Origin of the sequence: Vibrio aquaticus, from assembly GCF_003970385.1 — a bacterium.
In the GTDB taxonomy this organism is placed as follows: domain Bacteria; phylum Pseudomonadota; class Gammaproteobacteria; order Enterobacterales; family Vibrionaceae; genus Vibrio; species Vibrio aquaticus.
In genome coordinates this window covers 288,358-346,028 of record NZ_RXZH01000002.1, presented here as the reverse complement: position 1 = coordinate 346,028, position 57,671 = coordinate 288,358, and the positions used below count along the sequence as shown (strand labels likewise).

The 57,671-nt window shown below is 46.2% G+C and carries 49 protein-coding genes and 1 other annotated feature (2 of these 50 only partly in view); of the genes, 25 read left to right on the top strand and 24 right to left on the bottom strand.

Annotated elements, in window-relative coordinates; translation table 11 throughout:
* Positions 1-226: the 3' end of a DUF2797 domain-containing protein gene (locus EJ063_RS07455; RefSeq protein ID WP_126573539.1), read on the top strand. The gene continues 599 nt to the left of window position 1, outside the view; only the last 226 of its 825 coding nucleotides appear in the window; the start codon falls outside the window, past its left edge; its stop codon occupies positions 224-226.
* 31 nt (positions 227-257) lie between these two features.
* Here EJ063_RS07455 and EJ063_RS07450 read toward each other — a convergent pair whose 3' ends face one another.
* A complete protein-coding gene (locus tag EJ063_RS07450) occupies positions 258-1,493 on the bottom strand; it encodes a cysteine desulfurase-like protein (protein WP_126573537.1) in 1,236 nt (411 codons plus the stop codon).
* Positions 1,477-2,133: a 2OG-Fe dioxygenase family protein gene (locus EJ063_RS07445; protein ID WP_167469887.1), complete on the bottom strand. Its 657-nt coding sequence runs from the start codon at positions 2,131-2,133 to the stop codon at positions 1,477-1,479. Before EJ063_RS07445 ends, EJ063_RS07450 begins: the two co-directional genes overlap by 17 nt.
* A gap of 400 nt (positions 2,134-2,533) precedes the next feature.
* Between EJ063_RS07445 and trxB the strand changes: the two genes are divergently transcribed.
* The 4 genes from trxB (at position 2,534) to EJ063_RS07425 (ending at position 7,462) form a co-directional block, all read left to right on the top strand.
* Positions 2,534-3,496, top strand: coding sequence for a thioredoxin-disulfide reductase (gene trxB, locus EJ063_RS07440; protein WP_126573535.1), 963 nt, complete (start codon positions 2,534-2,536; stop codon positions 3,494-3,496).
* 139 nt (positions 3,497-3,635) lie between these two features.
* On the top strand, positions 3,636-5,423 hold the full coding sequence (gene cydD, locus EJ063_RS07435; RefSeq protein ID WP_126573533.1) for a heme ABC transporter permease/ATP-binding protein CydD: 1,788 nt from the start codon (positions 3,636-3,638) through the stop codon (positions 5,421-5,423).
* A complete protein-coding gene (gene cydC, locus EJ063_RS07430) occupies positions 5,416-7,137 on the top strand; it encodes a heme ABC transporter ATP-binding protein/permease CydC (RefSeq protein WP_126573531.1) in 1,722 nt (573 codons plus the stop codon). The genes cydD and cydC overlap by 8 nt, the downstream gene beginning before the upstream one ends.
* Before the next feature lie 124 nt (positions 7,138-7,261).
* A complete protein-coding gene (locus EJ063_RS07425) occupies positions 7,262-7,462 on the top strand; it encodes a DUF1289 domain-containing protein (RefSeq protein WP_439333276.1) in 201 nt (66 codons plus the stop codon).
* A gap of 103 nt (positions 7,463-7,565) precedes the next feature.
* On the opposite strand, the gene rluB is transcribed toward EJ063_RS07425, so the two are convergent.
* The 3 genes from rluB to rnm form a co-directional block, all read right to left on the bottom strand.
* Positions 7,566-8,504 carry a 23S rRNA pseudouridine(2605) synthase RluB gene (gene rluB / locus EJ063_RS07420; RefSeq protein WP_126573527.1) on the bottom strand — a complete coding sequence of 313 codons (939 nt, stop codon included), beginning with the start codon at positions 8,502-8,504 and terminating at the stop codon, positions 7,566-7,568.
* A 106-nt stretch (positions 8,505-8,610) separates the two neighbouring features.
* Complete coding sequence (locus tag EJ063_RS07415) at positions 8,611-9,231, bottom strand: L-threonylcarbamoyladenylate synthase (RefSeq protein WP_126573525.1); 621 nt, start codon at positions 9,229-9,231, stop codon at positions 8,611-8,613.
* Between the two features lie 36 nt (positions 9,232-9,267).
* Positions 9,268-10,134: an RNase RNM gene (rnm, locus tag EJ063_RS07410; protein WP_126573524.1), complete on the bottom strand. Its 867-nt coding sequence runs from the start codon at positions 10,132-10,134 to the stop codon at positions 9,268-9,270.
* Between the two features lie 82 nt (positions 10,135-10,216).
* On the opposite strand from rnm, the gene trpL2 reads away from it, so the two are divergent.
* The 8 genes from trpL2 (at position 10,217) to EJ063_RS07370 (ending at position 18,801) form a co-directional block, all read left to right on the top strand.
* Positions 10,217-10,342 (top strand): tryptophan operon leader peptide, encoded by a 126-nt coding sequence (gene trpL2 / locus EJ063_RS07405; protein WP_126573522.1) that lies wholly within the window; start codon positions 10,217-10,219, stop codon positions 10,340-10,342.
* Positions 10,289-10,392: a sequence feature (Trp leader region), on the top strand. (Overlaps the previous gene by 54 nt.)
* Positions 10,393-10,520: 128 nt before the next feature.
* Positions 10,521-12,092 carry an anthranilate synthase component 1 gene (locus tag EJ063_RS07400; RefSeq protein WP_126573520.1) on the top strand — a complete coding sequence of 524 codons (1,572 nt, stop codon included), beginning with the start codon at positions 10,521-10,523 and terminating at the stop codon, positions 12,090-12,092.
* A 9-nt stretch (positions 12,093-12,101) separates the two neighbouring features.
* Positions 12,102-12,692, top strand: a complete 591-nt coding sequence (locus tag EJ063_RS07395; protein WP_126573518.1) for an aminodeoxychorismate/anthranilate synthase component II — start codon at positions 12,102-12,104, stop codon at positions 12,690-12,692.
* Between the two features lie 12 nt (positions 12,693-12,704).
* Complete coding sequence (gene trpD / locus EJ063_RS07390; RefSeq protein ID WP_126573516.1) at positions 12,705-13,703, top strand: anthranilate phosphoribosyltransferase; 999 nt, start codon at positions 12,705-12,707, stop codon at positions 13,701-13,703.
* A 21-nt stretch (positions 13,704-13,724) separates the two neighbouring features.
* Positions 13,725-15,152 (top strand): bifunctional indole-3-glycerol-phosphate synthase TrpC/phosphoribosylanthranilate isomerase TrpF, encoded by a 1,428-nt coding sequence (gene trpCF / locus EJ063_RS07385; RefSeq protein ID WP_126573513.1) that lies wholly within the window; start codon positions 13,725-13,727, stop codon positions 15,150-15,152.
* A gap of 55 nt (positions 15,153-15,207) precedes the next feature.
* On the top strand, positions 15,208-16,398 hold the full coding sequence (gene trpB / locus EJ063_RS07380; RefSeq protein WP_126573511.1) for a tryptophan synthase subunit beta: 1,191 nt from the start codon (positions 15,208-15,210) through the stop codon (positions 16,396-16,398).
* Positions 16,398-17,204 carry a tryptophan synthase subunit alpha gene (gene trpA / locus EJ063_RS07375; RefSeq protein WP_126573510.1) on the top strand — a complete coding sequence of 269 codons (807 nt, stop codon included), beginning with the start codon at positions 16,398-16,400 and terminating at the stop codon, positions 17,202-17,204. The genes trpB and trpA overlap by 1 nt, the downstream gene beginning before the upstream one ends.
* 337 nt (positions 17,205-17,541) lie before the next feature.
* Complete coding sequence (locus EJ063_RS07370) at positions 17,542-18,801, top strand: dicarboxylate/amino acid:cation symporter (protein WP_126573508.1); 1,260 nt, start codon at positions 17,542-17,544, stop codon at positions 18,799-18,801.
* A gap of 69 nt (positions 18,802-18,870) precedes the next feature.
* Here the strand turns inward: EJ063_RS07370 and EJ063_RS07365 are convergent, their stop codons facing one another.
* The 8 genes from EJ063_RS07365 to EJ063_RS07330 all read right to left on the bottom strand — a co-directional run bounded on the left by EJ063_RS07365 (position 18,871) and on the right by EJ063_RS07330 (position 29,804).
* Entirely contained in the window at positions 18,871-19,320 is a 450-nt protein-coding gene (locus EJ063_RS07365; protein ID WP_126573506.1) for a GNAT family N-acetyltransferase, read from the bottom strand.
* A 114-nt stretch (positions 19,321-19,434) separates the two neighbouring features.
* Positions 19,435-19,896 (bottom strand): DUF3429 domain-containing protein, encoded by a 462-nt coding sequence (locus tag EJ063_RS07360; protein WP_126573504.1) that lies wholly within the window; start codon positions 19,894-19,896, stop codon positions 19,435-19,437.
* Between the two features lie 14 nt (positions 19,897-19,910).
* Positions 19,911-20,450, bottom strand: a complete 540-nt coding sequence (locus EJ063_RS07355) for a glutathione peroxidase (protein ID WP_126573502.1) — start codon at positions 20,448-20,450, stop codon at positions 19,911-19,913.
* Between the two features lie 62 nt (positions 20,451-20,512).
* Positions 20,513-21,826, bottom strand: a complete 1,314-nt coding sequence (locus EJ063_RS07350) for an ABC1 kinase family protein (RefSeq protein ID WP_126573500.1) — start codon at positions 21,824-21,826, stop codon at positions 20,513-20,515.
* A 69-nt stretch (positions 21,827-21,895) separates the two neighbouring features.
* Complete coding sequence (locus EJ063_RS07345; RefSeq protein ID WP_126573498.1) at positions 21,896-23,695, bottom strand: ABC transporter ATP-binding protein/permease; 1,800 nt, start codon at positions 23,693-23,695, stop codon at positions 21,896-21,898.
* 179 nt (positions 23,696-23,874) lie between these two features.
* Entirely contained in the window at positions 23,875-24,369 is a 495-nt protein-coding gene (locus EJ063_RS07340) for an outer membrane beta-barrel protein (RefSeq protein WP_126573497.1), read from the bottom strand.
* 102 nt (positions 24,370-24,471) lie between these two features.
* Complete coding sequence (hrpA, locus tag EJ063_RS07335) at positions 24,472-28,401, bottom strand: ATP-dependent RNA helicase HrpA (RefSeq protein ID WP_439333267.1); 3,930 nt, start codon at positions 28,399-28,401, stop codon at positions 24,472-24,474.
* A gap of 110 nt (positions 28,402-28,511) precedes the next feature.
* A complete protein-coding gene (locus EJ063_RS07330) occupies positions 28,512-29,804 on the bottom strand; it encodes a MipA/OmpV family protein (protein ID WP_244225171.1) in 1,293 nt (430 codons plus the stop codon).
* A gap of 151 nt (positions 29,805-29,955) precedes the next feature.
* Here EJ063_RS07330 and EJ063_RS07325 point away from each other — a divergent pair, with 151 nt between their 5' ends.
* The 3 genes from EJ063_RS07325 (at position 29,956) to EJ063_RS07315 (ending at position 32,762) form a co-directional block, all read left to right on the top strand.
* On the top strand, positions 29,956-30,321 hold the full coding sequence (locus EJ063_RS07325; protein WP_126573492.1) for a VC1380 family protein: 366 nt from the start codon (positions 29,956-29,958) through the stop codon (positions 30,319-30,321).
* A 3-nt stretch (positions 30,322-30,324) separates the two neighbouring features.
* Positions 30,325-32,226 (top strand): alkaline phosphatase D family protein, encoded by a 1,902-nt coding sequence (locus EJ063_RS07320; RefSeq protein ID WP_126573490.1) that lies wholly within the window; start codon positions 30,325-30,327, stop codon positions 32,224-32,226.
* Positions 32,227-32,303: 77 nt separating this feature from the next.
* Entirely contained in the window at positions 32,304-32,762 is a 459-nt protein-coding gene (locus EJ063_RS07315) for a tellurite resistance TerB family protein (RefSeq protein WP_126573488.1), read from the top strand.
* Positions 32,763-32,825: 63 nt separating this feature from the next.
* On the opposite strand, the gene EJ063_RS07310 is transcribed toward EJ063_RS07315, so the two are convergent.
* Both EJ063_RS07310 and EJ063_RS07305 read right to left on the bottom strand, forming a co-directional pair.
* The gene (locus EJ063_RS07310; protein ID WP_126573486.1) at positions 32,826-33,356 is read right to left on the bottom strand and encodes a 3'-5' exonuclease; all 531 of its coding nucleotides are present in this window, start codon (positions 33,354-33,356) and stop codon (positions 32,826-32,828) included.
* An 88-nt stretch (positions 33,357-33,444) separates the two neighbouring features.
* Complete coding sequence (locus EJ063_RS07305; protein WP_126573951.1) at positions 33,445-34,974, bottom strand: sensor domain-containing diguanylate cyclase; 1,530 nt, start codon at positions 34,972-34,974, stop codon at positions 33,445-33,447.
* Positions 34,975-35,296: 322 nt separating this feature from the next.
* Here EJ063_RS07305 and EJ063_RS07300 point away from each other — a divergent pair, with 322 nt between their 5' ends.
* The 6 genes from EJ063_RS07300 to EJ063_RS21135 all read left to right on the top strand — a co-directional run bounded on the left by EJ063_RS07300 (position 35,297) and on the right by EJ063_RS21135 (position 42,323).
* Positions 35,297-35,929: a DUF2760 domain-containing protein gene (locus EJ063_RS07300; RefSeq protein ID WP_126573484.1), complete on the top strand. Its 633-nt coding sequence runs from the start codon at positions 35,297-35,299 to the stop codon at positions 35,927-35,929.
* On the top strand, positions 35,929-37,851 hold the full coding sequence (locus EJ063_RS07295) for an Hsp70 family protein (protein WP_126573483.1): 1,923 nt from the start codon (positions 35,929-35,931) through the stop codon (positions 37,849-37,851). Before EJ063_RS07300 ends, EJ063_RS07295 begins: the two co-directional genes overlap by 1 nt.
* 68 nt (positions 37,852-37,919) lie before the next feature.
* Complete coding sequence (locus EJ063_RS07290; protein WP_126573481.1) at positions 37,920-40,742, top strand: Hsp70 family protein; 2,823 nt, start codon at positions 37,920-37,922, stop codon at positions 40,740-40,742.
* 78 nt (positions 40,743-40,820) lie between these two features.
* Complete coding sequence (locus EJ063_RS07285; RefSeq protein ID WP_126573479.1) at positions 40,821-41,090, top strand: hypothetical protein; 270 nt, start codon at positions 40,821-40,823, stop codon at positions 41,088-41,090.
* A gap of 12 nt (positions 41,091-41,102) precedes the next feature.
* Positions 41,103-41,618 carry a lipocalin family protein gene (locus tag EJ063_RS21140; protein WP_208640365.1) on the top strand — a complete coding sequence of 172 codons (516 nt, stop codon included), beginning with the start codon at positions 41,103-41,105 and terminating at the stop codon, positions 41,616-41,618.
* Between the two features lie 15 nt (positions 41,619-41,633).
* The gene (locus EJ063_RS21135; RefSeq protein WP_208640361.1) at positions 41,634-42,323 is read left to right on the top strand and encodes a DNA-3-methyladenine glycosylase I; all 690 of its coding nucleotides are present in this window, start codon (positions 41,634-41,636) and stop codon (positions 42,321-42,323) included.
* Positions 42,324-42,329: 6 nt separating this feature from the next.
* Here EJ063_RS21135 and EJ063_RS07275 read toward each other — a convergent pair whose 3' ends face one another.
* Together EJ063_RS07275 and ohrR are read right to left on the bottom strand one after the other, a co-directional pair.
* Positions 42,330-42,884 (bottom strand): GNAT family N-acetyltransferase, encoded by a 555-nt coding sequence (locus tag EJ063_RS07275; RefSeq protein WP_126573477.1) that lies wholly within the window; start codon positions 42,882-42,884, stop codon positions 42,330-42,332.
* A gap of 86 nt (positions 42,885-42,970) precedes the next feature.
* The gene (gene ohrR / locus EJ063_RS07270) at positions 42,971-43,432 is read right to left on the bottom strand and encodes a transcriptional regulator OhrR (RefSeq protein WP_126573475.1); all 462 of its coding nucleotides are present in this window, start codon (positions 43,430-43,432) and stop codon (positions 42,971-42,973) included.
* 125 nt (positions 43,433-43,557) lie between these two features.
* Between ohrR and ohr the strand changes: the two genes are divergently transcribed.
* Positions 43,558-43,980: an organic hydroperoxide reductase Ohr gene (gene ohr / locus EJ063_RS07265; protein ID WP_126573473.1), complete on the top strand. Its 423-nt coding sequence runs from the start codon at positions 43,558-43,560 to the stop codon at positions 43,978-43,980.
* Positions 43,981-44,043: 63 nt separating this feature from the next.
* Here ohr and EJ063_RS07260 read toward each other — a convergent pair whose 3' ends face one another.
* Complete coding sequence (locus EJ063_RS07260; RefSeq protein WP_126573471.1) at positions 44,044-44,979, bottom strand: sensor domain-containing diguanylate cyclase; 936 nt, start codon at positions 44,977-44,979, stop codon at positions 44,044-44,046.
* 127 nt (positions 44,980-45,106) lie between these two features.
* On the bottom strand, positions 45,107-47,392 hold the full coding sequence (metE, locus tag EJ063_RS07255; RefSeq protein WP_126573469.1) for a 5-methyltetrahydropteroyltriglutamate--homocysteine S-methyltransferase: 2,286 nt from the start codon (positions 47,390-47,392) through the stop codon (positions 45,107-45,109).
* Between the two features lie 273 nt (positions 47,393-47,665).
* On the opposite strand from metE, the gene metR reads away from it, so the two are divergent.
* Entirely contained in the window at positions 47,666-48,577 is a 912-nt protein-coding gene (metR, locus tag EJ063_RS07250; RefSeq protein ID WP_126573467.1) for an HTH-type transcriptional regulator MetR, read from the top strand.
* A gap of 36 nt (positions 48,578-48,613) precedes the next feature.
* On the opposite strand, the gene EJ063_RS07245 is transcribed toward metR, so the two are convergent.
* The 4 genes from EJ063_RS07245 to EJ063_RS07230 all read right to left on the bottom strand — a co-directional run bounded on the left by EJ063_RS07245 (position 48,614) and on the right by EJ063_RS07230 (position 54,633).
* Positions 48,614-48,814 carry a DUF4250 domain-containing protein gene (locus EJ063_RS07245; RefSeq protein WP_126573466.1) on the bottom strand — a complete coding sequence of 67 codons (201 nt, stop codon included), beginning with the start codon at positions 48,812-48,814 and terminating at the stop codon, positions 48,614-48,616.
* An 87-nt stretch (positions 48,815-48,901) separates the two neighbouring features.
* A complete protein-coding gene (locus tag EJ063_RS07240; RefSeq protein ID WP_126573464.1) occupies positions 48,902-49,582 on the bottom strand; it encodes an HI_1241 family integral membrane domain in 681 nt (226 codons plus the stop codon).
* Between the two features lie 54 nt (positions 49,583-49,636).
* Positions 49,637-52,114: a sensor domain-containing phosphodiesterase gene (locus tag EJ063_RS07235; RefSeq protein ID WP_244225160.1), complete on the bottom strand. Its 2,478-nt coding sequence runs from the start codon at positions 52,112-52,114 to the stop codon at positions 49,637-49,639.
* 56 nt (positions 52,115-52,170) lie between these two features.
* A complete protein-coding gene (locus EJ063_RS07230; RefSeq protein WP_126573463.1) occupies positions 52,171-54,633 on the bottom strand; it encodes an EAL domain-containing protein in 2,463 nt (820 codons plus the stop codon).
* Positions 54,634-54,827: 194 nt separating this feature from the next.
* On the opposite strand from EJ063_RS07230, the gene EJ063_RS07225 reads away from it, so the two are divergent.
* Complete coding sequence (locus EJ063_RS07225) at positions 54,828-57,140, top strand: YgiQ family radical SAM protein (protein ID WP_126573461.1); 2,313 nt, start codon at positions 54,828-54,830, stop codon at positions 57,138-57,140.
* A 70-nt stretch (positions 57,141-57,210) separates the two neighbouring features.
* Here EJ063_RS07225 and EJ063_RS07220 read toward each other — a convergent pair whose 3' ends face one another.
* Positions 57,211-57,671, bottom strand: the final stretch of a protein-coding gene (locus EJ063_RS07220) for a bifunctional diguanylate cyclase/phosphodiesterase (protein ID WP_126573459.1). The gene runs 1,156 nt beyond the window's last position; only the last 461 of its 1,617 coding nucleotides appear in the window; its start codon lies off the right edge, out of view — the gene reads right to left on this strand; the stop codon is at positions 57,211-57,213.

The following is a 57,671-nucleotide window of genomic DNA, read 5'->3' as shown; positions in this document are numbered from 1 at the left end:
TAAGCAACAATATGGCGATGATGCTATCGAGATCTTAAGTGAGCAAATCACCCCAATCAGCTACCCTGTCCAGCAGCACCCTACCAAGATTACGTCACACAATTTTGATAAAAACCCTGAGGTAACCGGCACGCTTCAAGGCATTAAAGGTCAGTACATGATCTTTGATACCGGTGTGATCAATATCCGTAAGTTTACATCTTACGAAGTAGAAGTTTCAGCATAATGAGAAAGACCTCCAGTTTGGAGGTCTTTTTCTATCCATTGACGATAAGTTTGAGCTCATCAATAAATGTATCGACTTCTTCAAGCGTGTTGTAATGCATAAAGCCAACTCGCACCACACCACCACTCTCTTGCAAACCAAGCTGTCGAACCAAGCCTAACGCGTAGAAATGACCATTCCAAACGCAGATGTTTCGTTTTCCAAGTTCAGACGCGACATACTCAGGCGCATGATTGACAAACGTTAAGGCGAACGTGGGTGTTCTGAGTTCTGAACTGGACTCATGACTGCCCCACAACTTAACTCCCTCAACTTCATTCAAACGAGCAAGAAAACGCTCACTGATCGCCGACTCATGCTGATTGAACTGCTTGAACGATTCGACCAAGCGATCTCGAAGTGGTGCTCCCGTTGTACCCCATTGAGCAAGATACTTAACAGCGGCAATCACCCCAGCTAAACCTTCGAAACTCTGTGTCCCTGTCTCAAAACGGCCCGGGCCAACATCTGTTGCAGGCTCAACTTTGTAAGGTTGTAAAGTTTGCAGCCACTTCGGAACGACATAAGCAATGCCAACATGAGGGCCAAAGAATTTGTAGGCAGAACACGCCAAGAAATCGCAACCTAATGCTTGTACATCAACCAGATGGTGCGGCGCGTAGTGCACAGCATCGACATAAACCATGGCCCCCACTTTATGCGCCGCATCGACCACCTTCTTAACATCCACAATCGACCCTGTGGTGTTTGAAGCAAACGTCAGTGCCACTAACGTCGTGTTTTCATTAATTAGCGAGATTAAGTGCTCAACATCCAGGCCGTAGTTTTGCTCTTCTACTTTCGCGTGATGAACAACAACACCTTTATCATCGGCCGCTTGTTGCCAACTAGAAACGTTCGAATAGTGGTCAAGTGCCGTTACTATGACTTCATCGCCTTGTTGCCAATTTCGGCTGATTGCTCTACTTAGCTGAAAGGTTAACGAGGTCATATTGGCGCCAAAGACAATGTTGTCACTGGATGGTGCATTAACGAGTGCCTGTGCATGCTCTCTCGCCTGCTTCATCAAATTCGTCGTGTGCTGACTTGAAAAATAGTGCCCACCCAAGTTGGAATTGAAGTAGCCAAGGTACGCTTGCATTGAATCCAACACTGACTGTGGCACTTGCGAGCCACCAGGCCCATCAAGAAACATCACCGGAAGGTCATTATGTGTTTGGCTAAGTGCACTAAACTGAGAACGAGATAAGTTAGGATTGAAGCTCATGCTTTGCGCCCTTTGCTGTAAGTACGAATACATCCATGTGGCCGGCCTGACCATCAATCACTGAACGGATAGGTTGAGCGTTGTGCCAAAGCTTGTCATCCGCCAACATCGCCACTTCACCGTTCAGCAGTGTTTTTCTAAAGAAAGGCGCTTCATTGAAGCTGTTGTAAAGCATGATGTCGCCACCTTCAATGTTGTGACGCCCCATACCAACTAAAGCAATATGTTCAAAGCCATCTTGGTGCACCCCTTCTGGTGCAACCTGAGTTTCATCATAAATCGCAGAGATTCGAATCTGGTGAATTTCGATCTCATGACCATCTTTTAAGTGATTCGATGCAGTAAACAACGAGCACATCTCACGCATCCCTTCACTTTCGATAATCAACTCTTCAATACCTTCAAATTGGCGAACCACATTACCTTGAAAACGGTTGATATCATCCGTTTGCATAAACTCATTCTTGTTCAAATCGATAACTTGTCCGTCCTTCATAGAAACCACGGAATAACGTCTTAGACGGTACTGACCATCAGCATGTTCCGTGTTCGGTAAGTGCATGAATGAAGGGGCAAGTTGAGCAATGGCGGCTTCACTCAACTGAGTCAATTGTAGGGTTGTTTCGCGCTGATGTAGCATCATCATCTCCTTAATGAGGTACATGCAATTTATTGTGTTTAACATCTTGTTTACAACCATTATTTGCGCACTTATATCGACCAATCAACTTTTTTTAGTATTTCAATCCGACATTTAGACAAATACAGAACTTACAACCAGAAAAATCAAATAAATCAGTCAGTATCTCCAGTTTAAAAACTTACAATTGCAGAAAAATAGAACACTTCACTAGGGCTTTTATAAATCAGCTTAATTTCAGAGACTTACAAGGTAATTTAGCCTCCACCCGGAAACGTTTGCGTTCTAATCTATAACCAATTATTACAACCTCTTGGCTTGCTAACTCTTTAAAAGCCCCCATATATTCCATACAATCTTCATACATAAATGATAAAGCGTCACCGCTAATGGAGCACAAATGAGCGACGTAAAACACAGTAACCTTCTTATCTTAGGTTCAGGCCCAGCTGGCTATACCGCTGCGGTGTATGCTGCACGTGCAAACCTTAACCCAGTTCTTGTAACGGGTATGCAGCAAGGTGGTCAGCTAACGACAACAACTGAAGTTGAAAACTGGCCTGGCGATGCAGAAGGCCTGACAGGCCCTGCGCTAATGGAACGAATGAAAGAGCATGCTGAGCGTTTCGAGACAGAGATCCTTTTCGATCACATTAACGAAGTTGATTTCAGCCAACGTCCATTCCGCCTTAAAGGTGATAGCAGTGAATACACTTGCGACGCTTTGATCATCTCTACCGGTGCATCAGCCAAATACCTAGGCCTTGAATCTGAAGAAGCATTCAAAGGTCGTGGTGTTTCAGCTTGTGCAACGTGTGACGGTTTCTTCTACCGTAACCAAAAAGTGGCGGTTGTCGGCGGTGGTAACACAGCGGTTGAAGAAGCACTTTACCTGTCTAACATCGCGTCTGAAGTTCATTTGATTCACCGTCGTGACACATTCCGCGCAGAAAAGATCCTCGTTAAGCGCCTAATGGATAAAGTCGAGAATGGCAACATTGTTCTGCACACCGATCGTACACTTGAAGAAGTGGTAGGTGACGACATGGGTGTAACGGGCGTTCGTATTAAAGATACGCAGTCTGATTCAATCGAGCAGATCGACGTGATGGGCGCTTTCATTGCCATTGGTCACCAACCAAACACAGCGATGTTTGAAGGCCAACTTGAAATGAAAGATGGTTACATCATCGTTAGATCGGGCCTTGAAGGTAACGCGACTCAAACAAGCATCCCTGGTATTTTCGCTGCGGGTGACGTTATGGATCATAACTACCGTCAAGCGATCACTTCAGCCGGTACAGGTTGTATGGCTGCCCTTGATGCAGAACGTTACCTTGATGCTCTTGCTGATAACAAATAACGCGATTAATACACTAAAAGTAAATAATATTTTTCACTTTTAGCTCAAATCCTTAAAGCCCTGCGGTATTCCCGCGGGGCTTTCTTTTGTATAATGCGCGCTTCTATTTCGTAATAATAATTCTCATTAAGCCTTCACGATGGATAAAAAGAAACAACGCAGCTTGAATCTATGGCTCAAGCAGCAGAGTAAGCTCGCCAAGCGCTGGCTTATGATTGCTGTGGGTTTGGGCGTACTCTCTAGCGCCTTCCTGCTAGTTCAAGCCGCTTTACTTGCGACGATCTTGCATCAATTGATTATTGAGCACGTAGATAAATACGAACTTGTCCCTTACTTCTTTGCTTTAGGCGGCACTATTGCCGTTCGCGCGTTATGCTCTTGGGGACGTGAAATCGCAGGTTACCGATGCGGTGAACAAATCCGCGTTTACATTCGCCAACTGATTTTAGATAAATTGCGCGAATTGGGCCCTGCTTACATCAAAGGAAAACCTGCAGGAGCTTGGGCAACCCTACTGCTAGAGCAAGTGGAAGATATGCATGACTTCTTTGCTCGTTACCTGCCGCAAATGTCACTCTCTGTTCTTGTGCCATTCGTGATTCTGATTGTCGTATTCCCAGTAAACTGGGCTGCGGGTCTTATCTTCCTGATTACTGCCCCACTTGTGCCACTCTTTATGGCATTGGTTGGCATGAAGGCCGCTGACGCAAACCGAAAGAACTTCAAAGCTTTGCAACGCCTATCGGGTCATTTCTATGATCGCCTTCAATCCATGACTACCATTCGACTGTTTGACCGCACCAAAGCAGAAACTGAAGTGATGCATGGTGCATCGGAAGTCTTCCGTACTCGCACGATGGATGTGCTGAAAATCGCTTTCCTATCCTCTGCGGTTTTGGAATTTTTCACCTCTATCTCTATCGCATTAACGGCCGTTTATTTTGGCTTCGCATTTATCGGGGAACTGAACTTCGGTGATTACGGAGCCGGCGTCACTTTGTTTGCCGGTCTGTTTATCTTGATCCTTGCTCCAGAGTTTTACCAACCACTGCGTGACTTAGGCACCTTCTACCACGCGAAACAACAAGCGGTTGGCGCAGCGGAAAGCATCGTTGAATTTATTGAAACCGATGTTGAACAAGTACGATCTGGTGACAAAACTCTACAAGACGGCCAATCTATTACCATTGCAGCCAACAATCTTGAGGTGTATTCGCCAGAAGGTAAGAAGCTACTTGGTCCTGTGAGCTTTGTACTCAATGCCGAGCAATCCACCGCGTTAGTCGGCCCTAGCGGCGCAGGTAAAACGAGCTTAATTAATGCCATTCTTGGTTTCTTGCCTTACCAAGGTTCACTGACCATCAATAGTATCGAGCGCAGTGAATTAGACCTTGCTAACTGGCGTGAAAAAATCAGCTGGGTTGGTCAAAACCCGCTACTTCTGCATGGTTCAATACGCGACAACATCACGCTTGGTAAAAACAATGTTGATGAAGCGACCATCCAGAATGCTCTTGAGAACTCCTTTTCTGCCGAATTTGTCAATCAACATGGCCTAGACTATCTCGTCTCAGATCGTTCTGGCGGTTTATCGGTCGGTCAGGCTCAACGTTTGGCATTGGCTCGCGCCATGATCCAAGGTGGCCAGTTCTGGTTATTGGATGAACCAACCGCAAGCTTAGACGCGCGCAGTGAAAAACTGGTTATGCAAGGTTTAGAAACTCAGGTGGCAGGAAAATCTTCCCTAATGGTCACCCACCAACTTACCCCATTGAAAAACGTAGACCAAATTCTCGTTATGCAAGATGGTCAAATTGTTCAATCAGGACACTACGACCATCTAGCCGCTGAAGACGGACTGTTCCAATCAATGCTTCAAGCGAACCAAGCACTAAACCAAACGAACAAGGGGAACTTAGATGCGTGATTTACTTCCCTATCTAAAACTGTATAAGAAGCACTGGTTTGGCTTATCACTCGGGATGCTTCTTTCCTTTGCAACCGTGGCTGCTTCTATCGGCTTGTTGACACTGTCAGGTTGGTTCTTATCCGCCGCTGCGGTTGCCGGTTTAACCATTGCCCGTGAAACCTTTAACTATATGTTACCGGGTGCTTTCGTTCGCGGCTTTGCGATGGGTAGAACAGCCGGTCGTTGGGGTGAGCGTGTAGTCAGCCACAACGCAACATTTAAGCTGTTGACTGACCTGCGTGTTTTCTTCTTCTCTAAGCTAGCACCCCTTATTCCTGGTCGAGTCTCAAACTTGCGTGATGCCGATCTCCTCAACCGATTAGTCGCTGATATCGACGCAATGGATCACGTCTATCTGCGATTAGTGAGCCCGATGGTTGTTGGGACGCTAGCAATTTTGGGCCTGACTGCACTGATTTGTTGGTTTGATCAAACACTCGGCCTAACATTGGGTGCCATCCTGATGACACTCGTCATTACATGGCCAGTGCTGTTCTACAAACTGGGTAAACGCAATGGTACAGAGTTAACTCAAAACAAGGCCGAGCTGCGTATTACTACGTTAGATTGGCTGCAAGGCTACAGCGAGCTCACCTTGTTTGGTGCTGAGGAGCGTTACCGCAACGCCATTTTAGACGCTCAACACAAGCTATTGCGCAACCAATCATTCAATGCGCACTTCTCAGGTCTAGCTCAAGCGCTCTTAATGTTGGCGAACGGCTGGACGGTAGTACTAATGCTTTGGCTTGCTGCTGACGGCGTAGGTGGTAATACGCCAGATCCAAGAATCGCATTGGTTGCCTTTGCGACCATGGCAAGTGTTGAGTTGCTCATGCCTATTGCCGGTGCATTCCAACACCTTGGTCAAACGCTTACGTCTGCTCGCCGTTTGAATGACATTATTTTGTCTGAGCCTGATGTTCAGTTCCCAGAAGAAACCATCGCACACAACGGTGAATACTCTATCAAGTACAATGCAGTGTCATTCCACTACCCTGACAGCGATGCCCAAGTGCTAACTGACGTAGAACTGGAGATTCCAGCCAAACACCGAGTAGCGATTGTTGGCCAAACGGGTTCAGGTAAATCAACATTAATCCAGTTGCTCAACCGCTATTGGGACGTCAATGCAGGTTCAATAGAAATTGCCGGTAAACCAATCCAGCAATGGAGCGAGAGTCAACTCAGACAAGCGATCAGTGTAGTGAGCCAACGTGTCGACATCTTGAATGGTTCACTGCGTGACAACCTTCTAATGGCCAAACCACAAGCAGACGATTTGGAACTGGCTGAGGTTCTTGAAAAGGTTGGCCTGTCTAAGCTTTTAGAAGACACCGCCCTCGATACTTGGTTGGGTGACGGTGGTCGTCAGCTGTCAGGTGGTGAAAAGCGTCGTGTAGGCATTGCTCGTGCCCTACTGCATAATGCGCCAATTTTGTTGCTTGATGAACCCACTGAAGGGTTAGATAAGCAGACAGAACAGCAAATTATGCAGCTGTTCGAACAACACTTCGAAGACAAAACCGTGGTATTCATTACCCACCGCTTAGTCGACCTCGATAAGATGGACGCTATCTGTCTGATTGAACAAGGTCAAATTGTCGAGTACGGCAATCACCAAGACTTACTAGCGCAACAAGGTCGTTACTACACGCTAAACCAGACGCTTTAGTTGTTCTAGAAGCTATTGACCTAGGCATATATTAAGCTAGACATATAGCATTTAAAGGCCCAGATGACTTCTCGTTATTCTGGGTCTTTTTGTATAGTTAAGGGGACGTGGCTTGTCAGGTGATATTTTGAATTCCTCCGCGAAGAACCCAAAGAGCGCAGTGCCCTGCCCTTGTATTCGTCATTGCTGCTTAGACCAAGAGGATATCTGTCTAGGCTGCTTCCGTTCGCTTGAGGAGATACTTAACTGGTCTCAATCTACCGATAGCGAGAAACGCAAAGTATTACGACTCTGTGAGCAAAGAAGAGCAGCCAAGAAATTTTGAATCTGTAGTAATTTTGATGAAATAGTAATTTTGATGAAATAGTAAAAAAGCAGCCGAGTTGGCTGCTTTTTAAGATTTTGCGATAAGCGATTAAGCTGTCTAATTAACGCTGCTTGTTACGTGCGTTTGGTTTGCCTGCGCTCTTCTTTGGTTTACGGCGAGCAGGGTTGTTACTGCGGCCACCACCCGTGTTTACGCGCTCTTCGTGACGCTTAACGGCGCGACGAATTTTCTGGCTACGAGAACGCTCACGCTTACGTGAAGAGTTTGCTTTGTTCTCGTCTAGCAAGGTTTCTTTCTCTGGACGAAGTTCTACTAACTCACGTAGGTAGTTTACTTCTTTCAGATCCAGTTCCATCCAACCACCACGTGGCAGTTTTTTATCTAGATAAATATCACCATAACGAACACGTTTTAGGCGGCTTACTGTCGTCTCTTGAGATTCCCAAAGACGACGAACTTCACGGTTACGACCTTCGTTGATGGCTACGTAGAAAGTATGGTTCATACCTTCACCGCCCGCGTACACAACGTCTTCGAAACGTGCCATGCCATCTTCTAGTTCAACACCACGAACTAGGTTCTTCACCTTCTGCTCTGTCACGTCGCCAAATACGCGCACTAAGTATTCACGCTCAACTTGACGGCTTGGGTGCATTAGACGGTTAGCTAGCTCACCATCTGTTGTGAATAGTAGAAGACCCGATGTGTTCGCATCAAGACGACCTACAGAGATCCAGCGAGAACCACGGATTTTAGGTAGACGGTCAAATACAGTTCGGCGACCTTCAGGGTCATGACGAGTACACAATTCACCTTCCGGCTTGTAGTACGCAAGAACTCGACAAACCACCTCTTCCTGAGCTTTCGCAGAAACAGTATGACCATCGATACGCACAACGGCGTTTTCATCTTCTAGTCGTTCACCAAGCTTAGCTACAACACCGTTCACACTCACGCGACCCGCTTTAATCAAAGCTTCAAGTTCGCGACGAGAGCCATGACCAGCTCGAGCTAATACTTTCTGTAATTTTTCGTTCATTTATCTACCTATGTGTCGTCTTCTCAGACGTCGAATAAACAATTGCGACCCAAAATCGCGGCCGCATATTATCGCAAAAACTGTGGAGGAAATCACTAACTTTCGATTACTCAAAAGGTGCTGGATCGCCTGAGCCGATACGTACAACTTTCGCTTCTTCGTCACTAAAATCGATAACGGTGGTTGGCTGCTCACCTAAATAACCGCCATTGAGAATACAGTCGACAGCATGTTCCAGTTTGTCACGGATATCTTCTGGGTCAGACTCAGTCACATCATTACCCGGCAAGATAAGCGACGTCGACATCAGAGGTTCACCCAGAGCATCCAATAGATCCAGCGCAATGCGGTTGTCTGGAACACGGATACCAATCGTCTTACGCTTCGAGTTCATTAAACGACGTGGGACTTCTTTGGTGCCTTTGAAGATAAAGGTGTAAGGCCCTGGTGTGTTGTTTTTCAATAGTCGGAAAGCAACATTATCAACACGAGCGTAAAGCGACAGCTCTGATAAATCGCGGCAAAGCAGAGTAAAGTTGTGCTTATCGTCAAGACGACGGATCTGACAAATGCGCTCTAATGCTTGTTTGTTCTCAAGCTGACAACCCAATGCGTAACCTGAATCTGTTGGGTAAACCACTACCCCGCCATTGCGTATGATTGCTACAGCTTGATTGATCAAGCGAGCCTGAGGGTTTTCTGGATGTACGTAAAAAAACTGGCTCATTGTAATTCCTCATTATCGAGTCTCACGACTCTATAGTTAATTGGTATCAATGGAATCTGCTTTAGAAGGCTCGATACCCCAATCTTTCCATACCGGTTCAACGCCCGATGGTAACCAAAGATTTCGTCCAAGTTCCATCCACGGAGATGGGTAGTGAAAGTCACTGCCTTGAGAGGCTAATAGTTTGTATTGTATAGCATAATCCGCCAAGTTGCGCCTTTCTTGTTGCGCTTGTTGGGGTTGCGCGACTTCCATTGCATCGCCGCCAGCCTCAACAAAGGCAGTAAGTAGGCGTTTTACCCACTTCGCAGTGAGATCGTAGCGACCAGGATGGGCTAATACTGCTTGACCACCAGCCGCATGAATCGCCTCAACGGCGTCTTTCATTGAACACCACGTGGGTGGAACATAACCTGGATTATTACGCGTAAGAAACTTTTTGAATACTTGCTGCATGGTTTTCGCATAGCCGTTATCAACCAACCATTTAGCAAAGTGCGCACGAGTCACAGGGGCATCACCGGCTATCTCTTTTACCTCTTCAAGTACGCCCTCTCTTGTCGCCTTTTCTAAGCGTTCGGCTATCAGCTCTGCGCGCGATACTCGATGGCTTTTCTGTTGCTCAATCAAACTCATAAGCTCATTGGACTCAGGGTCAATATTCAAGCCAACAATATGAATATCTTTATTTTGCCAAACCGTTGAGATCTCAATGCCATTGATGAGTTTTATTGGCAGTTCATTGTCATTAATGTATTGATGAGCCAAATGCAGACCATCCACCGTATCATGATCAGTAATGGCTAAAACATCGAGGTTAAAGCTTAAGGCTCTATCGATCAGTTCATTCGGAGGTAATCGTCCATCAGAGGCGGTTGTGTGGCTGTGTAAATCAATTCTCATAATTTTGTATTTTTAGTTGACTTTTTACCTCTGCACTAGTTAACTAGTACACAAATACGAAGTACCTGAATTAAGGCCCTCTATGTTACAAGACATTAACCAAAAGCAAAAAGTAAAAGTTAACGCTGATACGCTTAATCAAAGCTCAGCGGAACTTGCTTGGTGGCGCACTTGGACTAGTTCATGGTGGGCTAACGTGTACTTCTAATTTATAGATTTTACGTATACCAAGCCCGCTACGATAGCGGGCTTTTTGTTTTGTAGCCGGCCTCACATCTAAGTGCTTAAACAATCGTCATTTTTGACCAAATCTTAATTGGGTGAACGTTTGCTTTATGCGACTATGTACGGCAGGAAGAAAAAATTATTTGAGAAAAGGAGGTCTTGTGAACAAGGCCATTAATATTCAAAATTTAGGCGAGCTTGAGCTGATTCGCACCACGGCACCCTATGCTCAAGATCCAACGCAGCTTTTCCATACTTTATGTGAAAACAAAACAGACAGCCTATTGTTAGAGTCTGCAGAGATCGATTCAAAACAAGACTTACAAAGTCTATTGATTGTTGACTCCGCGGTGAGAATCGTCTGCTTTGGTCACAAGGTCACGATGACCGCTCTTACTCAAAACGGTAAGAACCTGCTTTCTCATTTAACTCATAATATCAACGAAAACATCACCCATTCTTTTGATGGTGACGAACTGGTTCTCGAGTACACCTCACCGTGTGACACGCTAGACGAAGACTCTCGTTTACGTGAAGCATCGTCTTTCGATGCTCTGCGTTTAGTGCAGCACAGCTTCAATATCGAAGGCTTACATAAACATGCTATTTTCATTGGTGGCCTTTTTGCCTACGACCTAGTCGCAAACTTTGAGCCTTTAGGTCATGCTGAAGCATCAAATCAATGCCCTGACTACGTTTTTTATGTCGCTGAAACGTTACTGGTTGTCGATCATCAAAAGCGCAGTTGTGACCTACAAGCAGCCCTATTTGCAACAGACAGCGAAAAGCCACAGCTAGAAGCTCGTTTAGAGGAGATTCGCAGCGCATGTAGCAATCTCAAACAGCTACCGAATGCAACAGAAGTGGCTGATACTACTGCGGTTCCAAGTGTGTCTGATGACGATTTCTGTCAAACGGTGCGTGACCTTAAAGAGTACGTTGTAAAAGGCGATGTTTTCCAAGTAGTTCCATCTCGCCGCTTTACCCTACCTTGCCCTTCTCCACTGGCTGCATACAAAGAGCTTAAGCAATCAAATCCAAGCCCTTACATGTTCTACATGCAAGATGAGCTGTTTACTCTGTTTGGCGCGTCCCCAGAAAGTGCACTTAAGTACGCGACGGAAACCAATCAAGTTGAAATCTACCCGATCGCTGGGACACGCCGCCGTGGCAAACGTCCAAATGGTGAAATTGATTTTGATTTGGATAGCCGCATTGAATTAGAGCTGCGCACCGATAGCAAAGAAAACGCCGAGCACATGATGCTGGTTGACCTTGCCCGTAACGATGTTGCGCGCATTTCTGAAGCAGGCACTCGCCACGTTGCTGACCTACTGAAAGTTGACCGCTACAGCCACGTGATGCACCTTGTTTCTCGTGTTGTCGGCCAACTTAGAAATGACCTAGATGCGCTGCATGCTTATCAAGCTTGTATGAACATGGGCACGCTTACTGGCGCACCTAAAATTCGTGCGATGCAACTGATTCGTGATGTCGAAGGCGCACGTCGTGGCAGTTACGGTGGTGCCGTGGGTTACTTAACCGGTGAAGGTACGCTGGATAGCTGTATCGTTATTCGCTCTGCCTATGTCGAGAATGGCATTGCGCAAGTTCAAGCAGGGGCTGGTGTTGTGTTCGACTCTGACCCTCAAGCAGAAGCGGATGAAACACGCGGTAAAGCGCAAGCGGTTATCTCTGCGATTCAAGCAGCTCACAAATCTAATAAAGCGTAGGTGATCAAGATGGCTAACATTATTTTCATCGATAACTTCGATTCATTTACCTACAACCTTGTTGACCAGTTTCGTTCACTGGGCCACGAGGTAACGATCTACCGTAACAACATCTCGGCTGACGTTATTGAGTCAGCGGTCTCTGAATTGCTCAACCCTGTCGTGTTGCTTTCTCCGGGCCCAGGCGCACCGTCAGAAGCGGGCTCTATGCCAGAGATCATTCAGCGCCTGAAAGGCAAAGTACCAATGATTGGTATTTGTCTTGGCCACCAAGCGATTGTCGAAGCGTACGGCGGTAAAGTAGCCGGTGCAGGTGAAATCATTCACGGTAAAGTGTCGATGATGGCCCACCAAAACCACCCAACTTATGCTGATTTGCCGTCGCCATTAGCGATTGCTCGTTACCATTCTTTGGTAGCGACCGAAGTATCCAGCGATCTTACTGTAACGGCTGAGGTTGATGGTTTGGTCATGTCTGTAGTACAAGAACAAGACAAGGTATGTGGATTCCAATTTCACCCAGAATCCATCATGACTACTTACGGTGCAACGCTACTCGCCAATGCCATTGAGTGGGCTCTAGAGAATAACGACAAATAAGGATTAAACGTCATGGAACAGATTATTAATAAGCTTTACGAACAACAGTCACTCACTCAAGAAGAGAGCCAACAGCTATTTGACGTCATCATTCGCGGTGAGCTAGATCCGATTCTTATGGCATCAGCATTAACAGCGTTAAAAATCAAAGGTGAAACGCCAGATGAGATTGCCGGTGCGGCGAAAGCGCTGCTTGCCAATGCAAATCCATTCCCTCGTCCAGACTATGACTTTGCCGATATCGTCGGTACAGGCGGTGATGGTCATAACACCATTAACATCTCGACGACCGCTGCGTTCGTAGCGGCGGCGTGTGGCCTAAAAGTGGCGAAACACGGTAACCGTAGCGTATCAAGCAAGTCTGGCAGCTCTGACTTACTGGACTCATTTGGTATTAACTTAGCGATGAGCGCAGAAGATACTCGTACAGCCGTTGACGAAATCGGTGTGGCTTTCTTATTTGCGCCACAATATCACGGTGGTGTTCGCCATGCGATGCCAGTGCGTCAAACCATGAAAACTCGCACTATCTTCAATATCTTAGGTCCTCTTATTAACCCTGCTCGTCCAAACATCGAATTAATGGGCGTTTATTCTCAAGAGCTTGTCCGCCCTATCGCTGAAACCATGCTACAAATGGGCATGAAGCGAGCAGCGGTTGTTCATGGTAGCGGCCTTGACGAGGTAGCGATTCACGGTGAAACAACAGTAGCTGAAATCAAAGATAGCGAAATCGTTGAGTACACACTGACTCCTGCCGATTTCGGGTTAGATGCTCACCCACTTGAAGCAATAAAAGGCGGCGATCCGGAAGAGAACAAAGCGATCATCACCAATATGCTGACAGGCAAAGGGACAGACGCGCAACTTGGTGCTGTAGCAGCGAACGTTGCTCTGTTGATGCATCTGTTCGGTCACGAAGACCTTAAGGCGAATACCCAACAAGCCATTGACGCTATGAACTCTGGTAAGGCTTACGAGCTTGTCAAACAACTTGCGGCTCACGCATAACCAAGAGCAAAAGGACACAACATGACTCAGGTTAAAAACAAGCTATCCGAACACGTTTCAGTTAAAGAAGCGCAAATGGCCGAAGTATTAGCGAAGATCGTTAAAGATAAATACCAATGGGTAGCTGAGCGCAAAGAAAGTCAGCCTCTGGAAACATTCCAAGAAGCACTGACGCCATCGGATCGCAGCTTCTATGATGCATTGAGCCAAACTCAAACTGTGTTTATCACAGAATGTAAAAAGGCATCGCCATCAAAGGGGCTAATTCGTGAAGAGTTCGACTTGGATTACATTGCTTCTGTTTATAACGACCATGCCAATGCGATTTCTGTACTAACAGACGAGAAATATTTCCAAGGTAATTTTGAGTTCTTACCTCAAGTACGTAAGCAAGCGAATCAGCCGATTCTGTGTAAAGACTTCATGGTCGATAGCTACCAAGTCTATCTCGCTCGCCACTACAGTGCGGATGCGATTCTATTGATGCTTTCGGTACTGAATGACGAAGAATATGCAGAACTTTCTGAAGTTGCCCATACCCTGAATATGGGTGTGCTAACGGAAGTCAGCAATGAAGAAGAACTTCACCGCGCTGTGAAACTCGGTGCTAAGGTCATCGGCATTAACAACCGTAACCTACGCGACCTATCCACTGACCTAGATCGTACCAAAGAGCTAGCACCAACCATTCGTGAGCTTGCACCAGACGCAATCATCATCTCTGAGTCAGGGATTTACACTCACCAACAAGTGCGTGATCTTGCGAATTTCGCTGACGGCTTCCTGATTGGCAGCTCGTTAATGGCGGAGGAAAACCTAGAGCTTGCAGTTCGCAAAGTGACATTAGGTGAGAATAAGGTGTGTGGCCTAACCCACCCAGATGACGCTGCTAAAGCGTATCAAGCAGGGGCTATTTTTGGTGGTCTGATTTTTGTTGAGCAATCAAAGCGTTTTGTTGATGAGGAAACCGCTCGTCTAACCATGAGCGGCGCACCACTCAACTTCGTTGGTGTATTCCAAAATCACCCAATCGAGCTTATTGCCGAGCGAGTTCATAACCTGGGCTTAAAAGCGGTTCAGCTACACGGTAACGAAGATCAAGCGTTTGTTGATTCACTCAAACCACTACTACCAAGCAATGTGGAGATTTGGAAAGCATACGGCGTGACCGACCAAGTACCAAGCTTGATTGAGCAACACGTTGACCGCCACTTACTCGATACCAAAGTAGGCACGCAAACAGGCGGCACTGGCCTTGTGTTTGATTGGTCGCTGATCAGCCAACCAGAACGAGTCATGCTAGCCGGTGGTATTACCCCATTCAATGCACAGCTCGCTTCGCAACAAGGCTGTTTAGGTCTCGATTTAAATTCTGGTGTAGAGCACTCTCCAGGCAAAAAAGACCAAGAGAAATTGCAGCAAGCGTTCGCCGCTATCCGAGATTACTAAGAATACGAATTTTAGAGTCGCACAGCGCCTCATACTGAATTAAAGGAATAACATCATGGCAAAACTAGATGCCTACTTTGGCGAATACGGTGGTCAATACGTACCACAAATTCTTGTCCCTGCACTTGAGCAACTTGAGCAAGCATTCATTGATGCACAAGAAGACCCAGAATTTCGTAGCGAGTTTATGACTCTGCTACAAGAATACGCTGGTCGTCCTACTGCTCTTACGCTGACTCGTAACCTAACCAAAGGCACAAAAACAAAACTGTACCTAAAGCGTGAAGATCTGCTGCACGGTGGCGCACACAAGACTAACCAAGTATTAGGTCAGGCTTTACTTGCAAAACGTATGGGTAAAGAAGAGATCATCGCAGAAACTGGCGCAGGTCAACACGGCGTTGCAACCGCACTTGCGTGTGCTCTACTTGGTCTTAAATGTCGCGTCTACATGGGAGCAAAAGACGTTGAGCGCCAAAGCCCGAACGTATTTCGTATGAAGCTAATGGGCGCGGAAGTTATTCCTGTTCATTCTGGTTCTGCAACACTGAAAGACGCGTGTAACGAAGCTCTGCGTGACTGGTCTGCAAGTTATGAAGATGCGCACTACCTATTAGGTACTGCGGCTGGCCCTCACCCGTTCCCAACCATCGTTCGTGACTTCCAACGTATGATCGGTGAAGAAACTAAGAACCAAATCCTAGCTCGCGAAGGTCGACTACCCGATGCCGTTATCGCCTGTGTTGGCGGTGGTTCTAACGCAATTGGTATGTTTGCAGACTTTATAGAAGAAGAGAGCGTGCGCCTTATCGGTGTAGAGCCAGCAGGTAAAGGTATTGATACTGACCAACATGGCGCACCACTTAAGCATGGTAAAACGGGCATCTTCTTTGGTATGAAAGCACCATTGATGCAAGATGAAAACGGTCAGGTTGAAGAGTCCTACTCTGTATCTGCAGGGTTAGACTTCCCATCAGTCGGCCCTCAACACGCTCATCTTAACGCCATTGGCCGTGCTGAATACGACAACGTAACGGATGATGAAGCATTAGATGCGTTCCAAGAGCTCGCTCGTAGTGAGGGGATCATTCCTGCTCTTGAGTCTTCTCACGCACTTGCACATGCTCTACGTATGGCTCGCGAGAATCCAGAGAAAGAACAGCTACTGGTCGTTAACCTTTCTGGTCGCGGCGATAAAGACATCTTCACTGTACATGACATTCTGCAACAAAAAGGAGCGATCTAATGAACCGTTATGAAAAGCTATTTACGAGCCTAAACGATAAAGATCAAGGTGCTTTCGTTCCATTCGTAACAGTTTGCGATCCGAATCCTGAGCAGTCTCTTAAGATCATGGAAACATTGGTTGAAGCTGGCGCTGACGCCCTAGAGCTTGGTATTCCTTTCTCTGATCCACTCGCTGACGGCCCAACGATTCAAGGGGCGAACATCCGCGCATTAGATTCAGGCGCAACTCCTGATATCTGCTTTGACCTGATCGGCCAAATTCGAGCTAAGTACCCAGACCTACCTATTGGTCTATTGATGTATGCGAACCTTGTTTACTCACGCGGCATTGATAACTTCTACGAACGCTGCGCAAAGGCCGGTATCGATTCAGTGCTAATCGCTGACGTACCAACCAACGAGAGTGCTGAATTTGTCGCAGCGGCAACAAAGCATGGTATTGAACCTATCTTTATTGCGCCGCCAACCGCATCCGACGAAACGTTAACTCAGGTAGCAGAACTTGGTGGCGGTTACACATACCTACTTTCTCGTGCTGGCGTAACAGGTGCTGAAACTAAAGCCAACATGCCGGTAAGCACCCTACTTGAGCGTCTCAACCAATTTAATGCTCCACCTGCGTTGCTTGGTTTTGGTATCTCTGAGCCAGAGCAAGTGAAACAAGCAATCGATGCTGGTGCAGCGGGTGCCATCTCGGGCTCTGCCGTGGTCAAAATCATTGAGAACAATCTAGATCAGCCAGACAACATGTTACAGCAGCTCGCAGATTTTGTTTCATCTATGAAGGCTGCAACACAGAAGTAGCGTGTTAGCCATCTAAACCTCTATGAGATCGATTTCTTAACAACATGAGAAATCGATCTTTTTTTTAACATCACGCCACTATCTCCATTCTTTTTAAAACAGCCGTTTTATAAATCCCGCACAGTAAACTCATCATTAAATTCAATGGCAAACGTTTGCTTTTGGTCAAAAAGTTATCAGACGTCAATAAATTTGCGTATTTCATTGTGGTTGATAGTGAACACATATTGCTAATTGTAAAAATAACGTGTAAAAAGCGAGACGAAATTATTAACCACTCTACGGCTTTGCGTTAGATGGTAATTCTGGATTTTTAAATTTTATTAGCACAGAGGTTATGGAAGTGTTAAAAGAAAAGAGTTTGCTAAGCAATATTGGTGTGCAAGTTGTCATCGCCATGATTATTGGTACTGCCGTTGGTGCCTTCATGGGCGAGAGCGCAACTATGTTCGCTCCTCTAGGCGCGATCTTCATCAACCTAATTAAAATGCTGGTTATCCCATTAGTCGCCGTGGCACTGATTTCTGGTGCTGCTGGTCTTGGTAATAGCCAATCAGCAGGTAAAGTTGGTGTCGTGACTTTAGGTTACTTCGGCCTAACGTCTGCACTAGCGGTAGCACTAGCCCTAGTTATGGGTGAGGTATTCAAGCCTGGCATGGGCATCGACCTATCTGGCGTTGAGGGCATGTTCTCAGCTGAATACGCTTCAAAAGGTGAACTTCCAAGTTTCTGGGCGACCATCACTGGTATGATCCCAACCAACGTTTTCCAATCACTGAATGAAGCAAACATCCTACAGATCCTAGTATTCTGTCTATTCTTCGGCATCGCAATTTCTAAGCAAGCAAAAGAAAAGCGTGACCCGATCATCAATGGCGTCAATGCTATCGTTGATGCAATGGTATGGATGATCAACAAAGTAATGATCATTGCACCACTAGGCGTATTTGGTCTGATGGCTGAAGCAGTGGGTACGTTTGGTTTTGGCGCACTAATGGTTGTGTTCAAACTATTCGTTGTTTACGTTGCTGCGATTCTTATCTTCGGTTTTGTTGCTTACCCTCTAATGGTGCATATCTTCACTAAGACTTCTGCGAAGAAGTTCCTAGTGGCAATGAAGAAGCCTCAAGCGGTTGCTCTATCAACAGCATCATCTATGGCGACGCTACCTGTAACGCTAGACACGGTTGAACACGAGCTAGGTGTTAAGAACTCTACGGCATCGTTCGTTCTTCCTCTAGGTGCAACTATCAACATGAGCGGTAACGCAATCTACTACGGTTTGGTTGCTATCTTCTTTGCTCAGCTATTCAACGTTGACCTAGGCATGGGCGCTTACGTAGCGATCATTGTAACCTCTACGCTAGGTGCTGTAGGTCAAGCAGGTGTTCCTGGTCCTTCATTCCTAGTCGTTGCAGTACTTCTAGCAGCGGGTATTCCAATCGAAGGTCTACCACTACTGTTCGCTCTTGACCGTATCTTCGACATGATTCGTACAGCACTAAACATCACTGGTGATGCTGCGTGTGCGGTTATCGTTGACTCGCTAATCGAAGACGAAGCAAAGGAAGCTGAGCTACAAAAACAACAAGCTTAAGTTCTCTTTGTTTTAGATAGACAAAAGCCACTCAATCGAGTGGCTTTTTTAATGATTGGAAACCGCAATCTACACACTCAAAAAATAGCTTAGGTAAGCCGTTTCCTTTTTATAGCCTAATGATTCATAAAGGTTTTGAGCGATAACGTTATCATGGGCCGTTTCAAGACTTAGCCCATTCGCGCCAGTGTCAATCGCATGTTGGCTAGCGGCATTCATTAATGTTCGACCTACGCCACCCGAACGGCCACTCTCGGTCACAAACAAGTCGTTTAAAATCCAACTACGCTGAGCCGACACAGATGAAAAGGTCGGATAAAGCTGAGTAAAACCCACGGCTTCCCCGTCAGCATTTACAGCTAAAAAGACCACGGATTCTTCGTTACAAAGTCTTTCGTTGATGTAGTGATGAGCGAGTTTGAGGTCACTCTCTTGACCGTAAAAAACTCGATACTGGTTGAATAGATCAGCAACTAAGTCCAGTTGCTCGACGGTGGCTCTGATGATGTTAGTAGTCAATGGTGTTCTCACATTCCCTGTTTCGAATGCTTTAGATAGTGTCAATCTACTCAATAGTTATCAACGCTCGATACCAAGTTTACAAGGCATGTCTCAAAGCTAAGTCTTTGATCTTCATATTGCCCACGCAATCAGATGGAGCGCTACCACACTGGCCGTTAGGTTTCTTCTCATTGTTGGGTAACCTTGCTCATTGTCGGCTGAAGAATCGTTGTAGATTCTGCGCTCACAAAACCAAAGTGCACCAAACCCTAGCGCTAACAGACCAATCACTAAGTGGGTACTTTGACTGCTTTGTAGCAATAGCCCCCAAACAAGCAAAGCAAACACATTGCTAATGATAAGTGCCATTTTGTTGGGCACTGTCTGCGCTTCATTACTTTGATTGTCTGTTATACCCCTTCCCCACAGCACTCCAGACAAGAAGCTCAAAATAATCACGCTGTATGAGACAAATATTTGGCTACCTGATAGTCCCCAAAAAGACACATTTGTCACCATCATTGCCACACCTGCGATAAACGGAATTAGCCCCAAATAGCCCAACTTAAGCATCACTTTTTTACTGGTATCCATATCCGTTTCCTTCGCTATAGCTGCTGCTCAATCACGCGGCGTAGTTTGGTGTCCATTGGATTGGTAGAGCTAGGAAAGGTCGCAACTACATCACCATTCTTATTGACCAAGAACTTATAGAAATTCCATCTCGGTTCAACTCCGGCTTGATCACTGATTTTCTCAAACACTGGGTTGGCATCGCTGCCCTTAACGCTCGAACGCGCCATCATCGGGAAGGTGACACCGTAATCTAAGTAACAGACTTTGGCGGTTTGCTCCTCGGAACCTTTGTCTTGGCGAAAGTCGTTACTCGGAAAGCCAACGACGACAAAGTTCTGGTCTTTATACTGTTGGTAGAGCTTTTCTAGGTCATCAAATTGGGAAGTGAAACCACATTGGCTCGCTGTGTTAACGACAAGCAGAGTTTGCCCTTTGAACTCATCACAAAGGTTGACGGTATCTGTTGAGTTTAATAGCCGTTGCTCACCTTTAAGGATCTCTGGACATTGAGACGCGAATGCAGAAGAAGCGGTGATAGTAATAAACAAACTTAAGAGTGTTAGTGATTTCATGTTTGTAAGCTCGAAAGAGTAAATAATAGCTTCGTACTCAGTCAAGCGACAAAATGATCACATTAGACGTGTAAGTATGGCGTGGCCAACGTATGAATATTAACTTTTGCGCCTAAACGGGCGGCCAACAAATACATCCCCCCGATCTTACGATGTAAAAATAGCGCGTCTGCGGGTGGAGTATGCCAGTAGTCTTGCTCCATGCTTAAAATCGTTCCTGCCTCTCGCAGACGCTGAGCCAACCCACTGGCTCTGAAATCATAATCTTCATCCACCAGCATGGGTTCACAAGCAAGCTTCACTAGGTTAAGAATGGCTTGTCGCTGCTTTGGCAAGATGTCCTGACTGAAAAAGCCGATCTGCTCCAAGGCATCATCCAAGCCCGATTCACTTCCCTGCACTACCGAAGAAAAAGCCTTACGATACCCTTCACTGAATCTGTCGCTGTATTCACGAGTTGCACCAAAATCAAGTAATCCGATTTGCTTGGTTTCTGGGATGTAAAGGTAGTTGGCAAAATTTGGGTCGGTCTGAACCATCTTAAAATCAAACAGCTCTTTGAACATCAACTCAAGCAAGCGATGCATGACAAGGTCGCGTTCAGGTTGAGCTAAGGTTTCTACACTCTCTATCGATATCCCTTCTAAAAAATCCATTGCTAAGACCGAAGACGACGTTATAGAGGTATGAATGTTCGGTACCACAAAGTGAGAGGTATTTTTTAGGGCTTGATGATATCGCTGGGCAAAAGTCGCTTCTCGCTCGTAATCCGCTTCATCATGTAACTGTTTTTTCGCTTCTTCAAGCAGGCTTTTGTAATCCACCGAATCCGGAATTAACCCGACAATGTTGAGTAATGTCCCCACATTATCGACATCACTATTGATACTTTTTCTGATGCCCGGATACTGGACTTTCACTGCGAGTTTTTCGCCATCATCGTTATAGGCTTGATGAACTTGGCCTATCGAAGCACTTGCCACTGGCTTAAAGTTAAACGCAGTAAACTGGAGCTTCCAATCTTCCCCTAGCGCACTTACTAGCACCTGATTGAGCTGCTTTGCTGGTAATGGGTCGGCATCCGAGCGAAGTCTGGCGAGAATGTCTGCCAACTCAGGCTCTAGGACATCCCCCGCATCCATTGACAACATCTGCCCGAGTTTCATCGCAGCACCTCTTAGATGCGCTAACTGCTCAGTTAATCTCGAGATGTTTTTAGGAGTGAGGATCAAATCTTTTGCTTTGGGTTTATTCCCTTGCACCAGTTGCTTTGTCCCTTCACTGATAACGTTGCCTGCCACTTTCGTCGCAAGGCCTGCTAGTTTGCTAAAGCGGGACAATCGATGGGTAGGTAACTCTCTTTCTTTCGTCGACATGAAGTTTCTCTTAGTTAAGCTCATCCATGTATACGCCCGTCAGCGGATTAAAGCTTAGTTTTCTCGCGATTAATCGCCGTTTACATGCTTAAATTGCAACTTAACCAAACGCTGATACAAGTTACAGGTTTCCATCAACTGAGTGTGATTACCCACATCGACCAACTGTCCGTGGTCAAACACCGCAATACTATCGGCATGCTGAATCGTCGATAATCGGTGAGCGATAATGATGGTGGTTCTGTTACGCATAAGTTCTTCTAGCGCCTGTTGGACATGATGCTCACTTTCGCTATCGAGGGCGCTGGTCGCTTCATCAAGAAGTAAGATATTAGGATCTTTTAAGATGGCTCGAGCAATCGCGATACGTTGACGTTGACCGCCAGACAAACGCACACCTCGCTCCCCTAAGAAGCTGCTGTAACCCTCTGGCAGGTTGATTATAAAGTCATGAGCATGAGCTTTTTTGGCCGCTTCAATCACCTGTTCATCCGTAGCATTTGGATTGCCATATCGAATGTTATAGAACACATTATTACTGAACAGCGCAGGCTGCTGCGGCACTAGCGCCATGTGATCTCTGAGTACATTTGGCGACAGTTTTTTTATGTCGGTATCACCAAGCAAAATCTGCCCTAGCTGTGGGTCGTAAAAACGTTGAAGTAGTTCAAATAGCGTACTCTTGCCCGCACCAGATGGGCCAACTAGCGCCAATACTTTGCCTTCCTCGGCTTGCAAGGTTAAGCGCTCTACCGCAGGTGTATCTGGACGCGATGGATAACAGAAATAGACATCCTCAAACTTCACTTCTGCTTTGAGCGTACTATTTGAAATAGGTTGAACAGGCGCAGTGATGTCGCTTTTAACTTGCAGAATCTCAACTAACCTTTCCGTGGCGCCAGCGGCTCTTTGTAGCTCACCCATCACCTCAGAAATCGTTGCCAGTGAAGAGGCGACCATAATCGCATAGAAGACAAAAGCACCTAAGTCACCGGCCGACATGGTGCCATTAATGACATCATTACCACCGACCCAAAGCATCCCAGAAATAGCGCTAAACACAATGACAATCACCCCTGAGATAAGGATCGCACGCTGCTTCACTCGCTTACGGCCAATCTCATACGCTTTCTCTACTTCTTCTGAGAAATAGGCTTTCTCTTGAGGTTCACGACTGAAACTTTGCACCGTTTTTATATGTTCAATCGCTTCGCCAGCATAACTACCCACATCCGCCATAGAATCTTGGCTTTGACGCGATAACGCTCGCACCTTGCGGCCATAAAATAGAATTGGAACCAGTATGAATGGAACTGAGGCGAGTACGATAAGCGTCAGTTTAATGTTGGTCGCAAACAGCATCACAATTGCGCCCACGCACATCAGCGCACTTCGCATCGCCATAGAAAATGATGAGCCAATAATGCTTTGCAGTAAGGTGGTATCGGTAGTGATGCGAGACATGATATCGCCACTACCATTGGTCTCGAAATAGCTTGGATGCAAGGTCACGACATGATTAAACACCGCTAGGCGGATGTCCGCACTGACCCTTTCCCCTACCGAAGATACCAAATAGAAACGGAAGAATGTACCAATCGATATCAGCACCGTAATGAGAAGAATAAACCCGATGGCACTTTGCAATTGTTGCGTAGATTGCTGGGCAAAGCCTTGGTCAATGAGAATACGTACCCCATGGCCAACGGTTAACGTCAGGGATGCCGTGGCCACCAGCGCAACCAGTGCTGCGCTCACTTTAAGGCGATAAGGCTTTATGAACTTGAGCAGTTCAAACAAGATTCCGAGGTTTTTCTTACCATCTTCTGGACGACTCGCGTCTGACGCTAAATTTGAGGTCGCTTGCATCAATGTTCCTTATGAGTCATCTCTATACCTATCTATAATGATTGGGGCTTTATGTAACATCACAAGCTATCATGAGCAATTGTGTGCGCTGCAGCTCAAGACGATTTACCTTCAGAACTTATTCAAGGCACAAAAAAGCCCGACCGAAGTCAGGCTTTCAAATCTTGCTAACGCGTCAATTATAGGAAGTGGAATGTCGCGTTTAGAGAGAAGTTCTTCACGTCTTCTTCTTTCATAGAGAATACGTTGTAGCTTGCACCTAGAGAGATAGGACCCATAACAAAGTATTCAGCGCCTACACCGTACATCATGTCAATTTCGTCTTCTTTAAAGCTGCCGCCACTTAGCTCGTAAGAGTGAAGACCCGCTTTCGCGTATACGTGCAGTGGACCAAAATCAATACTTGGTTTTGCTGCGAAGTAGACTGCAGAACCTTCTAGGTTGCTATAAGTTACGTTACCATAATTAACGTTGTCGAAATCGCCAAAGTTTTGGTAACCCGCTTCTAGACCGATGAAAGGAAGAATACCAGTACCTACGTGTACATTGTAAGACGTAGATGACTCGTTGCCTAAGTCAGCTTGACCCACACTTGCGCTACCGTAAATCCAAGAATCAGCAGAAGCTGTAGCAGATGCGCCGATTAGAGCTAGCGCGAGTAGTGTCTTTTTCATAATAAACCTTCTCTAGTTATGTTCGCAGAGGCTTTGGTGGCAAGCCTCTGCCATTATAGTCAAAATTCCGATTGATACTAAATAGTTAAGCAATAAACGTGCCTAGCAAGCGTCGATAGCCATTTTTACACGTTTATCAGAGACCGGATATGGCGTACCGAGTTGCTGAGCAAAGAAGCTCACACGCAGTTCTTCGAGCATCCAACGCACTTCTTTGACATTGTCTGGCACCACCATCCCTTTCGGAATCTTATTCAATAGTTCTTTGTAGTCGTTGGTCACCGACTCAATTTTGAGCATGTGCAAGCGATCTTTGTTCGGATCGATCGGCAGTTTCTCCATGCGACGTTCAATCGCCTTCATGTAGCGCAGAATATCGGGCAGACGTTTCCAGCCACATTCGGTTGCAAAGCCCTTGAATATCAAGCTCTCAATCTGCGCTTTGATGTCAGAGAGTGCGAATGCCATGGTGAAATCAATCTTACCTTTGAGCTTCTTGTTGATATTAAACGCCGTAGTCAGAATCGTCTCGACTTGCTGCGCTATTTCTACCACAGTGTCACCTAATTCGGCTCTTACGTGCTCTTTTAACGCTTCAAATTGCTCCGATTCCCACACGATACCGCCTTTCTCTTCGATCAGCTTATCGACACCACAAGCGATACAGTCGTCAATCAGGTCAAGCACCTTGCCATAAGGGTTAAAGTACAGACCTAACTTTGACTTATTCGGTAAGTTCGAGTGCAGATATTTAATCGGCGAAGGCACATTGAGCAAGACCAAACGACGTTGGCCCGCCTTCATTGCGGTAACCTGCTCATGCTCGGTTTCGTAGAGCTTGATCTCAACGCTGTCTTTGCTATCAACAATCGCCGGGTAGGCTTTCACATCGTAGCCGCCACGTTTTTGTTGGTACACTTTAGGCAGTTCACCAAAGCTCCATGTGCGCAGACCTTGTTGCTCGATATCATCATCGGCCACTTTTGATAACGTCTCTTGAACCTTATCTTTTAAGCTTTCTTTCAGCTCATGCAGGTCGCGGTTCTCTTTGAGCTTACGATTGCGATGATCGACAGCACGGTACGTCACTTTTAGGTGATCCGGCACTTGGTCAAGATTCCAATCTTCACGCAAGACTTCAACACCCGTCATGCGGCGCAGTTCTTTCTCTAGTGAGTCAAGTAGTGGCGCTTCCATCGCAGTGGCACGCGCAAGGAATGCATCAGCGTAGTTTGGCGCTGGAACAAAGTTCTTTCGAATCGTCTTAGGCAGAGACTTAATTAAGCTCACCACCAGTTCATGTCGAAGACCTGGGATCTGCCAATCAAAGCCCGCAGGCTCTACTTGGTTTAGGATCGGCAGCGGCAAGTGTACGGTCACACCGTCGTTATCTTCACCTGGTTCGAATTGGTAGCTAAGTTTTAGCTTAAGGCCGTTTTGGTGCCAGAAGTTCGGGTAATCCAAATCCGTTACGTGGCTTGCATCGCCTTTGAACAGCATCTCTTTTTCAAAGTTAAGCAGCTCTGGATTTTCTTTCGATGCTTTCTTCCACCAGGTATCGAAATGTTTACCTGAAACAACCTCTGTACCTACACGCTGATCGTAGAAATCAAACAGTTCATCATCATCAACCAAGATATCGCGGCGACGTGACTTGTGCTCTAGCTCTTCGACTTCAAGCAACAGCTTACGGTTCTGTTTGAAGAAGGCATGTTTGGTTTCCCACTCCCCTTCAACCAAAGCGCTACGTGTAAAGATCTCGCGGCTGACTGTCGGATCAATGCTGCCGTAGTTCACCAAACGTTTTGGTACGATTGGCACGCCATACAGCATCACCTTCTCATGAGCCATGACAGCGGCACGTTTCTTCGACCAATGCGGTTCACTGTAGCTGCGTTTAATGAGGTGTTTGGCAAGTGGCTCGATCCATTCTGGTTGGATCTTGGCGATAATACGGCCCCAAAGCTTAGACGTTTCCACCAGCTCTGCAGACATGATCCACTTAGGCTGCTTCTTAAACAGACCCGAGGCCGGGAAGATGTGGAAGCGAGCGTTACGCGCACCTTGGTACTCGCTCTTCTCTTGGTCTTTTATACCGATGTGCGACAACAGGCCAACAAGAATGGCGGAATGTACACCTTGGTAACTTGCAGGTTCATCGTTCAGTTTGAAATCCATTTCACGCATTGACTGGTGAAGCTGGAAGTACACATCTTGCCACTCACGAACACGTAAGTAGTTTAGGTAATCTTGCTTACACTGCTTACGGAATTGGTTGCCAGACAACTGTTTCTGCTGCTTCTGGATGTAATCCCACAAGTTTACAAACGTTAAGAAGTCAGACTCTTCATGGAAGAATCGTTTATGTTTATCATCAGACGATTGTTGCTTATCACTCGGACGCTCGCGTGGGTCTTGAATCGACAGCGCAGAGGCAATGATCATCAGCTCTTTGGTCGCACCATATTTTGGTGACTCTAAAACCATCCGAGCCAAACGAGGGTCGATAGGCAGACGAGCAAGTTGCCGACCAATGCTGGTCAGGCGCTTCTTGCTGTCCTTCGCTTCTGCGTTAATCGCCCCAAGCTCTTCAAGCAGGCGAACACCATCTTGAATGTTGCGTTTATCTGGCGCTTCAACAAATGGGAAAGCTTCGATATCACCTAAGCCCAATGCCGTCATCTGCAAGATAACCGAAGCTAGGTTGGTACGCAGGATTTCAGGATCGGTAAACTCAGGGCGTGAGTTAAAGTCGTCTTCAGAGTAAAGACGAATACAGATACCCTCTTCCACACGACCACAACGACCTTTACGCTGGTTTGCACTCGCTTGAGAGACAGGCTCAATCGGTAAGCGCTGAACTTTGGTTCGATAGCTGTAGCGGCTGATACGCGCCGTACCCAGATCGATCACATACTTGATGCCCGGAACCGTTAACGAGGTTTCCGCTACGTTGGTCGCTAATACGATGCGACGACCAGAATGAGGTTGGAAAATCTTATTCTGTTCACCAGCCGACAAACGCGCATAAAGCGGTACAATTTCTGTCGACTTAAGGTTACGTTTCCCAAGAGCATCTGCCGTGTCACGGATTTCTCGCTCACCGTTCATGAAGATCAGGATATCGCCTAACCCTTCATCACACAGCTCATCCACCGCTTCAAAGATACCTTCTAGCTGATCACGATCGACATCGTCATCACCACGCAATGGGCGGTAGCGAGTTTCAACCGGGTAAGTACGGCCTGATACTTCAATGATCGGCGCGCTGCTAAAGTGCTTAGAGAAACGCTCAGGGTCAATGGTTGCTGACGTGATGATCACTTTAAGATCTGGGCGACGAGGAAGCAGCTCTTTCAAATAACCCAAAATAAAGTCGATGTTTAAGCTACGTTCGTGCGCTTCATCGATAATGATGGTGTCATATTGATTGAGAAAACGGTCATGTTGAATCTCTGCCAGCAAAATACCGTCAGTCATTAATTTAACTTGGGTATTTTCAGAGATCTGATCGTTAAATCGAACCTTGTAACCAACAAACTCACCGAGCTTGGTTTCCATCTCTTCTGCAATGCGGTTCGCAACCGAACGAGCAGCAAGACGTCTTGGCTGAGTGTGACCAATTAAACCAAATTGACCACGACCTAACTCGGCACAAATTTTTGGTAGCTGAGTGGTTTTACCCGAGCCCGTTTCACCTGCGACAATCACGACTTGGTTTTCAGCGATCGCTTTTGCAATATCGTCTTTCTTCTGGCTAACAGGAAGAAGTTCTGGGTACTCAATGGTTGGTGTGTAGCTAGCACGTTGCTCTACATCCATCATGGACTTAGCAATGTCTAATGCGATTTCGTCAAACACAGCATTACGTGACGCTTCTTTTTTTATTTTGCTTGCGCCAGCAATACGTTTACTTAAACGAAATCGGTCTTTAATCATGCACTGGTTGAGTGCTTTACGAAGAGAAGCCGCGTTGTTCGCCTGAGCTTTTTCTTCAGGTGCGGCTGATTTTTCTGGCTGTGACGACGTCAAAGCATTACCTATTCTTTTTATTCGATAAACGGTGATGATTGTATCACAAAACTATACTAAAACGCCTACAAACCGAGGCTTGTAGGCGCTGTATCGATTGACAGTTCTAATTAGAAGTCAAACTGAACATAAATCGAGTTGTAGTTACTGCCGCCTTTGATTCGGCCGTATTGAGACGCTTGCTCAAAAATAGCACTACGGTGGTGAAGCGAGTAGCCGACCCACATATTGTCTAAATCGCGATTGTTAATTAGGTCGCCGACATTCATATCAAATGAGAAATCTAAGTAGTTTAGCAGGTTACTTGGCGTGTAACCTTTCTCTTCCATCTCGGTACCTTCAATGTAGGTGATGTTATCAATGTAAGAGACACCTTCCGCTACACCAAAGCGCCATTTGGTTGGCCAGTTGAATGTGTAGTAAGCCTTAATCGCCGCCACGTATTCTGTTGATGAAGATTGAACATCTGAAGACCAGTGATGAATGAGGCCCGGCGTCAGATAAATATCAATCGGCAAACCAAACAGCTCATCGGTCAAGGGGTGGCCATAAAACACCGAGGTAAGTTGGTTGTTATACGGATCTTTTTCCGAGTTGAACTTCATAATGTCGCCAATGTTTGATGGCGTTGCCCAACCATGAGCCAGTCGAAGATAGCGCTTATTGGTTAACTCAGACTTTTGGGCTTTCTTCTTGTCGTTGAAGAAACCAAAACCCACGTAAAATTCGCCTTGATGCCGGTCTTCAACCACATAAGAGTCATACGCTGCATCGTCTAATCGAGTCACGCTCGCCGCACCGAGTAAGTATAAGTTTTCATAGACATGGTAACGTGCACTCACACCAACGTTCACATCGACACCAGCACCGACGCGCTCATTGGTGTACTTCGAGAATGCGTAATATTCGCTGTTAAAATCAGCATCTTTATAACGAAGTGTTGCGTGAGGTTTGATCTCCCAATCGTCAAACTCAAACTGTGCAGACGCCGTTAAGTTGCCGTGAAAACGAAAATCTTTGTCTGACATGAGCTCTGTGTCTAATGCCCATTGATCATTAATGTGGTATCGCAGCTGACCACCAATATCAATCGCGTCCCCTTCATTAGCATTTTGAGACGAAGCCGGAATATCAACGAATCTCAAACGCATCAATGCGTTCAGTTCAAACTGCTCATCTTCACTCTCAAATAAGTAAGCACCGCCTTCTAAGCCGTCGATATAGACGTGCTCACCTTGAAAGAACATCATAGGAACAAATGTGCCTACCGTCTGGTCACCGTTTCCTGTCACAAATGGGATGGAAGCGGTGCGATACACCGCAGCAATGCCCCACTCTTGTTCACTTACAGGCTTGACCTCTTCGGCATAAGAAAAGGTTGAAATTGCACCACTGATCGCCATTGCCAATGTTGGAAGACGCTTATAATTTGACATTTTTTGTCCAAAAGTACCGAAGACACTCAAATAATGACCAATTAAACTGCTTAAAGCTTATGTTTCTTGGCCATTGGTCGTTAAAATATGAATATATAATCCATCAAATCAAAAAATTGTGAAAGCCTCAGACTTAAAAAGATTACTCGACACGTTACCTAATGACATCGACCCAGATATCGTGACGGGTGAAGAGTGGCTACCAGAACGTTTAGTCGACGCGTCTCATGACGGTGAACTGATGTTCTTAACGTTTGATTCTGCGCCCGAAGAGAATCAAGGTGATGAGGAAGGTCGTGGCTTTGTCGAACATGAAATTGAGATGATTCGCGAGCGCTTCGAACAGATCCTTACAGACAACGAAGATACAAAAACCAAAACGGACGCCATGCTTGCGCTATTTTTGATGGGCCATGAACTTTCTAGCTCCGAGATCATCGAAATACTCGAAGATCCCGAAGTCCCAGATTCTCCAGCCGAGTAGTAGATGAATAAGCAGTTACCTTTTCTTATTGCAGGACCAATTTTACGTAAAGCCACGCCAGAAGAATTGGTATTTTGGCTCGTCACTAGCCAACCTTTGCAAGGCCGATTTGAATTAAGCCTTGAGCCACAACAAGGGCTTATCTTTGAACAAGACTTAGACCAATGTACTCAACTGCAGCTGGGTCAGCGTTGCTACCTTACCTTGGCGAATTTTAAAGGTTCATTCCCCGCAGATGTCGCATTAAGTTACGAATTCCTTACCTCTGAGGGGCGTTTAACACAGCTGTACCCAGAGTTGCTTTATGGCGATGAGCAAGCGCTAACCATTAAAATCTCGACCAAAGCTGATTACATATTACATGGCTCATGTCGCAACCCGCACCACCCAAGTCCTGATGCGTTAGTCAGCGCAGATAACAAAGTGGCGAGCCAAGCCATTGAAGATCGCCCTGATATGCTGATGATGAGCGGCGATCAGATTTACGCAGACCACGTAGCAGGCCCAACGCTTGATGCCATCATCCAAACCATCGAACTGCTTGGCTTACCGGATGAAACTTTCGTTGATTCGCCAATCGGGTCTGGCTCAGAGCTTTATGCTCACCCAGATTGTTACTACGGCCGAGAGAAGATCTTACCCCACTACGTTGATGACGGTAGTTTACTGACAAAGCTCTTCCCACATCGCAATGTGCCTATTTTTAGTTCTCGCGAAGCCGAAAACCATTTGGTGACCTTCTCTGAGTTTTTTGCCATGTACTTATTGGTGTGGTCGCCAACATTGTGGCCATACCTCAAGACTACTAGGCTGCATGATGAGCGGTTTACCCACGCAGGTCATACGCTAGAGCCAAAATGGCAGCAACAATGGCGCGATGAAAAAGCCATCATTGATGATTTTGTAAAAGGTTTGCCCAATGTTCAGCGCTTATTTGCGCACATTCCAACTTACATGATCTTCGATGATCACGATGTCACCGATGATTGGAACTTAACCATCGGCTGGGAAAAAGCAGCCTACTCCAACGCTTTCTCAAACCGCATCATCGGTAATGCCCTGATCGCTTATTGGTTGTGCCAAGGTTGGGGCAATGAGCCCGACAACTTTAATCAAGAGTTTCTTTCGGTTGCTGACAGATTTATCTCTGATCCTGGAGCAAAGCGTCAAGACGAATTTATTCAATACCTTTACACATTTGAACGCTGGCACTACACCATTCATACCTCTCCAAAGGTAGTGGTTCTCGATACTCGAACTCGACGTTGGCGTTCTGAATCACGAATGAACAAACCGTCTGGCCTAATGGATTGGGAAGCACTGATTGAGTTCCAGCATGAGCTTATGCACCAGGATAAAGTCGTCGTTGTATCCGCTGCGCCCATGTTCGGCGTTAAAGTGATCGAAGCATTACAAAAAGGGGCCACGATTGCCCGTCAACCGCTATTGATTGATGCTGAAAACTGGATGGCTCACCCTGGCAGTGCCAACACGCTACTGAGTATCTTTACTCACACCAAAACACCGACTAACTTCGTGATTTTGTCAGGGGACGTTCACTATTCGTTTGCTTACGACATTAAGTTAAGGTTTAGACGCAATAGTCCGAATATCTACCAGATCACCTGTAGTGGATTTAAGAACCAATTCCCTGAGCCTTTACTGGCGATTTGTGATCACGCTGACCGCTTGCTCTACTCACCTCGTTCGCCACTCAACTTCTTGACCAAACGTAAGCGACTCAAGATTAAGAAAAGAGATCCTAATACCGAGGGGCGTCGTAGGTTAGTTAATACCAGTGCAATTGGTGAGCTCAAATTAGACGCTCATGGCAAGCCACAGCGAATCTCCATTTTGACTGGCGATGGAAAAGAATGGGACTTTCCGCCGATTGAAGAAAAGTAAGGTTTCTGTAAAGAGCCTTGAGTTGTGATTCGATAAGCACTATCTATATCAGAAATACATAAATAAAGGCCAACGATATGCTCAATTCAATTACTTCACTATTTAAGCAACTACTAGAAGGTAATGACCTTGGCCATTCTGCGCAAGCGGATACTAACTTAGCAATCGCCTGCTTACTCTGTGAAGTCGCCGGGGCTGACCATCAAATTGAAGCGGTTGAAGTGGAAGCGAAGAGGCACTTGTTGAGCAAACTACTCAATATTGATGAAACCGCTGCTCAAACCTTACTTTCAAGAGCGGAAGCGAGCAGCAAAGAGTCAGCATCTCTTTACGACTTTACCTCGCAGCTAAGAGAGCTGAGCCAAGAGACTCGGTTTGAGTTGATTAAAGCGATGTGGGAAATCGCCAATGCCGATGGCAACATTGACCCGCTTGAAGACTCGGTGATTCGAAAAACCGCTGAACTGCTTTACGTTGACCACAGCGAATTTATTCGAGCGAAATTAGCAGTAACGCAATCCAACGATTCTGACTAACTCAGGCCCACAATCACACTCTGACAGACACAAAAAAGGAGCATCTCAGTGCTCCTTTTTCTTCTAAAACATTGTCAGTGCCAGTTTAGCAAGGTTGTACGCGTCAACATAACCTGAATGCTGTCGCCCTTCCCATTCAATGCCTTTGGCTTCTTGTGCCGCTTTATGACCAATGCGTTTGTCTTTTAGACGATTCTGAATGCGGTACAGTGTCGCTAAGTTAATGAACTCTTTGAACGGCAATTCAATGCCCTTTTCTTGACACTCTTGAATCAACACTTGGTCGTCACGCCCCCATGCAGCATAGATTTTATTCGAGCCACCGAAGTTCTTCACCATCGACTTAAGCACTTCTTCGAGTGGCCGACCTTGCTTCTCGACTTTACGAGGAGTGATCCCCGTTAATTGAGCACAAAACAGCGACACTTCATCATGTTCTGGTTTCACGTAGTATTGAGCTCGCTTAACAATCTCACCTTTTACAAGGTCAATTTCAGCTAGCCCGACTTCAATGATTTCGCCAGTGGTACCGACACCGTTTTCATTCCAGCAGCACATCTCTAAATCGAAACAAACTACACGGTTATGGTTCATGATTCGCCTATCTTCTCAATGTTTAGAAAGCGCAAAAGTCTACATGAGATTCACGCAAAACTCGAACCTTGCGCTTTCAAATGGTCAGTTATTCTGCAATCGTGACGCAATTGCGCCCTGCTTGCTTACTTTTATAAAGCTGAGTATCCGCCTTTTGCAGGATTTGTTCTCCTGTCTCTAGCATTCGAATCGCGGCACCGATACTCAACGTGCAGCGAATACGATCGGCACCAAATTCATGGATAGACGTTGCAACAGCACGACAAATGTTGTTCAGATAGTCATACAACTCACTCGATTCTGTTTTGTCAGAGATAATACAAAACTCATCGCCCCCCATCCGAACAAACACATCGCCTTCATCCAACTGCGCTTTGACAATGTCGGCCACAAACATCAGCATTTCATCGCCCGCGACATGGCCGAAATGGTCATTGATCAATTTGAATTTATCAATATCAAAACCCACTAATGCAAAAGTCTGTTCGCTTTGTACTTTCTCAGCAAGAAAACGATTGAATGCGCGGCGGTTATAAAGCCCCGTCAAGGTGTCGTGGTCAACCATAAAACGCAGTTCTCCAGTACGCACCTCAAGAAGTTCTGCCAAGCGTTCTTTCTCTCGGACCAATAGCATTACAATAAAGCTAAGCAGTGCCGCGATAACGAAACCCGCTACCGCAATTGAAGCCAATGAAAAGCGCTCACTCTCGGTCACGCCTCTTGCCAGTTTAAAGTCAATTAACCACTCCCGATTGGGTAAGGTCACTCGTTTGGTAATTTCAATACCTTGCGTGTCTGCCCACCCTTCACTCTCAAAAAGAATGGGGTCATCTTCAGCGTCAAAACCCATGTCGATTACTTTGATCAATAGGTCTTGTTCTGTCGCGGTTCTTTTTACAATGCCTTCAAAATACTTAGTGGTTCGAATAACACCGATAACCACCCCAAGTAAACTTTGGTCGTTTTTGATATCGAAGACTGGGTGGTACACCAATAATCCCGTTTTTTGCAGGCTCCGATCCAATCCATCTTGCAATAGACGAACCTTGTCAGACACGTTTGGCTCACCGGTTGCCATCAGCGCATCGACCACCAATTGGAATCGTAAACGTGAAGAATAAAAACCTAACAACCCTTGGTTAGCCTCTGATCTTGGGTAGATGTCAGAGGCAACATAAATCGCTTCATCATTCGGCATGATGTAGCCCTTGGTTTTCGGCCCATCTTTAGGAACGGTGTAGAGTTCAAAATTAGGGAAGGTTTTACGGGTTTTAGCAATATGAGCTTCTAGATCCGCCTTTTCTACTCGCTCCATCCATTGTAAGCCGATCAAGGTGTCAGACTGAGACAAAAGCTCCTCAGCAAAAATAGGAAAACGATACCAGTGGCTTGGCTTGGTAGAGTGATAAAAGTTGGCTCCGGAGCCGATGAAATGCAGATCGCTTTCTATCACTTTTTGCAGATTCTCAGCCTGCTGCGCTGCTAAGTTCTCCACCATTGAAACAGTATGTTGATACTGGGTTTGATAGACAAATCGTAAGGCATAGGCAGTCACCAACGCTGTAAAGACAAAAGTCAGCGCTGGGTATAACAGTTTCTTGTTCATCAATTGTGGCATAGTAAAACGGGTAATTACCGTAGGTCTCAAGTCTGACCACATTGTATCCTTATCAATTTAGATACTTAAAGCACTATTGGCATTAGAGTTAATAAATACCGAGGGTGTCACTCAATTCACTGAGCGCCTCCCCAAATTCGCTCAAAAACAGACCAACCGAACGAGCAAAACCAAGATATACGCGGTTTTAATAGCAGAGAGACGACTTGATTATGGTACTATTTGCCCCAATTTATCAGAACAAATAGGCTCTTAGCTTCGTCTACGAGTCCAAGTAGAGATTGAGCTAATCTCTCAGTACATTAAACAAAAGAGAATTGTCATGATCGTCGATTTACAAATGATCCCTCAAACGTTCGATATGCTTCACGCGGGCCTTACTGCATCAAGCGTACTTCTGCTTCTAATCGCTGTTTCACGTAAGTCAAAAGTGGTTGAGAAAGTCGTAGAGAAACCGGTTGAAAAAATCGTTGAAGTTGAAAAACCAGTCGAAAAGATCGTTGAAGTTGAAAAAGTGGTCGAAGTAGAGAAAGTTATCGAGAACGTCGTGGAAGTTGAATCGAAACTGGCGACGGCTTCTACTGACTCTGCAATGCAGTTGCTTTCAATCATGCAGCAAGAAGCGCGTTTAATTGATTTCCTAAAAGAAGACCTGACTTCATTCTCAGATGAAGAAGTGGGCGCAGCCGCTCGCGTTATCCACACTGGCGGCCAGAAAGTTCTTGCTGACTACGTAACGCTTGAGCACGTTCGCAGCGAAGAAGAAGAGACTCGCATTACGGTTGAAGAAGGCTTCAACCCACAAGAAGTTCGCCTAACCGGTAACGTAACCGGCAGCGCGCCATTCCACGGTACGCTTGTGCATAAGGGCTGGAAAGCAAGCGCGATGAACCTGCCTAAGCTGGCGGAAAATTACGATGCGTCAGTGATTGCTCCTGCCGAGGTTGAGCTGTAATGGAAAATCACATTCAAGAACAGCAAGCGCCACAATTTAGTGTCGGTATTGACTTAGGTACAACCCACTGCGTGATCTCTTACGTTGATATAACGGTTGAAGAAGCTCGTGTTGAGGTAATGCCTATTCCTCAGCTAACCGCACCTGGCACAGTCGAAACTCGCAGCCAGCTAGGTTCTTTCCTGTACCAACCTCATGAACATGAAATGAACCCTTCATCTCGTGTTCTTCCTTGGTCATCGGAGCCAACAGCATTGTTGGGTGCTATCGCTCGTAACCTGGGTTCTAAAACACCAATTCGCCTAGTAGCCAGTGCCAAATCTTGGCTATGTCACGGTGGCGTAAACCGCCGCGATGCGTTCTTGCCAGCAGGCAGCCCTGAAGAAGTAGAAAAGGTTTCGCCACTTCGTGCGACGGAGCTTTACCTAGAGCACTTAAAGCAAGCTTGGGATCATGCAAACCCAAGTCACCCTCTTGCCGATCAAGATGTCACGATTACTGTTCCTGCATCATTTGACCCTGCTGCTCGTGATTTAACGGCAGAAGCGGCTCGCAACGTAGGCTTTGTTCATCTAACGCTTCTCGAAGAGCCTCAAGCTGCGCTCTACAACTGGATTGATAACAGCAACGACAAGTGGCGTGATGAAGTCAATGTCGGTGACATCGTTCTTGTTGTCGATGTTGGTGGTGGTACGACTGACCTTTCTTTGGTGGAAGTAACGGAAGACGAAGGCAACCTAACATTGAGCCGTATTGCAGTAGGTGAACATATCCTACTGGGCGGCGATAACATGGACTTAGCGCTTGCGTACCGCCTGAAGATGAAACTGGCTCAAGATGGCAAAGAGCTACAGCCTTGGCAGGTTCAAGCGATGACGCACGCTTGCCGTGATGCAAAAGAAGCCTTACTGAACGATTCAGAGCTTCAATCTGTGCCAATCGTAGTCCCTAGCCGTGGTTCTAAGCTGCTAGGTGCAACACTGAAAACTGAACTGACTCAAGAAGAAGTTCAACAAACATTGGTTGACGGTTTCTTCCCTAAAGTGGCAGTAACAGAACACCCTGTTCAACGTAACCGTGGCGCACTGACTCAAATGGGTCTGCCTTACGCTCAAGATGCGGGTATCACTCGTCACATCGCGGCATTCCTAACTAAGCAAGCAAACGCTCAAAATGGCGAAGCCGCGCCAGCGCAAGAGTTCAACCCATTTGCCAACATGCCGGGTATGCCTGGTGGTGACGCGGCGCCTGCAGCTGATTTCATCAAACCAACCGCAATTCTATTCAACGGTGGTGTTCTAAAATCAACACTGCTTGTGAACCGTTTAGAAGAAACGATTAACGAATGGTTAATTGATGCTGATTCTGAAATGGCGAAGCGCCTAACGGGTGTAGACCTAGACCTAGCGGTTGCAAGTGGCGCTTCATACTACGGCAGCGTTCGTCGTGGACAAGGCGTTCGTATCCGCGGTGGTATCGCATCAAGCTACTACGTAGGTATTGAAAGCGCGATGCCAGCAATCCCTGGTATGGCACCACCGATGGAAGCGCTATGTGTTGCACCATTTGGTATGGAAGAAGGGTCAAGTGTGGATGTACCAAGCCAAGAGTTTGGTTTGATCATCGGCCAACCGGTTAACTTCCAGTTCTTTGGCTCTACCGTCCGCCGCGAAGATCTTGCAGGTACTCACCTTGATCATTGGGGTCAAGATGAGCTTGAAGAGCTTCCAGAAATTCAAGTCACGCTCCCTGTATCTGAAGGGCGCCGCGAAGGTGAAGTGGTTCCAGTGACCCTAGCCTCTCGTGTGACTGAACTAGGTACTCTGTATCTTGAAGCTATCGCAACAGACAATGGCCAAAAATGGCACGTTGAATTTGATGTTCGCGAAGATTCAAACGCAGGTGCTGACGAACAAGCATAACGTTTAAACGGCACCCAAATGGGTGCCGTTATTTTTATTGTCTCTCCAATGGCAGCATAAGGTTTTTTATGGCTTCTCCCCGCTTTCTTGTTGGTATTGACCTTGGCACCACAAATACCGTGGTTGCTTACTGTGAAATTACTGACGATCTTCAACAGTCCGAAGTTTCCCTTTTCGACATTGACCAATTAATTGGCCCGGGTGAAGTGGTGCGTAAACCGCTACTGCCCTCTTTTCGTTATCACCCAGCGCAAGGTCAGATCTCGCCAAATGACCTCACTCTCCCTTGGGATCCTCAGCCAATTGCAGGCGACATTGCTCAGGTCATTGTGGGTGAATGGGCACGAGAGCTAGGGGCGAAAGTAGAAGGCCGCCAAGTGTCCAGTGCAAAGAGCTGGCTATCTCACCAAGCGGTTGATCGTAACTCTGAAATTCTTCCTTGGGCAGGCGCAGCAGACGTAGAGAAAGTCTCGCCAGTTATCGCCAGTGCCAGTTACCTCAATCATATTCGTTTAGCTTGGAACTACCGCAACCCGAGTAACCGCCTTGAAGAACAAGATGTCGTGGTTACGGTTCCTGCTTCGTTTGATGAAACCGCGCGTAAACTCACCCTTGAAGCCGCAGAACTGGCTGGGCTCAGCAAAATCGTCCTGCTTGAAGAGCCGCAAGCTGTTTGTTACGACTGGTATTCACGCCACCAGCAAACTGCTACGGATGAACTCAAAGAGTTACCGCTAATCTTAGTTTGCGATGTCGGCGGTGGTACTACCGACTTAAGCTTAATTGAAGCGAGTTTCTCGTCTAAAAACGGTGAACAAGACGAACTTGGCCTTGACCGTATTGGTGTGGGTGAGCACCTAATGTTGGGTGGTGATAACCTCGATTTAGCGTTAGCTCATCTGGCTGAAAGTCGCTTTAACCAGAGTAAAAAGCTTAACGCTGCCAGTCTGACAAAACTTATTCAGCAAACACGCAAAGCGAAAGAGCAACTGCTTTCAAGTGAAGCACCTGAAGAGGTGAAAATCACCATGCTGGGTAGCGGATCTAAACTACTCGGCGGCACAAAGAGTATTGGTTTAACCAAACAAGAAGTGCATCAAATCGCGTTAGATGGCTTCTTCCCTCTGTCTAACTTCGAAGATACCCCAGACAAACGCCGCAGTGCGGTGGTTGAGTTTGGATTGCCTTATGTCGCTGACCCTGCAGTCAGTAAACACGTTGCTGAATTTCTTAACCAGCACCAACAAGTCTCTTATTCTGCGCTTAAGCAAGAGGACACCTCTACACCTGCGATCCCTGTTGGCTTACTCTTAAATGGCGGTGTCTTTAACAGTGAGCTTGTCACCGAGCGTGTTACCCAATTACTTGGAGATTGGCGTGGCTCCCCTGTCACGGTGCTCGATAACCCTCACCCTGACTGGTCTGTGGCATTAGGTGCCGTGGCTTTTGGTAAAGCGCGCCGTGGTGCACAGCTGAAGATCGGTGGTGGTGCTGCTCGTTCTTACTTCTTACATCTACAAGAAAAGAATAAGATGGGTAAAGCTCTCTGTTTGCTTTCTAAAGGCACAGAAGAAGGCCAAGAGATCCGGCTAAGTGGTCGCCGATTCTCTCTAACATTGGGCGAGCCGGTACGCTTTAATCTCTTGACCAGTACCCATGACACATTGACGAACAATACCGCGATTCAAAACGGTGTGATGGTCGATGTGGATGCAGACCTGTTCGCGCCACTTCCTCCGTATATTTCGACCTTGGAAGGTGAAGGTGTTGAACTCCAAGCCAACCAGAAAGAACGTGTTGAAGTACAACTGGCTTGCCAATTGACTGAGGTCGGTACGCTCAAGATGGAATGCGTCCATGTTGATGATGACAGCAAGCGTTGGGCGCTCGAGTTTGAAGTGCGCAACCAGAAAGCCGATGAGTCTGAACAAGAGGGTCTCCACCCTCGCCTGTCGGAATGTAAAGAACTTATTTCTCGCATTTACAGCGGCAACAAGAAAAGTGGCGATTCCAAAGAGATCAAAACTCTCGCTAAAGAACTAGAGAAGAAGCTAGGCAAACGTGACGAGTGGGACTTCACTACTCTGCGTCACCTGTTTGATGCTTTTGCGCTTGGTCGAAAACGCCGTCGCCGCTCTGAACCTCACGAGAAGAACTGGTTGCGTTTAGCCGGATTTTCACTGCGACCTGGGTTTGGCGATCCAACCGACTCATGGCGTATTGAGCAAGTATGGGGACTCTACCAGCAAGGTATCCAGTTTAAGAATCACCAAGGTTGGACCGATTGGTGGGTGTTCTGGCGACGTATCGCCGGTGGCTTAAGCCAAGAGCAGCAAGAAACCATCTTGGCTGACATTGCAAAATACCTGCACCCAGGCGCGATGAAGAACCCTCAATCAGCGAAAGCGGCTCAAGATATGGGTTACGAATCGATGGTTCGTTTAGCCGCATCGCTTGAACACCTGGATGTTGAAGACAAGGTGCTGCTTGCGCAGTGGTGTCTGTCTAAAGCAATCAACCACAACCAATTTGAACAAGCGAATTGGTGGGCATTAGGTCGTTTGGCTTCTCGTACGCCACTTTACGGTAGCCAACACAACGTTATTCCTCGTGAGCAGGTTGAACAGTGGTTGCCGAAGCTGATGGAACAGAATTGGCAGAAAGAGCCAATGATTGCGTTTGCGGCGGTGATGATTTGTCGTAAGACTAGCGATCGTCTGTTTGATATTTCAGACGACTTCCGTACACAAGTGGTTGAGAAGCTCAAACAAAGCAAAGTCCCTGACTCTTGGCTGTCACTGGTGACGGAAGTTAAAGAGCTTTCAGAAAGCGAATCAAAACGTGTCTTCGGTGATGCGCTACCAAGCGGCTTAACATTGGTGAATAACTAGGGTCTGTTGATCCTAAACACACCTATCTATCGGCTGCCAGAGCATTGGCAGCCGCCTTTTTCAAATGAGATATTGGCGATGAACAGACACTCATTTTCAGGTTTGATTACCTCACTAGCTTGCTTAATGGCTTGTATCTATTTGCTAGCATCCGATACCCACTTCCCAGTCATTCAATGGCCTTATGAAGCATTTCAAGGTCTGGTTTTTTCACTGGTGTGGGGTTTTGGCGTCTCAGCGACCGTTGGCTACGTCTATGCCACACTCATTACAGTGACACTTGTCACCATCAGTTTTGCTATCGGACACAAGATCTCGCGTATAACATCAAAAACCAACAACCAATAACGAGCCCGAATGATGAAGCCTTTTCTGATTCTTTCTATTTCCTTACTTCTCAGCGGCTGTCTCGGCATGCCGAAAAGCGTCACACCCGTTGAAAACTTTCAGCTCGATCGTTATTTAGGGACTTGGTATGAGGTCGCTCGTTTAGACCATTCCTTTGAGCGTGGTCTAGACAATGTAACGGCCACTTACTCGATGAGAGAAGACGGCGGCGTTAAAGTCATCAATAGAGGTTTCTCAGCAGAGAAAAATGAGTGGAAGGAAGCGGAAGGCAAGGCGTACTTTGTTGAAGATTCTGACCAAGGATATCTCAAGGTTTCGTTTTTCGGCCCATTCTATGGCGCATATGTGGTGTTTGAACTCGATCAACAAGCTTATGAGTATGCCTTTGTTTCAGGGCCAAATAACGACTATTTATGGCTGCTCGCAAGAACGCCAAACGTGAGTGAAGAGATTACTGACCAATTCATCGCTCAAGCAAAACAGCATGGTTTCGATACCAGTCAGCTGATTTTTGTAAACCATGACTGATCGGAGAATTTACCATTGGCATTAGAAAAGTTTGACGACATTTATCAGCGCGCCGCAGAAAGAAAAGGTGGAAAAGAGCAGCTTGAATCGCTGTTGAGCCCATCGTTAAATCGCGAAGAAGTGGCTGCCATCCCCAATGATCGCTGGCTGGCTGCTTTCAGCATGAAAGTCTTTCAAAGTGGCATTTCGTGGAAGGTGGTACGCAATAAGTGGCCCAACTTTGAAGAGGTCTTTTTTGGTTTTAATATTGGCCCACTGCTGATGCTCTCAGATGAGCAATGGGACAATAAAGCCGCTGATACGCGCATTATTCGTCACCATGCGAAGGTGAAATCCATTTTGGCTAACGCGCAAATGATCCATGAAGCCAGCTTAAAACACGGCTCGTTTGGTGAAATGGTGGCTAACTGGCCAAGTGAAGAGATCACCAGCCTTTGGTTATACCTTAAAAAGCATGGTAACCGACTCGGTGGTAACACCGGCCCTTACAGCTTACGCCAAATGGGAGTGGACACCTTTATCTTGTCGGGAGACGTCGAAAGTTATCTGCGCAGCTATAAGATTATTGAAGGTGGCCGTGACACCAAACGCTCACTTGAAGCAGCAAGTCATGCCTTTGCTCACTGGCAGCGAGAGAGTGGTAGAACACTAACACATATCAGCCAAATTATTGCTTACAGCACGGGTGATAACCGAGTTCTGTAAGCTCTACTATTGTTGTTGTTCTAGCCACTGATTGGAGGTGATTCGATACAAGCAGTGGTGCTCAAGTTCATGGCCTTTAGGTAACTTAGGATGACGGAAGTTCTGCCCAGTGTTTTTCATGCCGATCTTCTCCATAACTCGGCGAGATGGCTCGTTTTGCAAGGCAGTAAAAGAGTACACCTCGCTCAATTTGAGCTCAGTGAACGCAAATTTTAAAGCGGCACGCGCAGCCTCTGGCGCGTAGCCCTTTCCCCAATGTTTCGAGCTCAGACGCCAGCCAATCTCAACCAGCGGCGCATTTGGGAACCCTGACTGAGCATCTTGTCCTAGCAGTCCAACAAATCCAATAAACTCATTGGTTGATTTCAGTTCTACTGCCCAAAACCCCCAGCCATGCTTTTCAATGTACGCATGAGCTCTGCCAATCTGCGCCAACGTCTCTTCTCGGTTTAACGTCGAGGGGAAGAAGCGCATCACTTTCTCATCTGCGTTCATCGCGATGTAGGCTTCTGTATCTGAAGGTTGCCATTGTCTTAGGCGTAGTCTGTTCGTTTCAAGCATTTCCATTCCTTTGTTTCTACGTTGCTAGTTCTAAGCTCTAAGCTTTAAGCTCTAAGCTCTAAGCTCTAAGCTCTAAGCTCTAAGCTTTAAGGTTGAAGTGTTTTGATGAGTTTCTCACACAAAGTTTTCAGCTGGATAAGTTCATCAAGCTCAAGTTGAATGTGACACTTCATACTTTCAGGAACGGCGAACGCTTCTGATTTCAAGTTTGCTCCAGCTTCGCTCAGTTTAAGCACTCGTACTCGTTCATCTGTCTCACTACGGCCTCTAACAACAAAACCTTTCGATTCTAGCCGTTTCAGTAACGGGGTTAGCGTTCCTGAATCTAGGTGTAGCCTTGCCCCCAAATCTTTTACGCTGATGCCATCCGTTTCCCAGAGCACCATCATGACCAAGTATTGCGAATAAGTCAGGTCTAACTTATCAAGCAACGGTCTATACGTGCGAATAACCGCGTTTGCTGCGCTGTACAATGGAAAACAAACCTGATTGTCCAACAGTAAACGTTCGTCGCCATTCACCTTTCTATCCTTTTCACACGCCGCCATCTTCAACCCCAATACTTCACATCAAAAACAAATTGCGCACAATATACTTGCATTCAACCTTTACTTCGATCTAATATTGCAAACAATTCAATTGCGCACAATATAAATTACAAAAGGAAGATACCATGACTACTCTATACAAAACACAAGCTACTGCTCTCGCTGGTCGTAACGGTCAAGTAAAAACGGACGATGGATTATTAGACTTAGAGCTTTCTTACCCTAAAGAGATGGGTGGTAGTGGTGCAGCAACCAATCCAGAACAGCTATTCGCAGCAGGTTACTCTGCGTGTTTTTCTAACGCGATTCTACACGTTGCTCGTGAATCAAAAGTAGAGCTAAAGCAAGCACCTGTGACCGCTGAAGTAGGTATCGGTCCAAATGAAAATGGTGGTTTTGCTCTAACAGTTAGCTTAGCGGCAACCGTTGAATTGCCACAACAACAAGCACTTGAACTTGTGCGTGTCGCTCATCAAGTATGCCCTTACTCAAATGCAGTAAAAGGCAACATTGATGTTCAAGTCACTGTGAATGGTGATGCTATCTAATCAGCTTTGTTCTTGCCTAACAGAAAATGCCGACCTCAAGAGAGTCGGCATTTTGTATCACGGTTAAAGAATATGAAACGTTCCACGTTGAGCATGTTTAGCTTGATATAAGGCTTGGTCAGCCATCGCGACCACACTTTCGATATCCTGCCCTTTTCGTAAGGCTTGAATATGAGTCACCCCTAACGTCACGCTAAGGTCAGTTGGCGTCTGATGTCTGATGCCTTCTTCTTGCACAGCCTCAATGATCGCTTTTGCCAACTCTTCAACCTCAGCCAGTTGATACTGTTCTAGGTAGAGTAGGAACTCATCGCCACCATAACGATAAACGTTCATACAGAACTTCATTAAGCACTCAGAAATCAGTTTAAGAACCAGATCGCCATAGAGATGTCCATATTCATCATTAAGCTGTTTGAACTTATCGAGATCGACCATCACGATCGTCACAGAACGCCCTAACTGACAAGCCTGATGCAATTTTTCAGGCAGTAACTTATCCAATGCATAGCGGTTATAGCATTGCGTCAGGTGATCAATCACGGTCAAACGTTCTAACTCTTTGGCTTGTCTTTCTATTTTCGCCATCATTTGCTTGTGCGCCGTGATATTAGTCACCGTATAAATCGCTTGTTTCTTGCCACTGACAGGAGAAATCGATGCGGTGAAATACTGAATATGCTGCGGACCGGTAGAATGATCAACGTGTTTGAGGTCGGCGGGATTGATGGCGTATTGATGCTCAACTAGACGGTGTTCATCAATGGACAGGCAAATTGCCTCGCTTAAACTATCTGCAACATCATGTGGTAATACATCATGATGTGTTTTACCGATTAACGTATGCAGATCATGGTGTTTCGTAGAGTCACTACCACCTAAGCAATTTAAGTAGGTCCCTTGGTAATTAACCACAAGCGCAGGTTCTGGTAAAGCATTGAGATAAGGCTCTATTTTTTCTTTTGTTTGTGCGGCCACATCATCTAAATTCAATTCCATTTCATCGTTATACTTTCAGAAAAAGTTAACCTAGTATGACATACTATATAATGCGTTACACGGATTTCATCGAACCTGAAGCGTGGTCGTACCAAGCCGGTGATTGAGTCACCGGCTTGTTCTTATGTTAGGCGCTGAACTCCTCTCGTAACGCCTTAGCCGCTAACACCATGTTGGATAACGAGGCCTCCGTTTCAGCCCAATTTCGGGTTTTCAGACCACAATCTGGGTTAACCCACAGACGCTGCGGTGGGATCTTCTCTGCCGCTTTATTGATCAAGCCTTCAATCCATTCTTTACTTGGCACGTTTGGCGAATGAATATCGTAAACACCCGGGCCAATTTCATTCGGATAGTTAAACTCTTCAAAGGCTTTAAGCAATTCCATATTCGAACGAGAGGTTTCAATGGTGATTACATCGGCATCAAGCGCGGCGACCGAATCAATGATTTCATTAAACTCGGAATAACACATATGGGTATGAATTTGGGTCTCTGGTTTGGCACTGGCAGCTGAAATCTTAAACGCATCGACGGCCCATTCTAGGTAAGCTTTATGGTCACGTTTTTTCAGAGGCAGACCTTCACGAATCGCTGGTTCATCAATTTGAATGATGTTGATTCCAGCATCTTGCAAGTCAGAAACTTCGTCACGCAGTGCCAATGCTAACTGGTCTGCAATCTCTTTACGGGTGATGTCTTCTCTAGGGAAGGTCCAACACAAGATAGTCACTGGCCCTGTCAGCATCCCTTTCATTTGCTTTGACGTCAGTGATTGCGCATAGGTTGACCACTCTACCGTCATTGGTTTCTCTCGCTCAATATCGGCAACAACTATCGCAGGTTTTACACAGCGCGAGCCGTAACTTTGCACCCAACCAAATTGAGTGGTTTGGAAACCGGCAAGATTCTCAGCAAAATATTCAACCATGTCATTGCGTTCAGCTTCACCGTGTACCAACACATCGAGATCTAACGCTTCTTGTCGTTTAACGGCATCGGCTATATGCCCTTTCAACGCATTCTCATAGTCGGCTTGCGTCAACTTACCCGCTCGATAAGCGCTGCGTTGTACTCGTATTTCGCTTGTTTGAGGGAAAGAACCAATGGTTGTGGTTGGAAACAGCGGCAAGCCTAACACTTCACTTTGATGTGCTGCTCGCTCAGCATAGGGGGCACTGCGCTCAGTTAAGGATTTGGTTATTTGACTTAAACGCGCCTGAACTTGAGGCTTGTTTACATGACTTGCCGTTTTTCGCGCTTGGATTGGCGCACTGTAAGTATCACAAGCCAGAATTGCATTTTGGTCTCCATCGAGTGCTTTACCGAGCAACGCCACTTCCGTCACTTTCTGTTTGGCAAAAGCAAACCAACTTTGTACTTCTTCACTCAGGCCCGGCTCCAACTCTACATCGACAGGGCTATGCAAAAGCGAGCACGAGCTGGCTACCCAAAGTCTATCACCCAACACTTTTTTGAGCGGTTGAAGCAGAGCAAGTTGCGCGCTGAGATCGGCACGCCACACATTACGACCATTAACAATACCTGCGGATAACACCCAGTGTTTGGGAAGCTTATCAGTCACTTGAATTAGCTGTTCTGGCGCTGCCGCTAAATCGATATGAAGGCCGTCAACCTCAAGCTCTACAATCTTATCAATCGAGTCCACAATCGAATCAAAGTAAGTGGTTAGCAGCACTTTCACATCACTGCGAATCACCTGATACGCCAATTTGAATGAGTCTCGCCAAGGCTTTTCTAATTCTAACGCTAAGATCGGCTCGTCAATTTGAACCCACTCCACCCCTTGTTTGGCAAGTTTCGCGAGGATCGCTTGGTAAGCCGTTAATACTCTTGGTAACAGAGTGAGACGGTCAAAACCTTCTTCAACTTCTTTTCCTAAGTACAGGTAGCTAAGTGGCCCTAATAAAACGGGTTTTACGTTATGACCTGCTTTTACGGCTTCGTTAACCTCTTCAAACAGTTGAGGCCAACTCACTTCGAATGTGTCGTCTTGGCTAAACTCAGGCACAATGTAGTGGTAATTAGTGTTGAACCATTTCGTCATATCCGAAGCTGCATGGCCACTGCAATCACAACTCGCTTGTGACTGGCCTCGACCAATTTTAAATAGGGTGTCCAAGTCAGGGAAACCGTTGCGATGACGCTTAGGTACATGGCCTAGCAGCAACGTAGTAGTCAGCACATGGTCATACCAAGCAAAGTCACCGGCAGTCACATAATCGAGTTCCGCCTGATTCTGCACCTTCCAATTACGCTGGCGCAGTTCGCTGCCCACCGCTTGCAGTTCCGCTTGGCTGATTTCACCGCGCCAATACTTCTCTAAGGCAAATTTCAGTTCGCGTTGTTCGCCAATGCGTGGGTAGCCGAGTATATGTGTGGTTGTCGTCATCGTGTTTATCCTTAAATTATCCAATTCATTTTTCATTCAGGGCAGACTCTCTGGGAAGTCTGGATGGCTAAAGCATCTCGCTATTCAATGGATTGAACAATCTCCAAATACTCAACTTGTTTATTAACTTTTTTCATGTAGAGGAATCGCATCATGTAGAAGTCTTATTTATAAAAACCACTAAACTTTAGACGTCTAGATGTTTACACTCCTATTAAATCAGTGTTAGGTTAATTGAATTCATACTTAGTGATGATCGATTGAAGGGAATTCATGGTAGAACTGAAGCACTTAAGAACACTGGCCACTCTTAGAGAAACAGGCTCTTTGACGGCAACCGCAACCACATTGCATTTAACGCAGTCAGCCCTTTCACATCAAATTAAAGATCTGGAAGCACGCATTGGTGGCCAGCTTTTTCTGAGAAAAACCCGGCCAGTAAAGTTCACTTCAGAAGGAGAGATCTTGCTGAGATTGGCTGACGATGTGCTACCACGTTTGGCAAAGGCTGAAAATGAAATCGCGAGCTTAAAAGAAGACGTCAATGGTCGCTTGCACATGGCGATCGAATGTCACTCTTGTTTCCAGTGGTTAATGCCCGCGCTGAAAGAGTATCAAGTGGCTTGGCCTAGCGTGACATTGGACTTCTCGTCCGGTTTTGGCTTTGAGCCTTTACCTGCCTTGCTTGCGGGGGATTTGGATCTGGTAATTACCTCAGACATTCAACCCCGCTCTGAAATTCACTACGAACCACTGTTTGATTTTGAGATGCGTTTGGTCACTGCCATCAACCATCCATTGGCACAAAAAGCGTGTATTGAGCCAGAAGACCTCGCTGACCAAACCATGCTCTCTTATCCTGTGCAGAAAAATCGACTTGATGTGGTCAAACACTTTTTGCAACCCGAAGGCATTGAACCCGCTAAGTGGAAGCAGGCCGACAATACGTTGATGCTCATTCAGATGGTTTCTGCGGGCTTAGGGGTCGCTGCCCTGCCCAACTGGGCGATCAGTGAGTTCTCACGCCAAGGGTTAATCAGTAGTATTCCGCTAGGAAGTGGATTGTGGCGACGTTTGTTTGCCGCGACTCGCCATGCAGATAAAGACAAACGCTACCTGCAAGCTTTCTTTAGTACCGCAAGGCAGCAGTCAAAGAGCCATTTAGATGGCATCAAAACGGTATAAACAGAAACGAAAAAGGAGGCATCACGCCTCCTTTTGCTATCGTTCGTAAGATTTGAATTGATTGGTGAGTGGGTCATATTGGTAGCCAAGTACATCTAGCTTTCCGACTACCGCTTCAACGTCCATCTCATACATAGACACAAGCTCTTCAAAAGAGCCGCATTCTAATCGCAGTTTTTCATTTACTATCCCAAGCAGAATAATACTGTCAAAACTGGTCACATTACTTAGATCCATGTTGGTCTCCTAGTTCCACACCCTCTTACTCAAGCGTAGCTACAAAACCACCATTGTGAAGTGAACTGGATCTAAAACTTTGGCCCTTTATAGTCCAAACAATGCTTGGTTTGAGGTCGTCGACAGCAACAAAAATGCCAACGCTATCGCAAGCTGACCTTTGTTGATCTCTTTGCTCGATAGCAAGTGCCAACACCACACAACCACAGCCGTAATCAGTAACGCAAAGCCTGTTAGCAGTGGTTGCGTCACAGATTCTAGAACACCACTGTCTAGCCCGTAAGATTTAAGCAAAATCGCGATACTCATCAACATGGCAGACAAAACCCCAACGACCGGTAAGATACGATGGAAAGCTTGTAAGCGAGTTCGTGCAATCGTGAGTAGTAGGTGTGCGAATAAACTCCCCAATAGGAAGATTTGAACAAACACACTCAGACCTGCCGCTAACGAAGTTTGAGCCATCATTTCGATTGCCACATACGACAGCGCCAGACCGTTAGCCAAGTACATTACCCATATCGGACCTTGGTCTCGTGTCTTTTTGGTTTGAACTTGAGAGTAGAAGTAAGCAATTGCAAACACCACCATCATCGCTTCAATACGCAGTGACGCGACCGCTAACCAAAGGATTGCCAGTGATGGCAGCATTTTGTGAATACGCCCACGTTGTCCAGGACAGATGTCCCCTTTAACAAGAATTAAGGTCAGAATAAGTTGTGCGCCCAATAGCATCGGAGCACATACGGCAAGTAACTGCTGAATCATGGTGTTATTAACGAAAATTAGTATAGGTTGCGGATGATAACAGACTGATTGATTTTAGCTATCAGTGAAGTGCTTCAAAACATCTTCCTGAGTGACCACACCCAAATACTCCCCTGCGCAGTTTACAATCACCCAAGGAGGCCGAACACCTTGCTTGAGTGTTTCACTGACTTGGTCGACGTTCTCTTGTAATTGAAGTGAGAAGAAGGTGCGTCGCACCACTTGATTGAGCGTTTTTTTACTGCTGAGCAGATCGCTGCGCGTTTCGAATTTCGTGGCATACGTCGGCGATAAATGAAGATTTATGTCTTCTAAGGTGACCAACCCAACGCACTTGGTTCCGTCTAATATCGGAATCACTTCAAGGTCGTACTGTTCATCATTGAACAGCTCGCTGGCTTTTTCAATTGTGTCACTCAAGCCGAGGCAAGGTAAATGAATCTGTGTTAATGCTAGAATGTTATGTTGCAGATCGCGCCCTTTATCAGCAAGGTGCGCATCGAGTTTTTCACAATAAGCCCAAGCTTGTTCTAGTTCGTGAATCGGCAGTGGTTTCGAAAAGTAATAACCTTGGATATAGTCGACCCCTAACCGACAGACCATATCCAGTTCACGGCTCGTTTCGACCCCCTCAGCCACCACTTTTACGTTCAAAGTATGAGCCAATTGAATCACCATCTGAACGATAAAGTAGTTATTGCTTCCTTCCGTTAAATCACTGACAAAACACTTATCAATTTTTACTAAATCGAAATTACTGTCACTCAAGTAGGAGAACGAACTGTAGCCAGTTCCAAAATCATCAATGGCGACTTTGACGCCTCGATTGCGGATATTTCTGATTAACGAGGATTGCTGAGATTCACTGTCAAAATAGGCGCTTTCTGTCAGCTCAATGGTGACCGATTCTGGGTTCTTTGCGTATTGATGCACTAGGGAATCCGCGCTTTGCAGTACTTCATTAGGGTCGAGTTTGGTATTGAGTGAACGATTGATGGTTATCCCTAAATGGTCGCCAAATCGTTCTTGAATATACGTGAGGTCTTTAAGTGCTCGGCACCCCACGCACCAATCCAAATCAGAGACTAGATCAAGGTCTTCAGCGATGCTAACCATCTCTTGGGTATTGAGCATCTGTCCGTTTGAACCTTTAAATCGACTTAACGCTTCAAACTTGACCACATCCCAATTATCAGTGGAAATGATCGGTTGATAATATACGTCGACGGCACTCGCTTTAATCAGGTGTTCGGCACACTCTTCCAGTTCTTTGCGTCTCAACACTTGCTTATGCAGTGCTCCATGATAAAAAGCAATATGCCCTCGTCCTTTGTTGCCATGCTCTAACATCGCTTGCACCGCATGAGGCACCAACAACTTAACATCGTGCGCATCTTGGCCCAATACCGACACACCTACTCGGCCTTCAACAATCGAATTGTGAATGTCGACGCCACCTTGACGGTCAACCCAGCTAAAGAAACGGCGTATAGCCTGATGGATCATGCGAATCTGACTGGGCCCTTTGGCTCTCATACATTCAACACAGACAACAAAGTAATTGTTGCCTAAATACCCGACTTCCGAAGTCATTGTATTTTGATACAGATAATCAGAGAGACGAGACTTTAAGTCAAAATCGTCCTCCTCTTTAAAATCCGGATTAAAGGCCACCACCATCGCGACTTTATCTTCTGACTCTGGATATTTTTTCTGAGTGAGCGACCGCGTAAACTGACGCTCTGTCGGCAATTGGGTTAGGAGCTCAATTCCCCCATGTTCTATATCGGCCAATCGGTAAAGATTATCGGATAAGTCTAAAAGTGTGATGATGTAAAAAATGCCCTCTTCAATCGTGACCGTTTGAATCGTGACATCTTGAGGGCATGATCGCTTATTCGCATTTTGGACTAACATGACGCCAGACCAATGAGCGCCCTGCTCTACGTGGTACCATATTTTTTGATAAAAGTGAGGGCTGTGTTTATCGGATTGAAGTCGTGATAAGGGTTGCCCTTTAAGGTCCACATTGTTGTATTTGAGCAGTGAAAGAAGATAGTCATTTGCCACAACGATGTGTTGACTCTCATCGACCACCAGCACTCCGTGATGAGTGTTATTAAACAACTGGCTAAACAGTGCCCCAATACTCAGTGCCGACGCTTGGAAAAAGAACAGTGGTGTCAAGGTCCCCGATACATGCTGATAGTTTTCAGCGTGAAAAGTGAGCTCAACATAACAACACTGACCGCCATCAAGTCTTAAGCAGCAGTTGAAATGCCGTTCATCTTGTTTCGGTTGAGTCTGAGTCAACATTTGAATCAAGCGCGTCTGATCCACGTAACTCATGCACGGTAATAACGGATTCCCGGTCAGTTGTGGTAGCTCAGCCCTCAGTAGGCTGTGGCACTGAGCGTGATCAATGGATAAATGATGATGTGCCGTGTCCCATCGCCACGAAATGCTCTTTGCGTCACGAGCTTCCGTATCAAAGGCCTTAGATGTTACGTCACTGCCGGGCATTACATCCATTTACCCTCCATCTTTAGTTTATCTGTTACTACAACTAAAGATTAGGACACCTTGAGCTAATTGATATATTTATTATTAGTAAAATACGTTAGCACGCCTTTCTGAGTAACGAGCCCTTTGAACTCGCCCTCATCATCGACTAAGCACCAAGGAAACTCGACGCCATCACTCAACAGATTTGGGATTTGGTTAAGCGCAGTATGCCAATGTAACGTACTGTTCACTGGCTTCATGAGTCGATTAGCCGGTTTGTGCCAGTAATGGTTTTCTTTGGTCGACTCTAGATCCGTTCCCATCGCAGGCGTAAGGTGCAAGTTCATTGTATACACGTCCACCACACCCACGCAGACTTTTCCATCAATGACAGGCAATGCATCACTTTTAGATTGCTCAAATCGCTGGTAAATCAGAGAGAGCGGATCGCCGGGGTCAAGGTGAGGAGCAGCTTCCACCAGCTTACCTAGGCCACCAACACATTCTGTCTGCACCAACGAGGGCACTTCACAGTAGTGGTCCATTTTCTTAAGTTCGTTGAGCGGTAACGGCTTAGAAAAAAAGTAACCTTGGATATAACGAACGCCAAGTTGATGAAGATTCGCAAGTTCTTGCTCCGTTTCAACCCCCTCTGCAACCACTTCCAAATTCAGTTTATAAGCGAGTTGAATCAAAGATTGAATGACATCGAACTGGCGAGAGGGTTGTTGTAGGTTTTGGATAAACACCCGATCGATTTTCAGAATATCAAACAAGCATTCTTTGAGGTAACGAAATGAGGTACTCCCCGTTCCAAAGTCATCAACCGCGATCTTCACCCCCGCATTTCTTAACTCTGACAGCAATGCCTTGTTCTTTTCGTCATTTTCAAAATAAGCACTTTCTGTAAACTCTAGTACCACTGAACATGGCTCAGCCTGTTTTGAATCCAACACTTTAGCCGCACTTTGCAAAATGGTAGTTAACTCTTCTTTAGCGTTGAGTGAGCGATTCACTGAGAGGCAAATATGCGCACCAAATTTCTCACGCAGTTCAGGTAAGGCTGTAATCGCCTTTGAAAGCACTAGGTCATCTAACTCGATAACCCGGTTGAGATCTTCAACAGCAGTGACGAACTCTTCTGTCGTCGCAACAAAAGCTCCATTAGCAGGGAAACGACATAGGGCTTCAAACTTATCAATTCTTCGACTCTCCAGATCCACAATAGGTTGGAAGTAAACATCGATACATCCCTGATCTAGCGTGTCGAGGACATGTTGCTCAATGTTCTTTTTCCGTTCTAGCTGATTGTGAATTTGGCGATCATAGAAGTTCACTCTTCGCTCATGCCCTGCGTGGACTTCCAATACGGCTTGATACGCATGAGAGACGAGTTGCGCTGGCGATCTGGCATCCGCCTGATAGACAGACACACCGGTTAATCCTCGTTTTAGTGATTCGGCCACTGAGGTTTGTGCGTGCTTAAAACTATGGAAAAACCTTGAAATTGAACGGCTAATTTGTCCCACTGCGCTTTGCCCTTCAGTGAAAGTAAAAGGTACGCACACGACAAAGCAGCCTTGCCCTAAGTAGCCGCACGTTAAAACATGGGTCGTGTCTTTTAGGTAGCTGGCGAACTGGCGTTTAATTTCTCGATCGTCACTGGGTAGATCTGGCAGTAAGGCTAACACCACGATGCCTTGACCTTGCTCTAGTTCGTCACAATATTTCGCCAAACGAGACACAAAACGTTCTTTATTAGGAAGTTGGGTAAGCAGCTCCACTCCACCACTTTCGACGTCTTCTACCCGTTCTAACTTGCCCGATAGATCCGATGACACCGCCAGATAAAACCCTTTGTTAGTGGAGGATGTCACTTTCTGTATGGTCAAATCTTGTGTAAAGGTGCCACCGCTGGCGTGTCGTGACAGTATCGTTCCGTTCCACGAGTCATTGTTCGATAGCGCTTGCCACAGCTGTTGGTAATACGCTTTGTTATGGTTTTGAGAGTTAAAGATTGCGGTACGCTGACCAAGGATCTCTGGTAGTTGGTAACCACTCAATTTCTCATATGTCGAGTTGCAGGCCATCACTTGTGTCCGCATATCGGCGATTAGAATGCCATGATGAGGATTATCAAACACCGAGCTAAAAATGTTAGCAAGGTCGTGTGTATCTTCTATTTGGATTAACGGCAGCAAGGTTCCGTACAGCTGGTGCTCGTTGCATTTTGAAATGGTAATGTGAGCGTAAACTAACAAGGTGTTTGGAGTGTGTAAGCAACATTGAATGCTTTGCGTTTCTCCGCTATCAAGCGCGATTTGAAAGGCGCGTTTGATCTGTTCTCTTTTATTTGGCTGTATCAACTCAAGTAATGAGGATGCTTTGATCACCTGATGACTATCGAACAAACGTTTTTTTAAGGCCTCGTCACAATCTAATCGTTGGTGTTGTAAGTCAATTTTCCATTCGTGCTGAACAAAGGGTTGCCACTCTAGGCCCTTCTCACCTACCCCTCGGCTGTTTTTGTCTTTTAAACCTAGCATGCCGGCATCCTTATCAATAGCCGCTTTGTTTCATAGTATAGAACAGCAAATAAGCAATTTTTCCAATTGAGTTAACAGTTTAAAATCCCTATGGAATTTAAGGGAAAATTTACCTGAGTACCAAGTCAATATTGAGGTAGATAGTCATCGCCCAAGTCGCTATAATTCGCGCTCCCTGGAACAGAGAGCAAAATATGTACAGCAACGTGACTCCTATTCATGAGCATAAAAAATATTGGGCAGAATGCTTTGGCACTGCACCATTTCTTCCTACCACTCGCAAAGAGATGGATGCCCTAGGATGGGATAGCTGTGACATCATTATCGTCACCGGTGACGCATACGTCGATCACCCAAGTTTCGGTATGGCGATCATTGGTCGACTTCTTGAAGCTCAAGGATTTCGAGTCGGTATCATTGCTCAACCAGAGTGGAACAACAAAGACGCGTTCATGAAACTGGGTAAACCAAACCTATTCTTTGGCATTACCGCAGGTAACATGGACTCGATGATCAACCGCTATACAGCGGATAAAAAACTGCGCCACGATGATGCCTACACACCAAACAACGAAGGCGGTAAGCGCCCGGACCGTGCAACCTTGGTGTATTCGCAGCGTTGTCGTGAAGCGTACAAAGGTGTGCCCATTGTTCTAGGTGGCATCGAAGCCAGTCTTCGCCGCTTAGCTCACTATGACTACTGGTCTGATAAAGTTCGTCGCTCGGTGCTGTTTGATGCCAAAGCTGACATCTTACTGTTTGGTAACGCAGAACGTGCACTGGTTGAAGTCGCACACCGCCTCGCAGATGGTGAAGAGATTGCCTCTCTGACTAACATTCGTGGCACAGCGGTTAGCCTAGCTGCAGCGCCAGAAGGCTACAATATTGTTGACTCATCGCGTATTGAGAAACCGCGTAAAGAAGCCTTCATTCCACCAAACCCTTATGTGGTTGAAGAGCAATGTGATACCAAGGCAAAAACGCAAGAACCAGAAGCCAAGCCCATTGCCATTCGACCATCTCGTCACGATGCAGCAACGACAGCCGTTCGTATTCCACCGTTCGAGAAGCTGAACAACGACCGTATTCTTTACGCTCATGCCAGCCGCATCATGCACTTGGAAACCAACCCATATTCTGGTCGTGCATTAATTCAACGCCACGGTGATCGTGAGCTGTGGGTAAACCAAGCCCCAATCCCGTTGACGACCGAAGAGATGGATTACGTATTCGGTCTTGGCTACGCTCGTGTACCGCACCCAATGTACGGCAAAGCGAAGATCCCTGCGTACGACATGATCAAAACCTCGGTAAACATCATGCGTGGTTGTTTCGGTGGTTGTTCATTCTGTTCGATTACCGAACACGAAGGTCGTATCATCCAGAACCGTTCAAAAGAATCGATCTTGAACGAACTTGAAGAGATCCGCGACAAAGTACCGGGCTTTACGGGTACGATTTCCGATCTTGGTGGTCCAACAGCGAACATGTATCGTCTTGGCTGTAGCGATCCTAAAGCAGAAGCAAACTGTCGCCGACCTTCTTGTGTTTTCCCAGGCATCTGTAACAAGCTGAATACCGACCATAAACACACCATCGACCTTTACCGTGAAGCACGTAAAGTGAAAGGCGTAAAGAAAGTAATGATCGCATCGGGCGTGCGTTACGACTTGGCCATTGAATCACCAGAATACGTACGTGAACTGGTGACACACCACGTTGGCGGCTATCTAAAAATCGCGCCTGAGCACACGGAAAAAGGCCCACTGGATCTGATGATGAAGCCGGGCATGGGTACTTACGACCGCTTCAAAGAGATGTTCGAGAAGTACAGTGCTGAAGCAGGTAAAAAACAGTACCTGATCCCTTACTTTATTTCGGCGCACCCGGGCACTGAAGACGAAGACATGCTGAACCTTGCCTTATGGTTGAAGAAAAACAGCTTCGAGTGTGACCAAGTCCAGAACTTCTACCCATCGCCGATGTGTAATGCGACGTCAATGTATTACTCAGAGACGAACCCACTGAAACGTGTGAAATACAAGAAGCGTGAAGATCTGCCTGTTGCAAAAGGTGAGCGCCAACGCCGCTTACACAAAGCACTGCTTCGTTACCACGATCCAGACAACTGGCCGATGATTCGTGAAGCCCTTATTTCGATGGGCAAGAAACACCTTATTGGTGACAAGCCTAGCTGTCTTGTTCCTGAAGAAGACATCGATGCGAAAACACCCGCTCAACGCCGTAAGTCAGGCCGTCATGGTTCTCAGCGTTTCGCTACCAAACACACAAAGAGCCAACCAGGCTTTGAGAAGATGAATGGTGAGCAACGCGGTAATGGCCGAGGAAAGCCGAGCAACAATCAAAACGGCAGCGGTCCAAAAGGCGGCAATACCGGTAATCGCAATGGTAAGCCAGGCGGAAAACCAAACGGCAAGCCTTCAGGTAACCTTAACGCGTCTGGAAATGGTAAGCCACCAGCAGGTCGTAAACCAAAACGCCGTTAAGCCGTTGAGTTAAGAAGACAAACCAAAATCGCAGCCTAGAGCTGCGATTTTTTATTTTTACCCGCGCAATCTATCGGCGAGCCAACATATATTCGATGAAGTCAGATTCAGTCAGTGGCTTACTAAAATAGTACCCTTGGATATACTCCACCATTTTAGCTTTGGCATAGATAAGTTGTTCGACCGTCTCGACCCCTTCTGCAACCACAGGCTTGTTTAAGTTTTTCGCTAACGACGCGACCGAGTTAAACACCGTCTGCAATTTAGCGTCTTCCACCACATGAGTCACGAATGCGCGATCAATTTTGATCTCATCAAAACTAAGGCGACACAGATAACTCAAACTGGAAAAGCCTGTCCCGAAATCATCAATGGAAATTCTAAAACCGTAACCTTGCAGCCGCTCTAAGGTTTGATTGACGTAGTTAAAGTTGTCGATCAAGGCTGACTCCGTCAATTCTAGTTTGATTTGCATTGGCGACAATTGATGGTTCGAAATGGAGGTCATCAACTTATCAATGAAATCAACAT

Bases quoted from the DNA above. Each gene is read 5' to 3' on its own strand.
- cydC (WP_126573531.1), top strand. From the start codon at position 5,416: ATGCGTGATTTACTTCCCTATCTAAAACTGTATAAGAAGCACTGGTTT.
- EJ063_RS07225 (WP_126573461.1), top strand. From the start codon at position 54,828: ATGTACAGCAACGTGACTCCTATTCATGAGCATAAAAAATATTGGGCA.
- EJ063_RS07340 (WP_126573497.1), bottom strand. From the start codon at position 24,369: ATGAAAAAGACACTACTCGCGCTAGCTCTAATCGGCGCATCTGCTACA.
- EJ063_RS07355 (WP_126573502.1), bottom strand. From the start codon at position 20,450: ATGAAATCACTAACACTCTTAAGTTTGTTTATTACTATCACCGCTTCT.
- EJ063_RS07395 (WP_126573518.1), top strand. From the start codon at position 12,102: ATGGCTAACATTATTTTCATCGATAACTTCGATTCATTTACCTACAAC.
- ohrR (WP_126573475.1), bottom strand. From the start codon at position 43,432: ATGGCGGCGTGTGAAAAGGATAGAAAGGTGAATGGCGACGAACGTTTA.
- trpB (WP_126573511.1), top strand. From the start codon at position 15,208: ATGGCAAAACTAGATGCCTACTTTGGCGAATACGGTGGTCAATACGTA.
- EJ063_RS07370 (WP_126573508.1), top strand. From the start codon at position 17,542: ATGGAAGTGTTAAAAGAAAAGAGTTTGCTAAGCAATATTGGTGTGCAA.
- trpD (WP_126573516.1), top strand. From the start codon at position 12,705: ATGGAACAGATTATTAATAAGCTTTACGAACAACAGTCACTCACTCAA.
- EJ063_RS07305 (WP_126573951.1), bottom strand. From the start codon at position 34,974: ATGCCACAATTGATGAACAAGAAACTGTTATACCCAGCGCTGACTTTT.
- cydD (WP_126573533.1), top strand. From the start codon at position 3,636: ATGGATAAAAAGAAACAACGCAGCTTGAATCTATGGCTCAAGCAGCAG.
- EJ063_RS07315 (WP_126573488.1), top strand. From the start codon at position 32,304: ATGCTCAATTCAATTACTTCACTATTTAAGCAACTACTAGAAGGTAAT.
- EJ063_RS07240 (WP_126573464.1), bottom strand. From the start codon at position 49,582: ATGATTCAGCAGTTACTTGCCGTATGTGCTCCGATGCTATTGGGCGCA.
- trpA (WP_126573510.1), top strand. From the start codon at position 16,398: ATGAACCGTTATGAAAAGCTATTTACGAGCCTAAACGATAAAGATCAA.
- EJ063_RS07345 (WP_126573498.1), bottom strand. From the start codon at position 23,695: ATGCAAGCGACCTCAAATTTAGCGTCAGACGCGAGTCGTCCAGAAGAT.
- EJ063_RS07275 (WP_126573477.1), bottom strand. From the start codon at position 42,884: ATGCTTGAAACGAACAGACTACGCCTAAGACAATGGCAACCTTCAGAT.
- EJ063_RS07245 (WP_126573466.1), bottom strand. From the start codon at position 48,814: ATGGATCTAAGTAATGTGACCAGTTTTGACAGTATTATTCTGCTTGGG.
- ohr (WP_126573473.1), top strand. From the start codon at position 43,558: ATGACTACTCTATACAAAACACAAGCTACTGCTCTCGCTGGTCGTAAC.
- EJ063_RS07290 (WP_126573481.1), top strand. From the start codon at position 37,920: ATGGCTTCTCCCCGCTTTCTTGTTGGTATTGACCTTGGCACCACAAAT.
- EJ063_RS07310 (WP_126573486.1), bottom strand. From the start codon at position 33,356: ATGAACCATAACCGTGTAGTTTGTTTCGATTTAGAGATGTGCTGCTGG.
- EJ063_RS07230 (WP_126573463.1), bottom strand. From the start codon at position 54,633: ATGCTAGGTTTAAAAGACAAAAACAGCCGAGGGGTAGGTGAGAAGGGC.
- EJ063_RS07350 (WP_126573500.1), bottom strand. From the start codon at position 21,826: ATGTCGACGAAAGAAAGAGAGTTACCTACCCATCGATTGTCCCGCTTT.
- rnm (WP_126573524.1), bottom strand. From the start codon at position 10,134: ATGAGAATTGATTTACACAGCCACACAACCGCCTCTGATGGACGATTA.
- EJ063_RS07295 (WP_126573483.1), top strand. From the start codon at position 35,929: ATGGAAAATCACATTCAAGAACAGCAAGCGCCACAATTTAGTGTCGGT.
- EJ063_RS07285 (WP_126573479.1), top strand. From the start codon at position 40,821: ATGAACAGACACTCATTTTCAGGTTTGATTACCTCACTAGCTTGCTTA.
- metE (WP_126573469.1), bottom strand. From the start codon at position 47,392: ATGACGACAACCACACATATACTCGGCTACCCACGCATTGGCGAACAA.
- EJ063_RS07235 (WP_244225160.1), bottom strand. From the start codon at position 52,114: ATGGATGTAATGCCCGGCAGTGACGTAACATCTAAGGCCTTTGATACG.
- rluB (WP_126573527.1), bottom strand. From the start codon at position 8,504: ATGAACGAAAAATTACAGAAAGTATTAGCTCGAGCTGGTCATGGCTCT.
- trpL2 (WP_126573522.1), top strand. From the start codon at position 10,217: ATGTTACAAGACATTAACCAAAAGCAAAAAGTAAAAGTTAACGCTGAT.
- trpCF (WP_126573513.1), top strand. From the start codon at position 13,725: ATGACTCAGGTTAAAAACAAGCTATCCGAACACGTTTCAGTTAAAGAA.
- EJ063_RS07320 (WP_126573490.1), top strand. From the start codon at position 30,325: ATGAATAAGCAGTTACCTTTTCTTATTGCAGGACCAATTTTACGTAAA.
- EJ063_RS07260 (WP_126573471.1), bottom strand. From the start codon at position 44,979: ATGGAATTGAATTTAGATGATGTGGCCGCACAAACAAAAGAAAAAATA.
- EJ063_RS07445 (WP_167469887.1), bottom strand. From the start codon at position 2,133: ATGCTACATCAGCGCGAAACAACCCTACAATTGACTCAGTTGAGTGAA.
- EJ063_RS07360 (WP_126573504.1), bottom strand. From the start codon at position 19,896: ATGGATACCAGTAAAAAAGTGATGCTTAAGTTGGGCTATTTGGGGCTA.
- trxB (WP_126573535.1), top strand. From the start codon at position 2,534: ATGAGCGACGTAAAACACAGTAACCTTCTTATCTTAGGTTCAGGCCCA.
- metR (WP_126573467.1), top strand. From the start codon at position 47,666: ATGGTAGAACTGAAGCACTTAAGAACACTGGCCACTCTTAGAGAAACA.
- EJ063_RS07415 (WP_126573525.1), bottom strand. From the start codon at position 9,231: ATGAGCCAGTTTTTTTACGTACATCCAGAAAACCCTCAGGCTCGCTTG.
- EJ063_RS07330 (WP_244225171.1), bottom strand. From the start codon at position 29,804: ATGGCGATCAGTGGTGCAATTTCAACCTTTTCTTATGCCGAAGAGGTC.
- EJ063_RS07300 (WP_126573484.1), top strand. From the start codon at position 35,297: ATGATCGTCGATTTACAAATGATCCCTCAAACGTTCGATATGCTTCAC.
- EJ063_RS21140 (WP_208640365.1), top strand. From the start codon at position 41,103: ATGAAGCCTTTTCTGATTCTTTCTATTTCCTTACTTCTCAGCGGCTGT.
- EJ063_RS07450 (WP_126573537.1), bottom strand. From the start codon at position 1,493: ATGAGCTTCAATCCTAACTTATCTCGTTCTCAGTTTAGTGCACTTAGC.